The sequence below is a fragment of the Bradyrhizobium icense genome (assembly GCF_001693385.1).
GTDB classification, from domain to species: domain Bacteria; phylum Pseudomonadota; class Alphaproteobacteria; order Rhizobiales; family Xanthobacteraceae; genus Bradyrhizobium; species Bradyrhizobium icense.
Map to the genome: position 1 here is coordinate 7,487,347 of NZ_CP016428.1, position 55,213 is coordinate 7,542,559.

Annotated in this window: 56 protein-coding genes, 1 tRNA gene and 1 pseudogene (2 of these 58 running past the window's edge); 24 read left to right on the forward strand and 34 right to left on the reverse strand. The window is 63.6% G+C overall.

All coding sequences use genetic code 11. The features are described from left to right. Positions 1-9, reverse strand: partial view of a LysR family transcriptional regulator gene (locus LMTR13_RS34710; protein ID WP_065731666.1) — the start only. Its footprint begins 879 nt before the window's first position; 9 of the gene's 888 nt are visible here — the first part of the coding sequence; it begins with the start codon at positions 7-9; its stop codon lies beyond the left edge, outside the window. A gap of 202 nt (positions 10-211) precedes the next feature. On the opposite strand from LMTR13_RS34710, the gene LMTR13_RS34715 reads away from it, so the two are divergent. The 5 genes from LMTR13_RS34715 (at position 212) to LMTR13_RS34735 (ending at position 7,057) form a co-directional block, all read left to right on the forward strand. After that, the gene (locus LMTR13_RS34715) at positions 212-1,189 is read left to right on the forward strand and encodes an NAD(P)H-dependent flavin oxidoreductase (RefSeq protein WP_065731667.1); all 978 of its coding nucleotides are present in this window, start codon (positions 212-214) and stop codon (positions 1,187-1,189) included. 45 nt (positions 1,190-1,234) lie between these two features. Beyond that, on the forward strand, positions 1,235-2,419 hold the full coding sequence (locus LMTR13_RS34720) for an ABC transporter substrate-binding protein (RefSeq protein WP_065731668.1): 1,185 nt from the start codon (positions 1,235-1,237) through the stop codon (positions 2,417-2,419). A gap of 20 nt (positions 2,420-2,439) precedes the next feature. Further along, complete coding sequence (locus LMTR13_RS34725) at positions 2,440-3,972, forward strand: acyl-CoA synthetase (RefSeq protein ID WP_083219349.1); 1,533 nt, start codon at positions 2,440-2,442, stop codon at positions 3,970-3,972. 130 nt (positions 3,973-4,102) lie between these two features. After that, complete coding sequence (locus LMTR13_RS34730; protein WP_065733223.1) at positions 4,103-5,200, forward strand: DUF2855 family protein; 1,098 nt, start codon at positions 4,103-4,105, stop codon at positions 5,198-5,200. 96 nt (positions 5,201-5,296) lie between these two features. After that, positions 5,297-7,057, forward strand: a complete 1,761-nt coding sequence (locus LMTR13_RS34735) for a flavin-containing monooxygenase (RefSeq protein WP_065731669.1) — start codon at positions 5,297-5,299, stop codon at positions 7,055-7,057. A gap of 5 nt (positions 7,058-7,062) precedes the next feature. Here the strand turns inward: LMTR13_RS34735 and LMTR13_RS34740 are convergent, their stop codons facing one another. Beyond that, complete coding sequence (locus tag LMTR13_RS34740; protein ID WP_065731670.1) at positions 7,063-7,587, reverse strand: DUF3280 domain-containing protein; 525 nt, start codon at positions 7,585-7,587, stop codon at positions 7,063-7,065. 220 nt (positions 7,588-7,807) lie between these two features. Here LMTR13_RS34740 and LMTR13_RS34745 point away from each other — a divergent pair, with 220 nt between their 5' ends. Continuing rightward, positions 7,808-8,776 (forward strand): peptidyl-alpha-hydroxyglycine alpha-amidating lyase family protein, encoded by a 969-nt coding sequence (locus LMTR13_RS34745; RefSeq protein WP_065731671.1) that lies wholly within the window; start codon positions 7,808-7,810, stop codon positions 8,774-8,776. A gap of 27 nt (positions 8,777-8,803) precedes the next feature. Here the strand turns inward: LMTR13_RS34745 and LMTR13_RS34750 are convergent, their stop codons facing one another. Beyond that, entirely contained in the window at positions 8,804-9,736 is a 933-nt protein-coding gene (locus tag LMTR13_RS34750; RefSeq protein ID WP_065731672.1) for a LysR family transcriptional regulator, read from the reverse strand. A gap of 199 nt (positions 9,737-9,935) precedes the next feature. Here LMTR13_RS34750 and LMTR13_RS34755 point away from each other — a divergent pair, with 199 nt between their 5' ends. From LMTR13_RS34755 to LMTR13_RS34765, 3 genes are all read left to right on the forward strand, one after another. Then, a complete protein-coding gene (locus LMTR13_RS34755) occupies positions 9,936-10,361 on the forward strand; it encodes a YybH family protein (RefSeq protein WP_065731673.1) in 426 nt (141 codons plus the stop codon). A 395-nt stretch (positions 10,362-10,756) separates the two neighbouring features. Then, the gene (locus LMTR13_RS34760; RefSeq protein WP_065731674.1) at positions 10,757-11,314 is read left to right on the forward strand and encodes an HNH endonuclease; all 558 of its coding nucleotides are present in this window, start codon (positions 10,757-10,759) and stop codon (positions 11,312-11,314) included. A gap of 333 nt (positions 11,315-11,647) precedes the next feature. Next, positions 11,648-12,370, forward strand: coding sequence for a PEPxxWA-CTERM sorting domain-containing protein (locus LMTR13_RS34765; RefSeq protein WP_197520963.1), 723 nt, complete (start codon positions 11,648-11,650; stop codon positions 12,368-12,370). A 145-nt stretch (positions 12,371-12,515) separates the two neighbouring features. On the opposite strand, the gene groL is transcribed toward LMTR13_RS34765, so the two are convergent. Both groL and groES read right to left on the reverse strand, forming a co-directional pair. Further along, positions 12,516-14,162: a chaperonin GroEL gene (gene groL, locus LMTR13_RS34770; RefSeq protein ID WP_065731676.1), complete on the reverse strand. Its 1,647-nt coding sequence runs from the start codon at positions 14,160-14,162 to the stop codon at positions 12,516-12,518. 66 nt (positions 14,163-14,228) lie between these two features. Beyond that, positions 14,229-14,543: a co-chaperone GroES gene (groES, locus tag LMTR13_RS34775; RefSeq protein WP_065731677.1), complete on the reverse strand. Its 315-nt coding sequence runs from the start codon at positions 14,541-14,543 to the stop codon at positions 14,229-14,231. A gap of 344 nt (positions 14,544-14,887) precedes the next feature. Between groES and LMTR13_RS34780 the strand changes: the two genes are divergently transcribed. The 6 genes from LMTR13_RS34780 (at position 14,888) to LMTR13_RS34805 (ending at position 21,226) form a co-directional block, all read left to right on the forward strand. Next, positions 14,888-16,405, forward strand: a complete 1,518-nt coding sequence (locus tag LMTR13_RS34780; RefSeq protein ID WP_065731678.1) for an AMP-binding protein — start codon at positions 14,888-14,890, stop codon at positions 16,403-16,405. Between the two features lie 161 nt (positions 16,406-16,566). Then, positions 16,567-17,538: a S1C family serine protease gene (locus tag LMTR13_RS34785; RefSeq protein ID WP_065731679.1), complete on the forward strand. Its 972-nt coding sequence runs from the start codon at positions 16,567-16,569 to the stop codon at positions 17,536-17,538. Between the two features lie 31 nt (positions 17,539-17,569). Beyond that, complete coding sequence (locus tag LMTR13_RS34790; RefSeq protein ID WP_065731680.1) at positions 17,570-18,643, forward strand: carboxylesterase family protein; 1,074 nt, start codon at positions 17,570-17,572, stop codon at positions 18,641-18,643. Positions 18,644-18,762: 119 nt separating this feature from the next. After that, a complete protein-coding gene (locus LMTR13_RS34795; RefSeq protein ID WP_065731681.1) occupies positions 18,763-20,103 on the forward strand; it encodes a hypothetical protein in 1,341 nt (446 codons plus the stop codon). Between the two features lie 8 nt (positions 20,104-20,111). Beyond that, the gene (locus tag LMTR13_RS34800) at positions 20,112-20,966 is read left to right on the forward strand and encodes a COG3904 family protein (protein WP_065731682.1); all 855 of its coding nucleotides are present in this window, start codon (positions 20,112-20,114) and stop codon (positions 20,964-20,966) included. A 53-nt stretch (positions 20,967-21,019) separates the two neighbouring features. Next, the gene (locus tag LMTR13_RS34805; RefSeq protein ID WP_065731683.1) at positions 21,020-21,226 is read left to right on the forward strand and encodes a hypothetical protein; all 207 of its coding nucleotides are present in this window, start codon (positions 21,020-21,022) and stop codon (positions 21,224-21,226) included. Between the two features lie 75 nt (positions 21,227-21,301). Here the strand turns inward: LMTR13_RS34805 and LMTR13_RS34810 are convergent, their stop codons facing one another. The 4 genes and pseudogenes from LMTR13_RS34810 to LMTR13_RS34825 form a co-directional block, all read right to left on the reverse strand. Then, the gene (locus LMTR13_RS34810; RefSeq protein ID WP_065731684.1) at positions 21,302-21,976 is read right to left on the reverse strand and encodes a DsbA family protein; all 675 of its coding nucleotides are present in this window, start codon (positions 21,974-21,976) and stop codon (positions 21,302-21,304) included. Positions 21,977-22,007: 31 nt separating this feature from the next. Next, positions 22,008-22,794, reverse strand: a pseudogene (locus LMTR13_RS34815) (sulfite exporter TauE/SafE family protein). A 97-nt stretch (positions 22,795-22,891) separates the two neighbouring features. Beyond that, positions 22,892-23,356, reverse strand: coding sequence for a PaaI family thioesterase (locus LMTR13_RS34820; protein ID WP_065731685.1), 465 nt, complete (start codon positions 23,354-23,356; stop codon positions 22,892-22,894). Between the two features lie 3 nt (positions 23,357-23,359). Next, a complete protein-coding gene (locus LMTR13_RS34825) occupies positions 23,360-23,785 on the reverse strand; it encodes an acyl-CoA thioesterase (protein WP_065731686.1) in 426 nt (141 codons plus the stop codon). 100 nt (positions 23,786-23,885) lie between these two features. On the opposite strand from LMTR13_RS34825, the gene LMTR13_RS34830 reads away from it, so the two are divergent. Beyond that, positions 23,886-24,482, forward strand: a complete 597-nt coding sequence (locus LMTR13_RS34830; RefSeq protein WP_083219352.1) for a TetR/AcrR family transcriptional regulator — start codon at positions 23,886-23,888, stop codon at positions 24,480-24,482. Positions 24,483-24,523: 41 nt separating this feature from the next. Here LMTR13_RS34830 and LMTR13_RS34835 read toward each other — a convergent pair whose 3' ends face one another. Then, entirely contained in the window at positions 24,524-25,012 is a 489-nt protein-coding gene (locus tag LMTR13_RS34835; protein WP_065731687.1) for a hypothetical protein, read from the reverse strand. A 248-nt stretch (positions 25,013-25,260) separates the two neighbouring features. Here LMTR13_RS34835 and LMTR13_RS34840 point away from each other — a divergent pair, with 248 nt between their 5' ends. Next, positions 25,261-26,346 carry an AbrB family transcriptional regulator gene (locus LMTR13_RS34840; RefSeq protein ID WP_418219736.1) on the forward strand — a complete coding sequence of 362 codons (1,086 nt, stop codon included), beginning with the start codon at positions 25,261-25,263 and terminating at the stop codon, positions 26,344-26,346. A 121-nt stretch (positions 26,347-26,467) separates the two neighbouring features. On the opposite strand, the gene LMTR13_RS34845 is transcribed toward LMTR13_RS34840, so the two are convergent. Then, positions 26,468-27,010, reverse strand: a complete 543-nt coding sequence (locus LMTR13_RS34845; protein WP_065731689.1) for a disulfide bond formation protein B — start codon at positions 27,008-27,010, stop codon at positions 26,468-26,470. A gap of 172 nt (positions 27,011-27,182) precedes the next feature. Here LMTR13_RS34845 and LMTR13_RS34850 point away from each other — a divergent pair. Further along, positions 27,183-27,267, forward strand: a tRNA-Leu gene (locus LMTR13_RS34850). 164 nt (positions 27,268-27,431) lie between these two features. Here the strand turns inward: LMTR13_RS34850 and LMTR13_RS34855 are convergent. From LMTR13_RS34855 to LMTR13_RS34895, 9 genes are all read right to left on the reverse strand, one after another. Next, positions 27,432-28,310, reverse strand: a complete 879-nt coding sequence (locus LMTR13_RS34855) for a LysR family transcriptional regulator (protein ID WP_065731690.1) — start codon at positions 28,308-28,310, stop codon at positions 27,432-27,434. 1 nt (position 28,311) lies between these two features. Then, a complete protein-coding gene (locus LMTR13_RS34860) occupies positions 28,312-29,322 on the reverse strand; it encodes a phosphonate dehydrogenase (protein ID WP_065731691.1) in 1,011 nt (336 codons plus the stop codon). 10 nt (positions 29,323-29,332) lie between these two features. Next, entirely contained in the window at positions 29,333-30,139 is an 807-nt protein-coding gene (phnE, locus tag LMTR13_RS34865) for a phosphonate ABC transporter, permease protein PhnE (RefSeq protein ID WP_065731692.1), read from the reverse strand. A gap of 5 nt (positions 30,140-30,144) precedes the next feature. After that, the gene (gene phnD / locus LMTR13_RS34870; protein WP_065733225.1) at positions 30,145-31,017 is read right to left on the reverse strand and encodes a phosphate/phosphite/phosphonate ABC transporter substrate-binding protein; all 873 of its coding nucleotides are present in this window, start codon (positions 31,015-31,017) and stop codon (positions 30,145-30,147) included. A 29-nt stretch (positions 31,018-31,046) separates the two neighbouring features. Beyond that, positions 31,047-31,805: a phosphonate ABC transporter ATP-binding protein gene (phnC, locus tag LMTR13_RS34875; protein ID WP_065731693.1), complete on the reverse strand. Its 759-nt coding sequence runs from the start codon at positions 31,803-31,805 to the stop codon at positions 31,047-31,049. Positions 31,806-32,052: 247 nt separating this feature from the next. Beyond that, positions 32,053-33,690: a caspase family protein gene (locus LMTR13_RS34880; RefSeq protein ID WP_197520964.1), complete on the reverse strand. Its 1,638-nt coding sequence runs from the start codon at positions 33,688-33,690 to the stop codon at positions 32,053-32,055. Between the two features lie 47 nt (positions 33,691-33,737). Beyond that, the gene (locus LMTR13_RS34885; RefSeq protein WP_197520965.1) at positions 33,738-34,199 is read right to left on the reverse strand and encodes a DUF3592 domain-containing protein; all 462 of its coding nucleotides are present in this window, start codon (positions 34,197-34,199) and stop codon (positions 33,738-33,740) included. 227 nt (positions 34,200-34,426) lie between these two features. Continuing rightward, complete coding sequence (locus tag LMTR13_RS42030; RefSeq protein WP_065731696.1) at positions 34,427-36,391, reverse strand: peptidoglycan-binding domain-containing protein; 1,965 nt, start codon at positions 36,389-36,391, stop codon at positions 34,427-34,429. 350 nt (positions 36,392-36,741) lie between these two features. Then, positions 36,742-37,155, reverse strand: a complete 414-nt coding sequence (locus LMTR13_RS34895; protein WP_236843229.1) for a YybH family protein — start codon at positions 37,153-37,155, stop codon at positions 36,742-36,744. Positions 37,156-37,342: 187 nt separating this feature from the next. On the opposite strand from LMTR13_RS34895, the gene LMTR13_RS40110 reads away from it, so the two are divergent. Next, on the forward strand, positions 37,343-37,612 hold the full coding sequence (locus tag LMTR13_RS40110; protein WP_236843522.1) for a winged helix-turn-helix transcriptional regulator: 270 nt from the start codon (positions 37,343-37,345) through the stop codon (positions 37,610-37,612). 49 nt (positions 37,613-37,661) lie between these two features. Here LMTR13_RS40110 and LMTR13_RS34900 read toward each other — a convergent pair whose 3' ends face one another. From LMTR13_RS34900 to LMTR13_RS34915, 4 genes are all read right to left on the reverse strand, one after another. Next, positions 37,662-39,452, reverse strand: a complete 1,791-nt coding sequence (locus LMTR13_RS34900) for a peptide ABC transporter substrate-binding protein (protein WP_065731697.1) — start codon at positions 39,450-39,452, stop codon at positions 37,662-37,664. Positions 39,453-39,612: 160 nt separating this feature from the next. Continuing rightward, on the reverse strand, positions 39,613-39,960 hold the full coding sequence (locus LMTR13_RS34905) for a hypothetical protein (RefSeq protein ID WP_065731698.1): 348 nt from the start codon (positions 39,958-39,960) through the stop codon (positions 39,613-39,615). 93 nt (positions 39,961-40,053) lie between these two features. Next, on the reverse strand, positions 40,054-41,004 hold the full coding sequence (locus LMTR13_RS34910; protein ID WP_065731699.1) for an oxygenase MpaB family protein: 951 nt from the start codon (positions 41,002-41,004) through the stop codon (positions 40,054-40,056). Positions 41,005-41,051: 47 nt separating this feature from the next. After that, positions 41,052-42,239 carry an MFS transporter gene (locus LMTR13_RS34915; protein ID WP_065731700.1) on the reverse strand — a complete coding sequence of 396 codons (1,188 nt, stop codon included), beginning with the start codon at positions 42,237-42,239 and terminating at the stop codon, positions 41,052-41,054. 316 nt (positions 42,240-42,555) lie between these two features. Here LMTR13_RS34915 and LMTR13_RS34920 point away from each other — a divergent pair, with 316 nt between their 5' ends. After that, complete coding sequence (locus tag LMTR13_RS34920; RefSeq protein WP_236843230.1) at positions 42,556-43,386, forward strand: transglycosylase SLT domain-containing protein; 831 nt, start codon at positions 42,556-42,558, stop codon at positions 43,384-43,386. A 193-nt stretch (positions 43,387-43,579) separates the two neighbouring features. Here the strand turns inward: LMTR13_RS34920 and LMTR13_RS34925 are convergent, their stop codons facing one another. From LMTR13_RS34925 to LMTR13_RS34940, 4 genes are all read right to left on the reverse strand, one after another. Next, on the reverse strand, positions 43,580-43,894 hold the full coding sequence (locus LMTR13_RS34925; RefSeq protein WP_065733227.1) for a hypothetical protein: 315 nt from the start codon (positions 43,892-43,894) through the stop codon (positions 43,580-43,582). A gap of 435 nt (positions 43,895-44,329) precedes the next feature. Beyond that, on the reverse strand, positions 44,330-45,157 hold the full coding sequence (locus LMTR13_RS34930) for an ABC transporter substrate-binding protein (RefSeq protein WP_065733228.1): 828 nt from the start codon (positions 45,155-45,157) through the stop codon (positions 44,330-44,332). A gap of 76 nt (positions 45,158-45,233) precedes the next feature. Continuing rightward, the gene (locus LMTR13_RS34935) at positions 45,234-45,956 is read right to left on the reverse strand and encodes an energy-coupling factor ABC transporter ATP-binding protein (protein WP_156795906.1); all 723 of its coding nucleotides are present in this window, start codon (positions 45,954-45,956) and stop codon (positions 45,234-45,236) included. A gap of 2 nt (positions 45,957-45,958) precedes the next feature. Continuing rightward, positions 45,959-46,648, reverse strand: a complete 690-nt coding sequence (locus tag LMTR13_RS34940; RefSeq protein ID WP_065731703.1) for an ABC transporter permease — start codon at positions 46,646-46,648, stop codon at positions 45,959-45,961. 91 nt (positions 46,649-46,739) lie between these two features. Between LMTR13_RS34940 and LMTR13_RS34945 the strand changes: the two genes are divergently transcribed. Next, positions 46,740-47,627, forward strand: coding sequence for a helix-turn-helix transcriptional regulator (locus LMTR13_RS34945; RefSeq protein WP_065731704.1), 888 nt, complete (start codon positions 46,740-46,742; stop codon positions 47,625-47,627). Between the two features lie 17 nt (positions 47,628-47,644). Here the strand turns inward: LMTR13_RS34945 and LMTR13_RS34950 are convergent, their stop codons facing one another. From LMTR13_RS34950 to LMTR13_RS34960, 3 genes are all read right to left on the reverse strand, one after another. After that, a complete protein-coding gene (locus LMTR13_RS34950) occupies positions 47,645-47,941 on the reverse strand; it encodes a cytosolic protein (RefSeq protein WP_065731705.1) in 297 nt (98 codons plus the stop codon). 161 nt (positions 47,942-48,102) lie between these two features. Then, complete coding sequence (locus LMTR13_RS34955) at positions 48,103-48,288, reverse strand: hypothetical protein (protein ID WP_065731706.1); 186 nt, start codon at positions 48,286-48,288, stop codon at positions 48,103-48,105. Positions 48,289-48,856: 568 nt separating this feature from the next. After that, entirely contained in the window at positions 48,857-50,125 is a 1,269-nt protein-coding gene (locus LMTR13_RS34960) for a threonine ammonia-lyase (RefSeq protein WP_065731707.1), read from the reverse strand. Positions 50,126-50,283: 158 nt separating this feature from the next. On the opposite strand from LMTR13_RS34960, the gene LMTR13_RS34965 reads away from it, so the two are divergent. Next, entirely contained in the window at positions 50,284-50,961 is a 678-nt protein-coding gene (locus tag LMTR13_RS34965; protein ID WP_065731708.1) for a response regulator, read from the forward strand. After that, positions 50,958-52,898 carry a sensor histidine kinase gene (locus tag LMTR13_RS34970; RefSeq protein ID WP_065731709.1) on the forward strand — a complete coding sequence of 647 codons (1,941 nt, stop codon included), beginning with the start codon at positions 50,958-50,960 and terminating at the stop codon, positions 52,896-52,898. Before LMTR13_RS34965 ends, LMTR13_RS34970 begins: the two co-directional genes overlap by 4 nt. A gap of 94 nt (positions 52,899-52,992) precedes the next feature. Here LMTR13_RS34970 and LMTR13_RS34975 read toward each other — a convergent pair whose 3' ends face one another. Further along, positions 52,993-53,298, reverse strand: coding sequence for a hypothetical protein (locus LMTR13_RS34975; RefSeq protein WP_065731710.1), 306 nt, complete (start codon positions 53,296-53,298; stop codon positions 52,993-52,995). Between the two features lie 238 nt (positions 53,299-53,536). On the opposite strand from LMTR13_RS34975, the gene LMTR13_RS34980 reads away from it, so the two are divergent. Then, positions 53,537-53,770: a cysteine rich repeat-containing protein gene (locus LMTR13_RS34980; protein ID WP_236843231.1), complete on the forward strand. Its 234-nt coding sequence runs from the start codon at positions 53,537-53,539 to the stop codon at positions 53,768-53,770. A gap of 137 nt (positions 53,771-53,907) precedes the next feature. Here LMTR13_RS34980 and LMTR13_RS34985 read toward each other — a convergent pair whose 3' ends face one another. Together LMTR13_RS34985 and LMTR13_RS34990 are read right to left on the reverse strand one after the other, a co-directional pair. Beyond that, on the reverse strand, positions 53,908-54,648 hold the full coding sequence (locus LMTR13_RS34985; RefSeq protein ID WP_156795907.1) for a hypothetical protein: 741 nt from the start codon (positions 54,646-54,648) through the stop codon (positions 53,908-53,910). 108 nt (positions 54,649-54,756) lie between these two features. Further along, on the reverse strand, positions 54,757-55,213 hold the 3' portion of the coding sequence (locus tag LMTR13_RS34990) for a hypothetical protein (RefSeq protein WP_065733230.1). Its footprint extends 248 nt past the window's final position; 457 of the gene's 705 nt are visible here — the last part of the coding sequence; the start codon falls outside the window, past its right edge; the stop codon is at positions 54,757-54,759.

Sequence of the window (55,213 nt, forward strand, 5' to 3'; positions counted from 1 at the left end):
CCAATCCATCGGCTCCTCCCGCCCGGGAAACCCCGTTCATTTATGATTGACCACCTGTTCAATATTGAACAGGCCAGAACCGGCGTCCAGCCCTATAATGCGCGCAACAGGTCCCGCCCGGTCAGCGATCTTCCGCCCGTGGCGCTGCGAATCAAAACATCACAAGCGCGTTCCGGTCATCGCCGGTGTCCGTTGCAAAAGGAGGAATCGAATGCCGTTGCCCGCTTCGCTCGTCGATACGCTCGAACTGCCGGTGGTGGGATCACCGCTGTTCATCGTCTCCGGACCCGAGCTCGTCATCGCCCAGTGCAAGGCCGGCGTCGTCGGCTCGTTTCCGGCGCTCAACGCGCGGCCTGTCGAGAAGCTCGACGAGTGGCTGACGCGGATCGAGAACGAACTCGGCGAATACAAGGCGCAGAATCCCGGCAAGAAGGTCGCGCCCTATGCGGTCAACCAGATCTGCCATTCCTCCAATGACCGGCTGATGAAGGACATGGAGACCTGCGTGAAGCACAAGGTGCCGGTCATCATCACCTCGCTGCGGCCTCCGATCGAAGTCGTCGAAGCCGCGCATTCCTATGGCGGCGTCGTGTTCCACGACGTGATCAACGTCAAGCATGCGCGCAAAGCCGCCGAACATGGCGTCGATGGCCTGATCCTGGTGTGCGCCGGCGCCGGCGGCCATGCCGGCACGCTGTCGCCGTTCGCGCTGTTGCGCGAGGTCAAGCAATGGTTCAAGGGCACCGTGCTGCTGTCGGGTGCGATCTCGGATGGCTGGGGCATTGCGTCGGCGCTCGCGCTCGGTGCCGACATGGCCTACATGGGCACGCGCTTCATCGCCACCGCCGAAGCCAACGCCGATCCGGCCTACAAGGCCGCGCTGATCGAACACGCCGCGCACGACATCGTCTATTCCAACCTGTTCACCGGCGTGCACGGCAACTATCTCGGCCCCTCGATCGTGGCCGCGGGACTGGACCCCGACAATCTGCCGCAGAGCGACAAGTCGAAGATGAATTTCGGTTCCGGCGGCAACACCAAGGCCAAGGCGTGGCGCGACATCTGGGGCTCGGGCCAGGGCATCGGCCAGATCGCGGACGCGCCGCCGGTCGCCAAACTGGTGGAACGCCTGAAGGCCGAATTTGCCGATGCAAGCGGCGACTTCCTCAAGCGGGCGCGCGCCTCCTGAAGGCGCGCAACGAGATCAATCAACGAACACAAAAGGGATGGAACCATGAAGCTGTCGCGACCTGTATTGACGATCGCATTCGCACTCCTGGGCAGCGCCGCGGCGCTCGCCGGCGACAAGGATGAAATCCGTATCGGGCAGACGCTGCCCTATAGCGGCCCGGCATCCGGCTTCGGCATCATCGGCCGGGCGCAGGAGGCCTATTTCGAGAAGATCAACGCCGAGGGCGGCATCAACGGCCGCAAGATCAAGTTCATCAGCCTCGACGATGCATACTCCCCGCCCAAGACGGTCGAGCAGACCCGCAAGCTGGTCGAGCAGGAAGAGGTGCTGCTGACCTTCGGCTCGCTTGGAACCGCCACCAATAATGCCGTGCACCGCTACCTCAACAGCAAGAAGGTGCCGCAGCTCTTCGTGCTCAGCGGCGCGACCAAATGGGCCGACCCGAAGAATTTTCGGTGGACCATGCCGGGAATGGCCTCCTATCAGTCCGAAGGCATCGTCTATGCCAAGCATATCCTGCAGACCAAGCCCGACGCGAAAATCGCCATCCTTTCGCAGAACGACGACTTCGGCCGCGATTACGTTGCCGGCTTCAAGCTCGGCCTGGGCGACAAGGCCGCGACCATGATCGTCTCCGAAGCAACCTACGAGACCAGCGCGCCGACCATCAGCTCGCAGCTCGCGACGCTGAAGGCCTCAGGCGCCAACGTGATGTTCGGCGTCGTGCTCGGCAAATTCACCTCGCAGATGATCAAGGGCGTCGCCGAGATCAACTGGAAGCCGGACCTGTTCTTCGTGCCGACCTCGGCGTCATCGATCTCGTTCCTGGAGCCGGCCGGCCTCGATAACGCCGTCGGCCTGATCTCTTCCAGCAACCAGAAGGACACGCTGGACGCTCAATGGGCCAATGACCCCGCCGTGAAGGAGTACTTCGCCTTCATGAAGCGGTATCTGCCGAATGCGGACCTCTCCAATTCGAACTACGCTGCCGGCTATCATTATGCCAACCTGATGGTGAAGGTTCTGGAAGCCTGCAAGGACGACTTCAGCCGGGAGAACATCATGAAGCAGGCGGCGTCGCTGCGCGAGGTGCCGCTGCCGTTGCTGTTGCCGGGCATCACGGTAACGACCGCCGCCGACGACTACCTGCCGTTCCAGCAGTTGCGGCTGCGGCGGTTCGACGGCAAGAGCTGGGTCGGCTTCGGCGAAATTCTGGACGATCGCTAGGCGCGACCACGGAGGAAGATGTGACATCGATCATCAGCGGCGAACGCCAGATCAGCTATCCCGACATCCACGCCCGCATCTCGCGGGCGGCAGCGGGCTTCAAGGCGCTCGGTATCAGCGGCGGAACGCCTGTTGGCATGATGCTACGTAACGATTTTGCGTTCTTCGAAGTCTCGGCTGGCGCGGCGGCACTTGGCAGTCCGGTAGTGCCGATCAACTGGCACCTGAAGGCCGAGGAGGTCGCGTACATCCTCGCCGACAGCGGCGCAAGAATCCTGGTCTGTCACGCCGACCTGCTGCCGCAGATCAAGGACGGGCTTCCCTCTGATGTCCAGCTGCTCGTGGTGACGACGCCGCCGGAAATCGCCGCGGCGTTCAACGTGCCTGCGGCGCTGACGCAAGTGCCTGAGGGCATGACCGATTGGGACCGCTGGCGCGATACGCATGCGCCGGTGCAGGAAGCGCCGATCGGCAGCGCGCCGATGTTTTATACGTCGGGCACCACAGGCGCACCAAAGGGTGTGCGCCGCAAGCCGATGACGCCGGAACAGGCCGCGGCTTCCGCGCGTGTCGGAGGCATCGCCTACGGCGTCAAGCCGAACGAGGACCAGGTGATCCTGATGAACGGCCCGATGTACCATTCGGCGCCGAACTCCTACGGCATGCTGGCATTCCGCAGCGGCTGCACAATCGTGCTCGAACCGCGTTTCGATCCCGAGGACATGCTGCAACTGATCGAGCGCCAACACATCACCCACATGCACATGGTGCCGACGATGTTCGTCCGCCTGCTGCGGCTGCCGGATGAGGTGAAGCGCCGCTACGATCTGTCGTCGCTGCGCTTCGTCGTGCATGGAGCTGCGCCCTGCCCGCCGCAGGTCAAGCGCGCCATGATCGAGTGGTGGGGACCGGTCATCAACGAGTACTTCGGCTCGACCGAAACCGGAATCCCGGTGTGGCATTCGGCCAAGGAGGCGCTGGCCAAGCCCGGCACCGTCGGCCGCGCCATCGAAGGCGGCGTGGTAAAAATCTTCCGCACCGACGGCGAACTCTGCGGCGTCAACGAGCCGGGCGAAATCTTCATGCGGCAGATGTCGGTGCCGGATTTCGATTACCACGGCAAGGCCGAGGCCCGCGCCGAGGCCGGCCGCGACGGTCTCGTCAGCGTCGGCGACGTCGGCTACCTCGACGAAGACGGCTACCTGTTCCTGTGCGACCGCAAGCGCGACATGGTGATCTCGGGCGGAGTCAACATCTATCCGGCGGAAATCGAGAACGCGCTGATCGGCATGGACGGCGTGCGCGACTGCGCCGTGTTCGGCGTTCCCGACGACGAATTCGGCGAGCGGCTGTTCGCCTGCATCGAGCCGGAAGCGAACGTGGCGCTATCCCCGGCCGCAGTGCAGGAATTCCTGCGCGGCAAGCTGGCCAATTTCAAGGTGCCGAAGGACATCCAGTTCATGGACGCGATGCCGCGCGAAGCCACCGGCAAGATCTTCAAGCGCAAGCTGCGCGATCTCTATACCGAGGGCGCGCTGCGGGCGATTGCGTGAAGGGTCGTCCTCCGCACCCTCCCCGTCATTGCGAGACTAATCCGAACGCTGTTTTAAACATCATGGCTGTTGCAAAATGGTCATCGGACGGCGCAAAGATCGCTGCGTGTGCAACGCAGGGATCGAGACCATGCCATCCACCGACTTCGTCGTCGCCCGCAACGACCTGCAGCAATGCAAGGTGATCGAAACGCAACTGCCCGATGCAGCCGCGCTGCCTGACGAGGCGCTGCTGGTGAAGGTCACCCGCTTCGCCTTCACCGCCAACAACATCACCTACGCCGTGCTGGGCGATCGCCTGAAGTATTGGCAACTATTTCCGGCGCCCGAGGGTTTCGGCAACGTTCCGGTATGGGGACTTGGCGAAGTGATCGCCTCGAAGCATCCCGCCATTGCCGTTGGCGAAATACTGTTCGGCTATTTCCCGATGTCGACGCATCTCGTGATCGAAGCCGCCGACGTCGGCAAGCGGGCCTTGCGCGATGCCGCCGCGCACCGGCAGGGTGTGGCGCCGGTCTATAATGCCTATACGCGGGTCAGCGGCGATCCGGCGTTTGCGGGCAAGCAGGGCGACTACCAGGCGCTGCTGCGGCCGCTGTTCATGCTGTCGTTCCTGGTCGATGACTTTCTCGCCGAGAACGAATTCTACGGCGCGAAAAGCGTGATGCTGTCCTCGGCTTCCAGCAAGACCGCCTTCGGGCTGGCGCACCTGCTGCATGCGAGTGCCAACGGCATCAGGACGATCGGCTTGACCTCGGCGGGCAACACGCCGTTCGTCAAATCGCTCGGCTGCTACGACGAGGTCGTGACCTATGACAACGTCACCTCGCTGCCGGCGAGTTCCGCGGTCGCCTATGTCGATATGGCCGGCAACGGCCCGTTGCGCGTGACGCTGCACCGGCACTTCGGCGAGCAGATGAAATACAGCGGAATCATCGGGCTTACGCATCGCAGGTCGTCGCCCAATGAACCGGCGCAGGAATTGCCGGGCGCAAAGCCACAATTTTTCTTTGCGCCGGACCAGATCCGCAAGCGCACCGGGGAATGGGGACCGGCCGGCTTCAGCGAGCGGTTTGGCGCCGCGTGGTCCGGCTTCGCGCCAAACCTCGATCAATGGATGAAGGTGATCCAGAACCGTGGGCCCGCGGCCGTGCAACGCGCCTATCTCGACACCCTCAACGGCCGCGTCCCGCCGGATCAGGGACTGATCCTTTCGCTCTCGGAATAGGCGGCATCTCCTCTCGCCCTTTCAGGGCCGTCCCAAATAGGTATAGGCTCGCCCACAGGGAAACGCCGCGAAGACGGCTGGTGATGGGAAACGCCCATGCTCGACAGGACGGACGACAGTTCGGTTGCCGCCGACACTTGGCTTGCGCAGTTCGAGGAAGCGCTTGGAAAGCCCGACCAAGCCCTGCTGTATCAGCTATTCCATCCCGACAGCTATTGGCGCGATGTGCTGGCGCTGAGTTGGAACATCCAGACACTCAACGGCAGAGACGCCATACTGAAGGCGCTTCCCCCTTTCGCTCGCGGCGCGGCGCCGACCGGCTTTGCCATCGCCCCCGATCGCGCTGCACCGCGCAAGGTGATGCGCGCGGGCACCCACGCGATCGAGGCGATCTTCAAGTTCGAAACCAACGTCGGGCGCGGCAGCGGCATCATCCGCCTGACCCCTGATGCCGACGACGGCAACCGGCTGAAGGCCTGGACGCTGCTGACCGAGCTCGGCGAGCTCAAGGGCTTTGAGGAGCAGCTCGGCGTCAATCGCCCGCGCGGCAATGCCTATTCGCGCGATTTCCGCGGGCCGAACTGGCTCGACCTGCGCAAGGCGTCGGCCGGATATGCGGATCATGATCCGACCGTCCTCGTCATCGGCGGCGGGCAATCCGGCCTTTCCATTGCCGCGCGGCTGAAGCAATTGAATGTCGATACGTTGATCGTCGATCGCGAAAAACGCATCGGCGACAACTGGCGCAAGCGCTATCACGCGCTGACGCTGCACAACCAGGTGCAGGTCAATCACCTGCCCTATTTGCACTTTCCGCCGAACTGGCCGACCTATATTCCGAAGGACAAGCTCGCCAACTGGTTCGAAGCCTACGTCGAGGCGATGGAGCTGAATTTCTGGACCGAGACCGAGTTCGAAGGCGGCAGCTATGACGAGACGGAAGGCCGCTGGACGGTGACGCTGCGCTGCGCTGACGGCAGCAAGCGCAGCATGCATCCACGCCATGTCGTGCTGGCGACCGGCGTCAGCGGCATTCCGAGCGTGCCTGACATTCCGGGACTGAAGGATTTCGCCCGCAAGGTGATGCATTCCAGCCAGTATGACGACGGCGAAAACTGGAAGGGCAAGCGCGCCATCGTGATCGGCACCGGCAACAGCGGCCACGACATCGCGCAAGACCTGCATTCCAGCGGCGCTAAGGTCACGCTGTTCCAGCGCTCTTCGACGCTGGTCGTCAGCATCGAGCCGTCGGCGCAACTGGTCTACGCGCCCTACAACGAGGGCACGCTGGAGGACAACGACCTGATCACTGTCTCGATGCCGCTCAAGCTGGCGCGCAAGAGCCACGCATTGACCGCGGAAAAATCCAAGGCGCTCGATAAAGAATTGCTCGATGGCCTGGAGCGCGTCGGCTTCAAGCTCGATTTCGGCGAGGACAATACCGGCTGGCAGTTCAAATACCTCACCCGCGGCGGCGGCTATTATTTCAACGTCGGCTGCTCCGACCTGATCATCAAAGGCGATATCGCGCTGAAGCAGTTTGCCGATCTCGACACGTTCACGGCCGATGGCGCCAGGATGAAGGACGGCGAAGTCGTCGAGGCCGACCTCGTGGTGCTGGCGACCGGCTACCGACGCCAGGAAGAGCTGGTGCGCAAGCTGTTCGGCGAAACGGTGGAACGACGCGTCGGCACGATCTGGGGATTTGGCGAGGAGCAGGAACTGCGCAACATGTACACGCGTACCGGCCAGCCCGGGCTGTGGTTCATCGCCGGCGGCCTCGCGCAATGCCGCATCGGCTCAAAACACCTGGCGCTGCAAATCAAGGCGATCGAGGAAGGTCTGCTGCCGCGCTGAGGCCGTTACTGCGGCCGTTCCAGCAGACGCCGCTGGATCAACCAGCGCGCCCCACGGCTCCATGCCACATTGGCGCCCATGCGCAGGTCGGTCTGCTGGACGTCGACCAGCCCTCCGGATCTGGCATCGCGAATTTTGTAGGTCACCGCGTATTCCGTTCGCGTGATCCGCGTGACGATCCCGATCATCGACTGATCTGCGGCAAGCCCGGAGGCGATGCCGGCCTCGCAGCCATTGCAGTCGCGCAATGGCATGGCCTTCGCAATCTGCTCGTTGGCGGTGGCAGTGTCGACCAACTGGTATCGTCCGGATTCCACGATCAGCCTTCGGGCTTCTTCCGTCGAAAGCCGCAATTGCTCGCGATCGATGTCGTCGGCGGGGACGTAGGGAGCCGCGGCGCTGAAATCCGCCAGTTCAAACGGAAACACCGCGATCCTGACCGGAGACGGCGCGACGGTTTCGGCGGCACCGGCAACGGCGCTGCCGGCGAGGAGCATGATAGGAGCGAGGATAGACGTCATGCTGCGCATTGATCCGTACCTCCCTGAGATGGTGTTGGCTCAAGCGGTAACGCGTCACAGTCATTTCCGATCGTGACGGGCATTCTGCCCGCTCGGATCTGCCAAGCACCTTACGTCAAGTCGGCAGATCCGCAATGCCTCATGGCGCCCCCGCGCAAAATCCGCTCGCGATCCGATACGGCGTCTGTAACACTCGGCCAACGAAAGCCACAGCGGGGAGAGACGCAATATGCCGGCAATTCTGGGCTCGGGCGATCACCGTTACCGCGTCGTCGAAAACTGGGCGAAGCTGCCGGACGGATGGCGCCTGACCGACGTCGCTTCCGTCGCGGTCGACAGCAAGGATCGCATCTACGTCTTCAACCGCGGCGCCCATCCGATGGTGGTGCTGGACCGTGAGGGAAACTTCATCAAGAGCTGGGGCGAAGGCCTGTTCAACCGCGCCCACGGCCTGCACATCGATGCGGATGACCATCTCTATTGCACCGATGACGGCGACCACACCGTGCGCAAGTGTACGACCGACGGCAAGGTGTTGCTGACGATCGGCATCCCGAACAAGCCGGCGCCGTTCATGAGCGGCGAGCCGTTTCACCGCTGCACCCATACGGCGCTGTCGCCGAAAGGCGAGATCTATGTCTCGGACGGTTACGGCAATGCCTGCGTCCACAAATATTCGCCGGATGGTAAGCTCTTGAAGACCTGGGGCGAGCCCGGCACCGATCCCGGCCAGTTCAACATCGTCCACAACATCGCAACTGACACCGACGGCTGGGTCTATGTCGCCGATCGCGAGAACCACCGCGTGCAGGTGTTCGACGGCAACGGCAAATACGAGGCGCAGTGGAATTTTCTGCACCGGCCCTGCGCGCTGTGCTGCTGCGGCGGCAAGCAACCGACGTTTATCGTCGGCGAGCTCGGCCCCGGCATGGCTGTGAACCGCAAGGTGCCCAATCTCGGCCCGCGGCTTTCGATCGTGGATTCGAAAGGCAAGCGCATCGCCCGGCTCGGCGGCGAGAACGGCCCGGGCCTGGAGGCCGGCAAATTTCTTGCGCCCCACGGCATCGCACTGGATTCCAGGGGCGATATCTATATCGGCGAGGTCGGCGTCACCGACTGGAAGACCAGCTTTCCGGATACACCGATGCCGCCGGAAGTCGGAGTAACGCGTTGCCTGCAGAAGCTGGAGAAGCTCTAGCTAGACCGATGCTAACGGCAAGGCCTGCTATGGTCCGCGACCGGGAGCGCGGGACCGGCCTTGCCCGTCAAACAGGCTGTGCTCGCGGGCGAGGCCTTCTCCGACGACATCGAAGAAGGCACGGACGCGCGCCGTCTTCTTCAGATCGGCGTGTGTCACGATCCACAATTCGCCAACCAGATCCGGCACCGGATCCGGCAGAGCGCGGGCGAGATCGCGATCCTCATCGCCGAGATAACAGGGCAGCAGCGCGAGGCCGATGCCGGTCTTCGCGGCGATGAACTGATTGACGAGGCTGTTGGTCCGGTAGACGAACGCATCATCCGGCACCATTCGATTGAGCCAGTCGGCCGCCATGATGCCGACCGCCGTTTCTTCCCATCCGATCACGGCCTGACCGCCGAGATCTCCCGGGGATGAAACAGCCCCGCCTCTTTCATCGAGATAGCCGGTTGCGCCGTAAACCGTCCATGCAACGTCGGCGAGTTTGCGGCCCCAGAGATCGCCCTCCTTCGGCCGCATCGGACGAAGCGCGATATCCGCCTCGCGGCGCGAGAGATTGAGGACGCGGTTGTCGACCACGAGCTCGACGACGATGCCGGGATGGGTTCGCCGGAACGCGGCGAGATGGCTGGTCAGCTTTCGATACGCCAGCGTCTCCGAGGATGTTACACGCAGACGGCCGGAGAGACGGTGGTCCCGGCCCGCAATGTCGCGCTCGATGGCGAGCGCCTCATCTTCCATCCGCTCGGCCGCGGCCGCCATCCGCTCGCCGGCCGGGGTCGCCTGGTATGCCCCGCCGGGGAGCCGTTCGAACAGACGCACGCCGAGCCGCGTTTCCAGGGCGTTCAGGCGCCGAAACGCGGTCGAATGATCGATGTCTAGCGCTTTGGCGGCGCCGGTGAGGCTGCTTGCCCGATGCACCGCCAACACGAGTTGGGGCTCGTTCCAGTCCTCCATGATGCAGACGTAGGCGTCTCTTGCAGTTTCGCAAGTGAGGCTGGCGTATTCCCAACGTGCTTTCCGTCGCGCCAGACGTTACCTACCGCAACGAGAAGCGCGATGAGGAACTTGAGGTGATACCGATCCGGCCTTGCGCCGGAGCGTGAGGCCACGACCTCCTCGCATCGACAACCTTCAACACATGGGAGTCCGAGAAATGGGTGCTCCGTCCCCCGAACTTTGCAATCTCTGGCTGGCACGCGCGTTCAATGCGCAGGACGTCGACGCCGCGGCAGCCATGTACCACCCCGACGCCTCGATCGTTCAGGTCGACGAGGTCCATGGCGGCAGCAGCGTCGCGCGCGGCGCCGACGGCATCCGCAAGACGATGGCGGCCTATGTCGGATTGAAGCCGCACATGGATGTCGTGACCCATCACACGACGGTCTCCGGCGACTTCGCGATGACGCGATCGCAGTGGCTGATCAGGGGCACCGACGAACACGGCAAGCGCACCGAGGTGCATCACCATGGTATGGAAGTTCACCGCAGGATGCCCGACGGCACCTGGGTGTTTTTCATGGATCACCCGTTCGGTGCCGATCCGAGCTGGGCGGTCGAAGCTCCGCCGCACACCGAATAGTCGCGCCACAAGCAGAATTCGGGCGCTGGCCACAGCCCTGGGCATGGGTGCAGGCGGCGGCGCCTTCGGTGCGGCGGTGCTCAGGCTGCAGAGCATCCTGACCAGCGCCGGCAAGCCGCCAGCGCGATGAACCCATCGCCATTCCGCTTTGAAGTCTTCGAAAATGCGTGCCTGCCGTCGGATCGCCCGGCCCGGCCACCTATCACGATGGATTGACCGCAAATGTCCGGCACTGGCGAGGTAAGGAACCGAGGCTTTTTGCCGGGCCGCGGCGAACGATCATGCGTTCCCGCTGCTGGATAAGCCCCGGAACGCTCTTCACAATCCCGTCACGCTGCCTGTAGTATGCAGGGCACATGCTGCTTCGCAGCTAACATGGGGGTCAGGAGCGTTACTTGAACGCACATGTCTCGCAGGGCGGTTGGCCGGTACTGGTGCTGAACGCGGATTTCCGGCCGCTGAGTTACTACCCGCTGTCTCTCTGGTCGTGGCAGGACGCGATCAAGGCGGTGTTTCTCGATCGCGTCAACATCGTCGAGCACTACGACCGCGCGGTGCACAGCCCGAGCTTCGAGATCCAGCTTCCGAGCGTTGTGTCGCTCAAATCCTTCGTCAAGCCGACCACGCATCCCGCCTTCACCCGCTTCAACGTCTTCCTGCGCGACCGCTTCGTCTGCCAGTACTGCCACGCGCATGACGACCTGACCTTCGATCACATCATTCCGCGCAGCAAGGGCGGCCAGACCACCTGGGAGAACGTCGTCGCGGCCTGCTCGCCCTGTAACTTGCGCAAGGGCAATCTGACGCCGCAGCAGGCGAAGATGTTTCCGCGGCAGACGCCGTTCGCGCCGACGGTGCATCAGCTCCATCGCAACGGGCGACTATTTCCGCCGAACTATCTGCACGATAGCTGGCTGGATTATTTGTATTGGGATACCGAGCTCGATCCGTAAATCTCGTCGCCGCTGTTTTCGCCCGTAGGACAGTTCCGCGCGGCCGAAAAGGCCGAACTTTTTGCAGTGCGCCTCACATGGAATTCTCGGACATTCATCCTGAGGGTGTCCACTGTTGGAAGTGAGCCGAACTGACGGCGACTTCCTGTTTTGACGATCCCAGATGATGCCGGTCGCTCTGCGGGCGAACCACTCGGATCGCTGATCCGACCTGGAAAATCGCTCCACCAGACGCCGGCCTACCATTTTTCACATTTTTTTGACGCCGGGCTGATGGGCTCCCTTCGATGCAGTTCAGGCGTCGACCGCCTGCGTGCCCGACGGAGATCTAACGTGAACAAGCCTTCTTCAATCAGGAAAAATTCTATTGGATCGGGCCGTTCGATGGCCATCCTTGTCGCCGCCTGTGCGATCGTCTGGACCGGTCCTGCAGCGGCAGACCTCGTCGCGAACGGCAGCTTCGAGCTGGGAACGTTCACTGGAGGAAATTCTCTCGCTCAACAGGTTCAGCCCGGTGGCAGCGAGCTTGCTGGCTGGACGATCAGCGACGCTCCCGCGACGTGGTATGCGAGCGGATGGAGCAACAACCCTCAGCAGATCGCGCTGACGCCACGCACCGGAAATTTCGGCCTTAGCCTGGCCGATGGCACCATAAACACCATAAGCATAAGTCAGACCATCAATCTTCTGCCATTTCAGCAGTATCAACTTAGCTTCTGGGTTGGAAACTACAGCGCCAACAATGGTTCTGCAGGGCTCAACGTCAGTATCACCGACGGAACATCCAATACGCTCCTGTTATCGGAGAGCGTGACGGCCCCGGCAACGAGCGAGCCCTCTACATGGGTTCGGTTTGCATTCAACTTTATCGCAGACGGGACCTCCAACACGATCAGCTTCAGCGAACTCAACGGCCCTTCCTACATTGGCTTGGACGACGTGAGCATCGCGGCCGTGCCTGAACCCGCGACCTGGGCGATGATGATATTGGGCTTCGCTGCCGTTGGCGTTGTCGCCTTTCGCCGGAGGTCAAAACCAGCATTGGAGGTCGCCTGATCCGCGATCTGGATGGAGAAGGCGGCTTAGGGCAATGCTTGCTCAATCCGTAAGGCGGTTCAGCAATCGTAGAGCGAAACCCTCATTCGCCCGGCGAGACGATGATTGGCGCGCCCCTCGCAGGGACGCGCCAATCACTCGCGAGCTAGATCTGGTAGTCCATGTCGGCCATGCTTGCACCCGCGCCTGGGACTGTCGGCGGGGCCTTCTTCTTCGGGAGCTCAGCGACCATTGCCTCAGTGGTGACGAGCAGGCCAGCCACCGATGCTGCATCCTCAAGCGCGGTGCGCACCACCTTGGTCGGATCGATAATGCCCTTTGAGATCAGGTTGCCGAACTCGCCGGTCTGGGCATCGAATCCGAAGGCGTATGTATCCCTGTCCAGGATCTGTCCGACCACGAGCGAGCCATCCTCGCCCGCGTTGATGGCGATCTGGCGGGTCGGCCATGAAAGCGCTTTCTTGACGATGTCGACGCCATAGCGCTCGTCCTCGTTGGTTGGCTTCAGTCTGTCGAGCGCCTTGACGGCACGGAGCAGGGGAACACCGCCGCCGGGCAAAATGCCTTCCTCGACTGCCGCACGGGTCGCGTGCAGCGCGTCGTCGACACGATCCTTGCGCTCCCTCACCTCCACCTCGGTCGCCCCACCGACACGGATCACCGCCACACCGCCCGCCAGCTTGGCGAGCCGCTCCTGGAGTTTCTCACGATCGTAGTCGGAGGTCGTCTCCTCGATCTCGGCCTTGATCTGGGCAATGCGGGCCTCTATGTCGGCCTTCTTACCGCCGCCGCTAACGATCGTGGTATTTTCCTTATCGATCCTCACATGCTTGGCGTGGCCGAGCATTTTGATGGTCACGCTCTCCAGCTTGATGCCGAGATCCTCGGAAATCATGGTGCCGCCGGTAAGGATGGCGATATCCTGAAGCATCGCCTTGCGACGATCGCCGAAGCCGGGCGCTTTCACCGCCGCGACTTTCAATCCACCACGCAGCCTGTTCACGACGAGGGTGGCGAGCGCCTCCCCCTCCACATCCTCGGCGATAATGAGCAGCGGCTTGCCTGACTGTACGATTGATTCGAGCAGCGGCAGCATTGGCTGCAGCCCCGACAGCTTCTTTTCGTGGATCAGAATGTAGGGGTCTTCGAGCTCGACCCGCATCTTTTCGGCGTTGGTGACGAAGTAGGGCGAGATGTAGCCGCGGTCGAACTGCATGCCCTCCACCACTTCAAGCTCGGTCTGCAGCGACTTCGCCTCCTCGACCGTGATTACGCCGTCGTTTCCGACCTTCTTCATGGCGTCGGCGAGGAAGCGGCCGATCTCCGCGTCGCCGTTGGCCGAAATGGTTGCGACCTGCGCGATCTCGTCATTCGAGGTGATTTTCTTGGAGTTCTTCTCGATATCTGCGACCAAAGCCTCGGCTGCAAGATCGATACCGCGCTTGAGGCCCATCGGGTTCACGCCTGCCGCGACGGCCTTGGCTCCCTCCCTGACGATCGCCTGCGCGAGCACAGTGGCAGTGGTGGTGCCGTCGCCAACCCGATCGGACGTCTTGGACGCTACCTCGCGCACCATCTGGGCGCCCATGTTCTCGAACTTGTCCTCGAGCTCGATTTCCTTGGCGACAGTGACGCCGTCCTTGGTGATGCGCGGCGCGCCGAACGACTTTTCGAGAACAACGTTTCGACCTTTCGGGCCGAGCGTTACTTTCACCGCATTGGCGAGAATGTCGACGCCGCGCAGCATCTTCTCGCGGGCATCGCCCGAGAACTTCACTTCCTTGGCAGCCATGGTCTTGCTCCCTACGATACCATTCCTCTTGATCATTCCTCTCTTGCTGATGACATCGGCGGGCGTTCACGCGGCCTTTCGACTGGTGCCGGCTTCGACCACCACGCCCATGATGTCGCTTTCCTTCATGATCAGATATTCGGTGCCGTCGATCTTGACCTCCGTACCTGACCATTTGCCGAACAACACGCGGTCGCCAGTCTGGAGGTCGATCGGAACGAGCCTGCCGCCCTCGTCGCGCCCTCCGGGCCCCACCGCCACCACCTCGCCCTGCTGCGGCTTCTCCCGGGCGGTATCAGGGATGACGATGCCTCCGGCGGTTTTCTCCTCCGCCTCGATGCGCTTGACGACTACCCGATCGTGAAGTGGACGGATTTTCATGTCCTCCTCCTACGCTGGATGTGGTGTTCGGCTGCAGTATGCGACCTAGGTGGATCAGCATTGCGCTTCAAGGCCTTCTGAAAAAAATGAAAGTTTGCCGGGGGGTACGCTGGCTCGGGAATGCTGGCGCGTTCTCCCAAGCAGGGTGCGGATGATTGGCGAGCCGGGTTCGAGAACGGGGGTCGATGGAATCCTTGCCAGCAGCATAGCGCTTAGGCTGGCGGTCGTGGCAATGTGGACGCCGCGCTCGACTTCAGCCAGAACGGCGGACCGGCCCGGGCAGTGAACGCCCCGTCCTTCGCAGTGCAAAAAAGCTTAGGGAAAGCCATGACTGGAGGACTCCAATGCTCATACCCATCGCCGACGTGCCGCGCTGGTATGCCGAACGCAAGCCGGCGGACACGATCGCGATCAGCCACGGCAACGACACGCTCACTTGGGCACAGCTCGAGCGCAACGCCAACCGCCGCGCGCGGGCCTTTGCCGCCAAGGGCGTCAAACCGGGCGATTTCGTCGCGATCGGGCTTCCCAACAGCAACGTGTTTTTCGAAACCACTTTTGCGGTGTGGAAATGCGGCGCCACGCCGACGTCGCTGACCTGGCGGCTGCCGCGCGGCGAAGCCGCTGCAGTGCTCGATATCCTGAAGCCTTCGCTGGTGGTCGGCGGCCAGGCGGACTGGAATGCGCCGAATTCGCTGCCGGCCGATTTCGTCCCCGAAGGCTTTTCGGACGAGCCGGTGAGCAATCCGGTCGCACGTTACTGGAAGGCGATGACCAGCGGCGGATCCACCGGGCGGCCCAAGGTGATCCTCGATCATATGCCCGCGGTGGTCGAGACGACGGCCCCCTCCGCGCTCGGTATTCCGCAAGATGCATCTCTGCTCAATCCTGGCCCGCTCTATCACAACGCGCCGTTCATCGTGTCGCACACCGCGCTGTTCAACGGCGGCCGCGTCACCGGCCTCGTCAAGTTCGACGCCGAGGAGACGTTGCGGCTGATCGAGAAGAGCCGCGTGCAATGGGTCAATTTCGTGCCGACCATGATGCATCGCATCTGGGCACTACCGGACGAGGTGCGCAACGCTTACGATCTTTCCAGCCTGCAGATCGTGTTTCACATGGCTGCTCCGATGCCGCCATGGCTGAAGGAGAGATGGATCGAGTGGCTCGGGCCGGAGCGCATCTACGAACTCTATGGCGGCACCGAACGACAGGGTGCGACGATCATCTCCGGTGCCGAATGGCTGACGCACAAGGGCTCCGTCGGCAAGATCGGCGACACCTGCCGCTTAAGGATCATCGGCGAGGACGGCGACGATGTGGCCCCGGGCGAGACCGGCGAAATCTATTTCCTGCCCAATGACGGCCCCGGTTCTACCTATCACTATCTCGGAGCCGAGCCGAAGCGCCGGCCTGACGGCTGGGAATCGCTCGGCGACATCGGCCGGCTCGACACGGAGGGTTACCTCTATCTCGGCGACCGGCTCGCCGACATGATCCTGCGCGGCGGCGCCAATATCTATCCCGCCGAAGTCGAGGCTGCGGTATCGGCGCATCCCGATGTGCGCTCCTGCGTCGTGGTCGGCCTGCCCGATCCCGAATTCGGGCAGCGCGTGCATGCGATCCTCGAGGTTGACCGAGATACCGATGCACAAGCCGTCGCCGACGGGATGGCTGCATTCCTGGCCGACCGGCTCAGCCGCTACAAGCATCCGGAAAGTTTCGAGGCCGTCCACATCGGCCTGCGCGACGATTCCGGCAAGGTTCGCCGCACGTTGCTGCGCGACGAACGCGCCGGCTGGCTGAAGGAGAACCGCGGTTTCCGGATCATGCCGGCCCGCGCGCGGGCAAACGTGGAATGATCCTCAAATTGGCCCTGGAACAATTGTGAATCTGCTCCCTTATGAGTCGCATGCCGGCTCATTTTGGGGGACACTTTCAAGACGGCCGTTTGCAGCATAGATTGTGACGAATTTCCCGCGCTTTCGCCCGAAACGCGCGCCGGCTCGCCAGGAGACCATCCATGCCCTCTTTGACCGAATGGAGAGTGCCGCCCGCCAACCAGCCGCGCCCGGGCGATTACACCTTCGATCTCGACAAGACGCTGTCGTCGGTGGTCGGTCTGCATTCGATCATTCCGCCCGATGCCTTCAGCGCCGAGACGCTCGGCACCGAACGCGCCGGCAATGGCGTCGTCATCGATGAAGGGCTGGTGCTGACGATCGGCTACCTCATCACCGAGGCGGAGGCCGTCTGGCTGCACCGCGGCGACGGCCGCGTGGTGGAAGGCCACGCGCTCGGCTTCGATTTCGAGTCCGGCTTCGGCCTGGTGCAAGCGCTCGGCGACCTCGATCTCGATGCGCTGCCGCTCGGTTCTTCCGCCGCTGCAGAGATCGGCGACCGCGTCGTGGTCGGCGGCGCCGGCGGGCGCACGCGCTCGGTCGCCAGTCAGATCGCAGCAAAACAGGAATTCGCAGGCTATTGGGAATATCTGCTGGATGAGGCCCTCTTCACCCATCCAGCGCATCCCAATTGGGGCGGCACCGGGCTGATCTCGAGCCGCGGCGAACTGATCGGCATCGGCTCGTTGCAGCTCGAACGCGAGCGCGAGGGCAAGGCCGAGCACGTCAACATGATCGTGCCGATCGACCTGTTGAAGCCGGTAGTCGACGACATCAGGAAGTTCGGCCGCGTCAACAAGCCGGCGCGACCGTGGCTCGGCATGTTCACCACCGAAATCGACAACCGCGTCGTGGTGGTCGGCATCGCCGGCAAGGGACCGGCGGCGCTCGCCGAACTGAAGACCGGCGACGTCATTCTCGCTGTCAATGGCGACAAGATCACCAGCCAGACCGGCTTCTATCGCAAGCTCTGGTCGCTCGGCAGTGCCGGCGTCGACGTGCCGCTCACGGTCTACCACGAGGGCCTCACCTTCGACGTAGTGCTGGCCTCGACCGACCGTGCCAAGCTGTTGAAGGCTCCGCGACTGCATTGAAACGCGGCTGTCTCAGAGCAAGGACTGTGTGATGAGCGAGGCCGTGGTGGACGACATCGTGACCGTGCTGCCGCCGCTATTGCAATCGTTGGAAGCCCTCGGCTTTGTTGCGCGTTATCTCCACCCACCGGATTTCGACCGTGTGATGCAGGCGGCGGGGCAACCGGATGGCGCCCTGCGTGCAGTTCGTCCGCGGCTGGAGCAATGGCCAGCCGGGTTCGCCGACATCAAGGTTCCGCTTGAGGCGGCGAGCGATGCTGCACTGGCCGCGTTCGCCGGTCTGCGCGTCGTCCAAGATGGCCAGGGCGATTTCGCCAGCCTGTTCCGTGCGCTGCGTTACGCGCCACGCGCGCAGGAGGCACTGTATACGCTGTCGTCGAAGTTGCCGCCGGTGAGCGAGTTCTTCATCGATCCTTCGCTGCGAGGAGAGGCGGATCTCGCGGCACGGCTCGCGGCGCCGGCAAATGAAAACACCGGCATCTTTCACAATCACAATGAGCCCGGCAGCCGAGGTGGCTTCTCGCTTTACGTGCCGGAATATTATACGCGAGAGCGCGCATGGCCGCTGGTGATGGCACTGCACGGCGGCAGCGGCAATGGCCGCAATTTTCTCTGGAGCTGGCTGCGCGATGCCCGCAGCCGCAGTGCGATCCTGGTAGCGCCGACGGCGACCGGCTCGACCTGGGCACTGATGGGCGACGACACCGACACACCGAACCTGATGCGCATCCTGGAATCGGTGCGCTCACGTTGGAACATCGATGCGCAGCGGATGCTGCTGACCGGAATGAGCGACGGCGGCACGTTCTGCTACGTGACGGGTTTCGAGAGCGCCTCGCCTTTCACCCACCTCGCGCCGGTGTCGGCGACATTTCATCCGCTAATGGCTGAAATGGCCGATGCCGACAGGTTGCGGGGACTGCCTATTCACATCGTGCACGGCCGGCTCGACTGGATGTTTCCTGTGCAGGTTGCGCGGCAGACTGCCCAAGCGCTGTCTGCCGCGGGTGCCAACGTCGTCTATCGCGAGCTCGACGATCTCAGCCACACCTATCCGCGCGAGATGAATGCGGAGATATTGCAATGGCTGAACGGTCAGGCCTGACCACCGACGACACCGCGGACACAATCTCGTCTGAATTTATCTCTACGAGTAGAACAACTTAGCCAACAACGTGGGGGCGTTGATCAGACCGGTTCATTGCAACCGCGACAGGATACGTCATGTCCTCGAACAACGGCCTCGGCGCTCCGGCGACCCCCGCGCGTGCCTCCAATTCGCTGCTGCTTTCGAAAGGCGTCACGCGCCTCGAAGTCACGCTGAAGCTGACGACCGCGATCCTCGCGCTGGCCGCCGGCGTCTACACCTATCTCGGCGTCCGCGAACTGCTCAACGGCAGTCCGACCATGGTGTTCTTCGCAGCGGTCATCTATTCGGTGGCCGTATCGGTCGGCATTTACGCCTTCTGGATCTTCCTGATGCAGTTCATGCCCCACGTGGTGGACCGCCGCGGCCGCGGCCTGATGTTCGGCTGCATGCTGCTGGGCTCGCTGATGATCGTGGCGATGTCATCCTGGCTCAACGCTTCGGCGCTGGCAGGCGCGGCGGCAATCCAGCAGCATCTCGCCATCACCGTGCAGAACTACACCCGCGACCTCGATACCGCCAACAGCAACGCCATCGCAGCACAAGGCTTGTTGCCGGATATCCAGCTCGCCTCATCGCGGTTCGCGAAACTGGCCGACGCCGAGCGCGCTGGCTCGCTGACCGGCACCGCCGGGTCCGGCACTGTGGTGCAGCTTCTGACGCAGATGTCCGGGCAACTCGACGGTCTCGGGCAGGAAGTTCAGGCGTCGGCCAAGCGCGTCTCGGCACTGTTCGAGCAGGGCGGCAAGCATCTGGCGAGGATGCGAGAATTGATTTCCGACCGCGGGCCGATCTCGACGCGCAGCGATGCCTTTGCGACGGAATCGCTGGCGCTCTCCGGCGTGATCGCCAACCTGCAGCAGACCTCGGTGGCGCCCGCCGTCAAACGCGCGGCGGCGTCGCTGTCTTCGGGCTTCATCGCGCCCGCCGCGGGCGGCCGCACGGCCGATCTCGCCGACCGGCAAACTGCCGTGGTCGGCAAGGTCGAGAGCTCGATCGCGGCGCAAGCGGCTTCGCTCGCCGATGCAGCCGACAAGATCCTTGCTTTGCCGCGTGTCGAGCCGGCGCGATTCCAGACCTTGTCGCCGGCCGAAGCCGTGCTTCGCTATGCCGGCGATTTCATCCCGAGCTGGGCCGGCGCGATCTCGATCGATCTGATGCCGGCGGTGCTGGTCCTGATCCTGTGCGTGGTGCACGCTGCGATCCGGCGCGAGGGCCTTCCTGCGTTCAGCGCGTCCGACATGACCGCGGGCGAACTGGTCGCGGCCCTGCAGATGGCCCGCGAAGTCGAGGGCGCGCGCCGCGTGGCGCCACGCGAGACCGGGAACGAGGTCCCGGTTCAGGAGCGGGCGGCCGACACGGCAACGGCGGCCGACGAAAACGTCACCCCGCTGTCCACGGCGCGGCATACCAAGTAGGTCTCGCCATGCAGCCATCGGCGACGCTTCAACAGCGCGTTCAAGCCTTCCTTGCAGCCAACCCCGACGAGACGATCCTGCGCTGGATCTTTCGTAGTGTCGTCACCGTCACGGTCGCGGTGCTCGCAGCCGATCTGGCCGACATGAACGGATGGATCGACAATGCCCATCCAGCGACGGAGGTAAGGCAGGATACGCCTTCGCTGAATGTTCCCGACGTCGCGCCATCAATCGTGGCGCCTCTCGCGCCGGGCGGTGACAAACGCCTGACGCCGCGGCCGCAAGCAGATGGCGCGATGGCCAAGCCGATGACCTTCGAGCTGATGGGCGGCGGCAAGCTGATGGCGACCGGCACGATCACGCCAGGGATTTCGGATGCATTTGCAGCCGAGGTCGCCAAGCGCGGCGACTACATCAAGACGGTGGTGCTGAACTCGGCGGGCGGCTCGGTCAGCGATGCGTTGGCGATGGGACGGCTTATTCGAGAGCGCAATTTCGCGACCGAGATCGAAGCCGGCAAATACTGCGCCTCATCCTGCCCGCTGGTGTTCGCCGGCGGCGTCGAGCGCCGGGTCGGCGACAAGGCCATCGTCGGTGTGCATCAGGTGGCGGCGCTGGGGACCACAACGGGCCTGCCGCGCGACGAGATGAACGTGGCGCAAAATATCTCGGCGCGGTGCCAACGCTATCTCGGCGACATGGGTGTGAACCTGCAGGTCTGGGTGCATGCGATGGAGACGCCGCACGACAAGCTTTTCGTCTTTAAGCCCGATGAATTGAAGTCGCTCAACCTGGTAACGGCCACAGGAGCGGTGCCTTCCGCCACGGCGCCCCGCCCTGCGCCGCCGAAGGTGCGATCGTAGATCGGGAACCATACCTCGACCTCCGCGTTAATGACCGGTCACGGAGGTATCGCATGCGGACGTTTGTCGGAATGATTTTGGGTGCGCTGCTGCTGGTTTTCGGCGTCTACGTCTACGATTCCATGCGGACGTCGAGCGTCGCCAGCGGCCAGGTCGCGCAAGCCAACCGCACTCTCGTCAACTGGGATGTCGCAGCAGAGGACTGGAAGGCGCTGAAGACGCGTGCCCATGACGATTGGGTCAGGATCTCGTCGCGATAATTCTTGATAATTTCCTGGCGAGATCATCGCAACATGCAAACGCCGTCGTCCCGGACGACGGCGTTTTGATGCGCGTTAATTGCTCTTCTTCGCCTTGCGCGCGTCGGCAATCACCATCTCGAATTCCGCCATGGTCAGGATCCCCGGCACGCGGAATTTGCCGACGATGAAGGACGGCGTCCCCTTGAATCCGAATGCCACCGCCTGATCGTGGTTGCGGGCCAGAATGGTGTCGATCGCCTTCGCATTCGTCGTGAGGTCGCGGTTGAGGCGATCCATATCGACGCCGGCGCCCGCCACCAGTTCGCGGATGCGCGGTTCGGTCAGTTTCGAACTGACGCCGATCAGCGCCTCGTGCGCGGCCATGTACTTGCCTTGATACTTGGCGGCCAGTGCCATCCGTGCCGCGAACCTCGAGACCTCACCCAGGATCGGCCAGTCCTTCAGCACCAGGCGGACCTTGCCGTCGTCCTGCACCACCTGCTGGATCTCGGGCGCGATCTTGCGGCAATATGGGCAGTTGTAGTCGAACCATTCGACGATGTTGATGTCGCCGTCCAGATTGCCGGTCGCGGGCACGTCGGGGTCGCGCAGCACCAGCGCTTCCGTCAGGACGTCATCGCCTTGCGCGAACACCGGACGTGACACGGCGCTTGCGCCGAGCACGGCCGCGCTTACGCCGAGCAAGCCAAGCGCTTGGCGCCGCGTAGGCCCCGGAATGGTCCCGGCCGGATTGTTCGATCGCTTCATCTGGGTCTCGCGAAGGGCTGCATTTTCATGTCTACGGCTGAGATAGGGATATGTTACGCGCCAGCATATAGAGCGCCACGGCAATAATGACCACGGCGAACACGATATTGAGCGCGCCGCGGCGCTCGGCAAGATGCCGCGCCGAGCGCGTGCCGGCCAATCCGCCGGCGAGGCCGCCCGCCACGAACAGCCCCGCCAATGCCCACGACACCAGCCCGGACCAGGCATAGCTCGCGGCCGTGGTCAGACCGAACGCGGTGACTGCGACCAGCGAGGAGGAGACCGCGTTCAGGATCGGCATGCCGGTCGCCAGCATCAGGGCCGGCACGATCAGGAATCCGCCGCCGATGCCGAAGAATCCCGACACCGTCCCGGTGGCGAGGCCGAGGCCGACGATAGCCGGCATGTTCGCCATCGAGACCTTGACGTCAGGCAGGCCGATCCGCGACCGCGTCTTCAGCATCAACAGCGCGATGACGATCATCACCAGCGCTGAACAGCGCCAGCAGTTTTTGGCCGTCCATCATCTTGCCGAGGATCGATCCGCCGAAGGCGCCGGCCATGCCGGCGGCGGCGAAGATCAGCGCGCAGGACCAGACCACGGTGCCGCCGCGCGCATGGTTGGACAGATTCATCGCGGCGTTGGCCGCCACCGCAATCGCGCTGGTGCCGATCGCGACATGGGGCTCCGCCACGCCGACCACATAGACCATCAGTGGCACCGCCAGGATCGAGCCGCCGCCGCCGACCAGGCCGAGCGAGAACCCGACCAGCATCCCCGACGCCAGTCCCAGCACGCCCTGCGCGGAGGAGATGATCAAGTTGAAAGACTCTGTTGCACGGCAAGACCATAGAAGGATTTTCTGCAAATCGCCATGGCTGCAGCACAAAGCTGCACTGCAATACATCGGCCGGTCAGGCCGCGACGTGCCCCCTCTCCTCGCGGCTGGTCAGCGCCATCAGTGTGCCGGTCATCGTCGCGATCAGGGTTTCCTTGCCGTCGTGCGCCGCATAGGCGCGGGCCTCGCATACCGTCAGCGTGCGGCCGGGCTTGACGACGCTGGCGCGGAAGGCGAACCGCTCGCCGCGCGCCGGCGCCAGCAAGTTGGTCTTGAATTCCACGGTGAGAATCCCCGCGCCCGGCGGCATCAGCGTGAAGGCGGCAACGCCGCAGGCATTGTCGAGCGCCGCCGTAATGATGCCGGCGTGGATGAAGCCGTGCTGCTGGGTCAGTTCGGCCGAATAGTCCATCGCGAGATCGACCTCGCCCGGCTCCAGCCGCGCGATCGAAATGCCGAGCGTCTTCATCGCGCGCTGTTGCTCGAACATGTCGGTCGCGAGCGCGCGGTAGTCCGGGTTCTTCGGCTGGTAGCGCGACATCGGTCAAGCCATCGCCGGTTCGAGATGCCGCATCGCGGCGTCGCGGATTGCGGGCGCGAACGGGATCGACTTGCGCGCCTGCCGGTCCAGGTGGACGCCGACCGATTCGCAAGTCGCGGCGATCTCGCCGGTCTCGACGTTGCGCATCTCGTGGACGAAGCGGATCGACTTGTCGCGAATCTCGAGCATCCGGCTCCTGACCTCGACGATGTCGCCGGCGAGCAGTTCGCGCCTGTAGGTGATGTTTTGCTGCACGGCGGCCATGCCGCGGCCGGAGCTGCGCAAGTACGATGGCGTCAACCCGAGCCGGGCGAACAGATTCCAGTTCGCCTCGTCGAATTTTCCGACATACCACATGATGTTCATGTGCCCGACATGATCGCATTGCCAGGGATAGACCGTGCCGCGATAGGTCGCGTCCGTCTCCATCGCTTTCTCCCGCTGTTTTAGTTATCCTGATACGGTAGCGTATCAGACCGTTCCCGGGTTAGCAATACGGCACCGTATCAACACCCGGTGAGAGCGGACCATGAGCGATGGCAAAGGAGAGGCGCGAACCGGAGACGCCCGCGCCGGCGAGGTTCGCCACGAGAGCTGGATCGAGGCCGGTCTTTCGGAAATCGCCCGGACCGGCGTCGAGGGCGTGCGGGTCGAAGTGCTGGCCAAGAACCTCGGCGTCACCAAGGGCGGCTTCTACCGCCGCTTCCGCGACCGCACGGCGCTGCTGGACGCCATGCTGCAGCACTGGAGCGCGGGCCGCATCGCCGCGATCGAGAAACAGACCAGCCTCGATGGCGCCACCGCCCGCCAGCGGCTGAAGGCGCTGATCGCGCTCTATTCCGAGCGCATGAACACCGAAGGCATGGCGGTCGAGCTGGCGATCCGGCAATGGGCCCGCTCCGACGAACTGGCTGCCGCAGCCGTCGCCAGCGTCGATGCCGCGCGGTTGCAAAATGTCGGACAACTCTATCGGGCGACGGGACTTGCAGCCGAGGAGGCCGACGCGCTGGCTTTCCTGTTCTACAGCTTCGTGTTCGGCCAGAGCTTGCTGTTCCTCGAATGCGGCCAGCGCAAGCGCGCGCAACTGGTGGCGAAGTCGGCCGAAACGTTGCTCCGCGAAATATAGGCGCGGCCGAAACCTCCGGCCGCGCCCTCGTCGACTGCTGGCTAGGCCGAGCCCTTCAGCTTCTTGTTGCATTCGCTGTAATAGCCGCCGCCCTTCTGGACCCACCTCATCCCGCCATTGGCGTTGGCGGCCTTGTTGGCGTTGTACTGATCGAGGCAGGTGTGGAAGCGCTGCTTCGTCGCCGTCTCCTTCGAATATTTTGCATCCACGGCGGACGGATAGACTGCAGGACCCGACGGCGCGGCAGGCGCCGCAGCTTCCTTGGCTTCCTTCTTGGATTCCTTCTTGGCGGCTTCCTTCGGCTCCGCGGCGGGTGCTGCCGCGGCCGCCGGAGCGGGTGCAGCGTCGGCGCCGCACTGGGCTTTCCGGAAGTCGTTCCACTTCTGGCCGCCGAGCGTTCCGGCGGCCTTCGCGGCCTGGTATTTGGCGCTGCATTCCTGCGCCGTCAGCGCATTCGCCTGCGAGCTCATCGCAAACGCAGCCAATGCCGACAGCGCACACGCGCCCAGTATTTTTGCTTGGATAGTCATCCCTGGTCTCCTTAGAGCAGTCATCTGCGGCATCCATCCTAGCGCAACCACAGCTTGCGACAACGTATCGGACGATCCCTGCGATAAAAATTTTCTGGCGCCGAACAGGCGCAAACTGGCGTCGCATTCAGCCAGCGTTCAGCCAACACGGCGCGAGGTTTGTGCAGGGATTGTGCAGGCGTCCTCGCTGCATTGCTGCAATCGCCTGGCGCATTTGTCCGGTGCAGGCGGATTTGCCATAAGGCGGCGTGAGCCTGATCCCCGCATCGATATCCTCCGCCATGGCCGACCGCGCCAAGATTCTGGGCACGCTCGAGACGCTCGCCATCGGCGTCGCCGGCGGCCTGCTGTTTCTGTGGCTCAACCTGCCGGGCGGGTTGATTTCCGGCGCGATGGCCGCGGTCGGCTTCGCCGCGCTGGCAGGGCGGCCAGTCATCATGCCGGCGATCCTGACGCAGAGTGTGCTGGTGCTGCTCGGCATCACGCTGGGCTCGCTGGTGTCGCGGCAACTGATCCAGCACATGAGCGCCTATCCCCTGACCATCGGGCTGTTGGCGCTGGCGACGTTCTGCTCGACCTTCGGCTCGAGCTTCTATCTGCAGCGCGTGCACGGCTGGGACCAGACCTCGGCGCTGCTGGCGGGGAGTCCCGGCGCGCTGTCGCAGATCACGATGCTCGCCGCCGAGAAGGGTGCCGATGTCGCCGCGATCGCGGTGGTGCAGACCATGCGCGTGATCATCCTGACCGCCGCCCTGCCGCTGCTGCTCGCGCTGACCGGCATTGCGCCGACGGCACCGGCGGAAGTGACCAGCCTGACCGCCTCGCCGCTCGAACTCGCCGTGCTGGCGGCGGCTGCCGTCGGCGTCGCGCTTTTGTTGCGGCTCGCCAAATTCCCGGCGAGCTGGATGTTCGGCGCGATGATCGCCTCCGCCGCGCTGCACGGCACCGGCCTGATCGAGGGCGGCCTGCCGCCCTGGATGCGCGGCGTGGCGCTGGTCGGCATCGGCGCCGTGATCGGCACGCGCTTTGCGCGGATCAAGAAGTCGACGCTGCTCAGCCACATCAATGCCGGGCTGGGCTCGTTTGCGGTCGCGATTCTGATCTCCGCCATTTTCGTCACGGTGATCATGCTGACCACCCATGTGCGCTTCGCTGACGTCGTCGTGGCCTTTGCACCCGGTGCGATGGATGCCATGCTGGCGCTGGCGCTCACGCTGCATATCGATCCGATCTTCGTCGGCGCCCATCATCTGTCGCGCTTCGTGTTCGTCTCGATCACGACGCCCGGCATCGTGCATCTGTTCGGCCGACCGCAGGAGGACGTGGACGATTAGGGCAGGCCGATTTTCCAACGGCCTATGCACTGGTCGTCCCTGCAGGGATCCATAGCCACCGCTCGTCGAGAGCTACGATTGGGGATGGACGGTGGGAACGCTAATCGCGCCTTTACCCACCCTACGAGACGACCCGCCTGGCCGACACGATGCCCCACACGGCGATCACCGCCATCGCCAGCGAGATCAGCACGTTGTAGCCGGCAAGCGAGAGCCCGAGAAAACGCCACTGCACCTCGTCGCAGCGGATCACTTTCACCGTGTCGAGGCGCTGCAGCAGCGTGCCGGCGCTGCCGAGATCGGCGATCGGCCCGGAGCAATCTGTCGGGCCCTGCCAGAACTGCCACTCGACGCCGGCGTGATAGCCGCCGAGCCAGGCATTGGCGAGAGCTGCGAGCAGAAGCACCGCAAATCCGGCCAGCACGACCTGCCGCGGCGCCCGGCGCGAAGCGGCAAAGGCGATCAGGAGGCCGAGCGGCAGGGCCAGATAATAGGCGTAACGCTGTTCGAGGCAGAGCGGACAGGGGCGGATATCCAGCACGAGCTCGAAGAACCAGGCGCCTGCCAGCGTCGCCGCGGCGACGACCGCGATCGCCAGCGCCGCAACGACGGCCGGATCGGCGGCATGGCGCGCGTGCGACGAATGGACGGCATCTGACGTCACGGAATGTTCTCCGGAGCATGGGACCATGCTCGAAATAGGCATCAGCCTCCTATCCCGCCACCGCCCAGGTGTCGAGAAGCACCACAATCACTTCCGCGCGGGTTGACCCGGAAGCGCCGCCCGCTATATTCCGCCGGCTTCGCCGCACCGGCCTTCCGGCCCGCGACCGAAGGCCCCTGTGGCGGAACTGGTAGACGCGCTCGACTCAAAATCGAGTTCCGCAAGGAGTGCTGGTTCGATTCCGGCCAGGGGCACCACGCTTCGCCCTCGCGGGCTATGCGTGGCGCAGCCCACGCAGAACCTCGAGGACGAAGCGTGTCCGGGGAAGTTTGAGTCTGCGGAAGCGAAGACGGGCAGCCTACGCTGCTATCGCAGCTTCGGCTCGACAAGCCGCCGGCCAGCGAAGGCTAGGTTGCGAAGGCTAGGTTGTAATGCCGCGCTCCCAGCTCAGCGACGCCTCGAACATTGCCCTCGCCGGAGCCGTAGGCGGCAAGGCCTCCGGAACGATCAGCTTGATCTCCTTTTCGAGTTCGACCCCTTCAATTCGAAGCGCGACGAGCTGCTCTGTGACAACTTCGTCAGCCACCGACGCTTCCATGACAATCGATGCACCGTAGCCGGCGCGGACCGCGCGCTTGACGGCCTCCGTATTCCCGAAACCGTCGATGATGTTCAGAGATTTCGCGAGCGATCCCAGTTGACGGCGCAGGAGATAGCCCGTTCCGGTACCGGATTCACCGCCCAGCAGCGGTTCGCCTTGCATTTCAGCCACGGACACGGCCCCAAGCCCGGCCCAGCGATGATCAGGTCCGACGATGATGACGAGCGGCTCCCGTCTCCAGGTGCGCGCGGTAAAGCCCGGCCTGCCGTCCCACCATTCCATCGCTGCAAGATCAGCCTCGCCCCGTTCCAGCCGGGCGACGACATCCGAGTTCGATCCAATCCATTGTTCGACGGGAATGCCCGCACTTTGCCGAAAGGCTGCAATGTGAGGCTGCAACAAATAGGTGCCGACGTTGCTCGATGCGGCCAGACGCAGCGCGGGAAGGTGAATCAGGCTGCGCACGCGCGTGGCGGTCTCGACCAGCGAGCGTGCGAGCGGAAGGAAGCGCGCGCCTTGATCGGTCGGCATGGCGCCGCCGCGCTGGCGTACCACAAGCGGCGCAGCCAAGACCGCCTCCAGTTGGCGGATGTGATCCACGATGGTGGAAGGCGCCAGATCGAGCTGGCGCGCCGCCGCACGAACGCCGCGGGCGGCGATCACCGTGACAAACGAGCGAGCATGGGTCAGGTTCAGCATTTCATGCGGTCAATGCAGGATTTCTTGTGCGCGCCGGCCTGTTGATGAGCCCGCCAGGCACCTTGCCGGCCAGCGCCTCGATGATGCTGGTCGCAGCGGCCAACTCGATCTCGCGCCGCACCGACGTCACGGCCGATCCGATGTGTGGCGTCAACACGGTTCGGGCGCCCGGCCGCGTCAATCTTGCGTCGATCGCTGCTGGCCGGTCGGGCCGCGCCCAATCCTCGCATTCGAAAACGTCGGCGGCATATCCCCCGAGCTGACCGCGCTCGAGCGCGTCGGCTACGGCTGCCTCATCGACGAGCGAACCGCGCGCGGGATTGACGAGCAACGTCCCGCGCCGCATCCGCCCGATCGCCTCGGCATTGATCAGACCGGTGGTAGATTCGGTCAGCGGCAGACCCAGCACCACGAAGTCGGCGACCTTCAATAGGTTCTCCAACGCCATCGCCTCGACGCCGGGGCTCTCGAACGGCTCGGCGTCATACGCAATGATGCGACAGCCGAATCCGGAGAGGCGGCGTGCGATGGCCTGACCGACCCGGCCGAACCCGACAATCCCCACCGTCGAATTGCTGATACCCGTTCCGTAAAGCTGGGGCCGCCAGCCAGCGAATCCCGCTGCACGAATTCCTGCATCGCCGGCCGGAATATGCCGCCCGAGCGCGATCATCAGTCCGATGGCCAGTTCAGCCGTCGGCTCGGTGAGAAGGTCCGGCACGATCGTCACCTGGACACCACGTTCGCGTGCCGCATCGACATCGATATTGTCATAGCCCTTCAAGGCGGCGCCGATGACTTTCAGGTTTGGGCATTGCGCGAGAAAGGCGCGATCGACGCAATCGGTCATGAATGCCATGAGCCCGGCCGCTTCCCTGCAGCGTTCGATCACCTGGTCATAGCTCCATGGCTCGGGCTCATCGTTTGCAACGATGCGCGCAACACCTTCGAACATGGCGCGGGTCTCGGGGAACACCCGGTTTGTCAGCACAATGAGCGGCAATTCTGTCATCGGGAGACTATTACTTGAGCGATTTTCGCAAGTACGCGCCGACGGTATCGACGATGACGACGCAGGCGAGGATCGAAAGCAGGATGGCCGACACCTGATCGTAGTTCAGGAGGCGAAGCGCCGAGATCAGTTCGAAACCGATTCCCCCTGCGCCAACGATGCCGAGCACGGCAGAAGCCCGGAAATGATATTCCCACCGGTAGATCGTGACGTCCGTGAGCTGCGGCAGGACTTGCGGCAGAACGGCGTGCTGAATGACCTGCAACGGCGTCGCGCCCGCAGCGCGAGCCGCTTCCAGCGGCTTGGGATCGACATGTTCGATTGCCTCGGCATAGAACTTGCCGACCATGCCGACCGAATGCAGCGCCAGCGCAAGGACGCCCGGCAGCGCGCCAAAGCCGACCGCTGCGACAAACAGAACGCCAAGGATGATCTCCGGCACCGAGCGCAGGAAGGCGAGGAACGTCCGCACCGCCAGATAAATGGTTGGGTGCGGGCTGGTATTGGGCGCAGCCAAAAGTGCGAGCGGCAGGGAGAAGACCACGGCAAGCGCGGTGCCGGCGATCGACATCGCAAGCGTATCCAGAAGCGGCCGCAGCCATGATTGCCAGCGGCTGAAATCTGGCGGCACCATTTCCGAGGCCAGCGTACCGATCGCCGGCCCGCTTTCCAGAAACCGTTGCGCGTCGAAGAAGCCGGTGGCCGCAAGGGCTGCGACGCACGCGGCGACGATCAGGCCGACGAGGCCCACCCCGCGCAAGGCGGAGCGGCGTTGCTCTTCAAGGATGGCGTCGAACGTGTGCGAAACCGATTTCATCTTTTTTACAGCTTGGCTACGTCGAGCTGGAGCACTTTCGCCATGTCGCGCAACACGTCGTAATCCTTGTCGGTTGCGGTCGCGATGGCTTCAACGCGGAATAGCTTGAGGATGGTGGGGTCCTTCAAGTCCAGGAACGCCCGCTTGATGGCGTCCTTGAGTTCGGGTTTCAGAAAACCTTGCACCGTTAGCGGGTAGTTCGGAATGGGTTCGGACAATGCGAGCTGCCGGATCCTGGTCGGATCGATTTTCTTGGTCTCGACCAAGACGCGATAAATCTGCTCCGAGAGAGCGCCGGCTGGCACCTGCCCGGCCGCGACGGCCCGCGCGACCGCATCGTGCTGGCCGAGATGGACAACCTTGTAGTCTGCATCGCCGATCAGCCCCTGCCTGGCGAGAAGGGCCCGCGGCGCAAGATGGCTCGACGTGGAAGCCCTGTCGCCGAATGCGAACGGCTTGCCCTTGATGTCGGCCAGTTCCTTTACCGGGCCATCCGCGGTGGCGATCAGGATCGACTGGTAGTTGGGCTTGCCCTTTTCGACACCGACACCGAAGGGCTCGATGTCGGGTGCCTTCGACTTGGCAAGCACGTAGGAGAACGGACCGAAATAGCCGACCTCGATGCGGCCGAACCGCATCGCCTCGATCATCGACGAATAGTCGGTGGTGACGATGATCTCGACGGGCTTCTTCAGCACTTCCTCGAGATACCTCTTGAGCGGCTGTGCATTCTGAATGATCGTCGATGCGTTCTCGTCCGGCAACAGCGCGATCCGCAGCTTGTCGGGGCTGGTCTTGTCGGCGGCAAATACCGGAGCGGCGAGCGCGCAGAGGCCGGCCGCGGCCGAGCCGACAAGAAAATTGCGGCGTTGTATCATCGATTTCTCCATCCAGATTGACGGCTCGACTAAGCCGCTTTGGCCAAGGCTTTGCGTTCCGTCGCGTAGATATGATCGAGCGTGGCCGAGCCGAGTTGATCCGGCGCGCCTTCGAAAGCGATGCGCCCCTGTGCCAGCCCGATGATGTGATCGGCGAACTGGCGTGCCAGATCGACCTGATGCAGGCTGACGATCGCGGTGATGCCATCCTCGCGGCAAATCCGATGAAGATCCTCGAGCACCTTGACGGAGGTGGCGGGGTCGAGGCTCGCGACCGGTTCATCGGCGAGCACGATCTCCGGCTTCTGGGCCATGGCGCGCGCGATACCGACGCGCTGCTGCTGTCCGCCGGAAAGCTGGTCGGCGCGGTCCAGCGCTCGGTCGGCAAGGCCGACCCGGTCGAGCGCCTCCAGCGCCAGCAGCCGGTCGGCGCGTGGCAGCGGCAAAATCGACCGCAGGACGCTGTGTGCGGCAAGCCGTCCCGTCAACACGTTGTCGAGCGCCGATAGCCGGCCGATCAAATGATGTTGCTGGAACACCATACCGGTCCGTCGCCGATGCGCGCGCAAGTGAGCCCGGCTGGAGAAAATCGATCCGCGTCCTTCAACGCAAACCTCACCGGAAGTCGGCCGCACGAGCCCATTGAGGCTGCGCAGCAACGTCGATTTTCCTGCGCCTGAAGTGCCGAGAAGAACGATGAATTTTCCCCGCTCGAAGACGGCTGTCGTCGGCCGCAGCGCCACGACGCCGTTGGGATAGGTAACCGTTACGTTCCGGAGCGACAACATATCGGATCTCGCAGGCTGTTCGCCAATTCCGAACAATGATGGTCATTGTTCGCTTAGTCCGACTATCAACTGTCCATGACGTGGGGATGACACACTGCCCAAGGCGGGCCAATGCCTGACAAGCCGACCGAGCTTGACGGAACGCACTCGACTCAAAACGCGGTTTTGGGATCGCTGGTTCGATTCCGAAGAGCGGCGCTTGCCTCCGCGCTACGGCTTCGCCTTGGCAATAATCCGCCGCTCCATGTCACCGGGAAACCGTCGCGGCTGTGCGGAAATAAAATGGTTCGCTCGGAAGCGAGCCGTACACGAATGGCTCCTGCTGCCGACCGGTTGCGGCCATTACGTCATCGCGCACGAAGCGGAAAAGCATGGAAATTTCCAAGCCCGGCTGCTTCAGCCGCTTGAGCAGCGCCTTCATGAATGGGCTGTTGCCGTCGTCGCCGTCATGCGCCACCTGACCAGCCTTCGCCGCATAGGCGACCATGGTCCCGCCCTCGGGCTCCACCCGTGCCAGCCCCGTTCCGAGCGAACGCGTGCTGTTGGTGAAGCGCATCTGCGGCGCAAACGGATTGTCGCGGCATGCATCCAGCACGATGAGACGCAGTCCTCGAGCGCCTTCGATTGCCGCGCTCAGTTCGTCGATCGACACCGCTTCGAGGCGCACGTCGCGGTCGGTCTTGAACTGCGCATCAACAGGCGCGAGCCAGTTGACGCCGCCCATCTCGAGCCCATGGCCGGCAAAATAGATTACGGCCCAATCGGACATTTCGGCTTCCTTCGCGAACGCGCGCAGGGCTGCAAACATTTGCTCACGCGTCACGTCGCGCAGCAGCGTCACCTTGCGGAAGCCGAGCGCATCGAATTCCGCCGCCAACGCTTCGGCGTCGCGGCCGGCGTTCGTGAGCGGCGTTACATTCTGATAGGCGCCGTTGCCGATTACCAGCGCGATCCGATTGCTCCGCTCCCGTGCCGGCTGCGCCGGATCTTCAGGGCGCGGAGCCATGGCGCTGTCCAGTTCGCGCAGAAGCTGCTCCGCCTCGCGGAACACGTCGGCGGCGTCAGGGCTGGACAGCGGCAGCCGGCGCGCGGTGGACAGCGCATCCCGCGCGGCCGCGACATTGTTCGTTCGGGCCGATGCCACGCTCTTGAGTGCAAATGCTTCGGCGTTGTTCGGATCGATCTTGATCAGCGCGTCCAGCACAGGAAGGGCTTCCGAATAGCGTTTCAGCGCCACGAGGGCCTTGCTGTGTAGCACGCCAATGTCGGAGTACATCTTCGGCTGCGAAAAGTTGCTGGTGGCGCGGGTGGCGCGAGCCCGCGCAACCTGTCGCAGAGCTTCATCGGGACTGCCGAGCTGCAGCAGAAAGTCCGCCCGGTTAATGAAATTGTAGACGTCGCCCGGTTGCAGCCTGGCCGCCTGGTCGAGGTCGGCCCGGCTCTCCGCGATGTTCCCACGCCGGACGAAGGCTGCGGCGCGGTTGCGCAGCGCGCCGGCGCGGTCCGAATTGTTGTTCGCCAGGGCGAACGCCTGGGTGGCGTCCTTAATGGCAAGATCAAATTGGCCGAGACCACTGCGGATCGTGCTCCGGTTCATCCAAGCGTCGACGAACGACGGATTCTCTTCAAGCGATCTATCGCAGTTCGCCAGTGCATTCCGATAGTCGTGCCCCAGGATGTAATGGTAGCACCGATTGTAATACGCGTTCGCGCGCTCGCGCGCCGGTATGCCGCGCGTGTTGATGATCGTCATGCAGGCGGCCAGCCCGGCCTCGCCGCCATTATTGCGGCAGGTGTCCCATAGCTTTGCGCGATTGTCGGAAGGTGCGGCCATCGATGCGCTGGCGACAGGCAGCAGTATGGCCAGCGCGAGCAAGTACGCCACGCCAAACCTCTGTCCGTAAACGCGCCGACGCCAAGACGGAAACGGGATCATGAATGTGACCTGTTGAGCGCAGTGCCACGCCTTGGCGGACTGGCTACATCAATGACGTGCGGTGCTTGGTCGAAAGCCCGCGACACCCGCTTGATCAGCACGATCATGGCGGTCGCGACGGTCAGGAAGATCGACCCGATGAAAGCCAGGATGATCGGCATCATCCAAAGCGACAGCACGTCCCGGACGGCGGCCGATTCCGGCACGCCGGGATCGTAAACAACAGACACTTCCTGTCCGGTGCGGTAAAGGGGCGGATTGGTTCGCAGGCCGGACTGGAATTCGACGGTCCTGCCGTCAATGGTGTCGAAACGCACAATTGGCGTAAAGAGATAGCCCTTGTTCTCGCTGTCGCGCACGCGCAGCATCTCGATCACGGTACCCTGTGTTTCAACGGCGCGGGCGAGCCACGCTTTCGTGCCCCAGACGCTAAAGCCCGCGCCGAGCAGCAGCAGCACCCCGATCGGTATCAGCGCGAACCTCGCGAGACGGCTGAGGAAAACTGTAGGATCATCCATGAAAAGATGCGCCCTGCGGCAAGCACTGTTATAGGCGTGAATGTGTCTCGGCATGAACCGAAAGGTTCAATGCTCCGGGCAGGTGTCATGGCACCAGCGCCAAGCACACTCCGGAGCAGCGGGGCGTGGACGTACCGAAGTTTATTCTTCCAAGCTCCGGCCTTCCCTCACTTCTTCCCGAACGCGCTGAACAGTCCACCCAGCAGCTTCGATGCAATTCCACCCAGCGCGCCGAAGCCGCCGGTGGCGCCGATCACGCCGGTGATAATCGGAATCAACGTTGCCATCGTCGAGCCGGAAACCGGCGCGGTTGTGCTTGGCGCCTGACCGGCGATCGCTCCAAGATTGAAGGGCAGATTGAGAATGCCCGCCGACTGCAGCAGGGTGACGATACCGAGCATGCCGGCAGAAAGCTGCACGCTCGGCCGCGACATCGCCGGCGCCAGCGGCTCGGCAGGCTTATCCGGTTTTTCGGTGCCTGGAAGCGGCTTGCCGGTCAGCCGCTCGTAGAGCAGCGGCATCAGCACGGTGATGAGATCGACCGGCGCAGCGGCGCCAGGCTGTTGCGGCGTTGCCGGTTGCGAGACGACCGGCGCCGGGACGGTGTTGACCGGTTGCGCGAGCACCGGCGCGTTCGCGATCGGCGTCACCGCCGGCACCGCAACGGGCTTGCCGGTCGCAAGCACGGTAAGAAGCTGCGCGATGTCGAGTTGCTTGCCGGTGAGCGCCGACTGCAGAATCAGCGGCAGCAGCAGTTCGAGGCCTTGGCCCGGCTTGGCAGGATCGGCGGCCATCGGTTTCTCCTTCGATAGCAACATGAGAATGAGCGGAAGCAGTTGCTGCAGGTCGAGGGCCGGAGCGCCAGCGGCAGTACCCGTCTCCGCCACGGCGACGCCAGGCATTGCGGCTTCGGCCCCGAGCGAGACGCCGAGCGCCGCCGCCGTCTCCGGCCCCACCGCGCCATCGACGACCATGCCCTCGGCTTCCTGGAAACGCAGCACGGCGGCTTGCGTGTTTAATCCGAACTCGCCGTCGATCAGGCCGGGATCGAAGCCTTTGGCGGCCAGCGCCGCCTGGATGCGCGTGACAACGGCCATGTTCATGTTCGGCGCACCGACCTCGTAGATGATGGCTGGCGGGTTGACCTTGATCGGCGCGGCATTGTCGTAGGAGATGCCGGGAATCAGGATGCCGGTGTGCCAGCCGCGGCCATGCACCGTGTCGGCCACCACGCCGTAACGCCGTCCCTTTGCCTCGATGGTGCCGCCGTTGCCGTCGCATACTGCGATGTGGCCCATCTTGCCCGGACCCGGCGGATAGCGGAGCACGATGCCACCGACAGTCGCTGCCGCCTCCTCCACCGAAACGCGTTTGCCGAGCCGCTCAAGGTCAGCCTTCCATGCGCCGGTATAGGCATCGGCCTTGGCAGGCAGCGCCGTGTGGTCGACGCAGCCGTAAAGCGTGCCGGCTTCCTGATAGACCAGCCATGAAACGAACTCGGCACAGTCCCACGGGCCATGCCAATGCGGATCGTCCTTCGGCACCTGGGTGTTGACGTATTGCTCGCCGATATGCGGGCGGGCGCGCTGCACCAGTCCCGCACCCGAGGGCACACCGTTCGCGGGCGGCTGGGCAACGGCTACAGCAGGCAGACCGTCGAAGAAGGCGTCGGCGCTGCCGGCCTTGTACATGCGATGGGCCTGACGCCACTGCTCTTCGGTCAGGTTATTGCCTTTGCCCGACTCGCGGCCGGCGATGGCTTTCAGCAGGGCAATGGCCTGCACGGGATCGTCGACCATCTCCTTTGTCAGGATGGCGTTCGGGTTATAGCCAGGCACGCCGAAACCGTGGGCGCCAGTCCACTTCGTTCCGGCCTCGCCGATCCGCATGCCGACATAGCTGCGCGACAACAGGTCGAAGTTCGAGGCGGCGCCGTTCACCGGCGAGGGAAACCGTGCGATCTTGTGGCCGCCGCCGATGATGCCATAGCCGGTCTGGCCGAAGCGCGCGGCGCGCGCGCTCGGATATTGAGCGCCGGGATTGTTGTAGCGGAACGAAGCGACCTCGCTGCCTGCGACGTCGTCGCGGTTGTCAGCCGTTGAAGGGTCGGTAGACCTGCCGATTTGAGCCATCGCTCGCTCCCCCGTTTGTGTGCCGCCTGCTGCCAGTTTCCTCTTCGCCGATCGCTGCGTCCTCGGCCTCGGTTTGCTGCTCATTGGCCGGCCCAGATCTGCCCTTTCGGCACGATGATCCGATCGCCGCGGCCGGTGACAACCGGCCGGACGCGCTGTCCGCACTATCGATATTCGTTTGCGACGCCGGAGCATGATGGCTCACGGCAAACCGTGAAGAGCTTACATCGCTTTGCAGCCTTCACGTGTGATCTAGCCAACAGTTGCCGCGGCAGCCGGCGCGACAGTCGGTGGCGCGCCGGCGCTGGTCCAGCATGCGGGCCGTGGCATTACGGTCCAGTCCAGCACTGTCACCGTAATTCCCATGATAGCCCTTCCACTTGGATGACGCGCGGCAGGGAGGCGCCCGCTGCGTGGTCGATGACGTAGCGCCAGGTGCCATCGGACTGGCGGCGGACCAACTCGGCCGAGCTGCCGGAAGCCACGATGGAGCCGTCCTGGGCGCGCAGTTCCCAATCGGCACGCAGCAGCGCGACATCACCGTGCTGGATGCAAAAGTTATTGCTCGACGTCATCGTGCCGGGCGCTTGCAGCAGACGCCGCAACTCACCAGCGATCGCGTCCTGCCCTATCAGACTTCGTTCGCTTCCATCCACGCGCAGGACGGCATCCATCTCGTAAAGCGCGAGCAGATTGTCTATGTTACGGCTGTTGAAGGCTTGAGCGAATGCCTCATTCATCTGGGCTGGCTCAGTCACGGTCATGTCTCATCTCCTCGTTGTTGGAGAGAAGAAAAGAAGCACGTCCCTTCAGTGCTAACCAAACGGGAAGGAAGCCGCATTGTCATCTGCTGCGCTACGATTAGAACTCGACAATCCGCAACCGCGTCGCCCGGCAGATTGCCCGGTCGAGGATTGGTTGGCCTTCCTGGGCCACCGGTGGAACGCACTTGTGCTCTGGCACCTGAAAGACGGCCCGAAACGGCACGGAGAGCTGGCGGAGCTTCTACCGGGCGTATCTCCGAAGGTGCTTTCTGAGCGTCTGGATGGGCTTGAAAATCGAGGCTTGGTGCTGCGCGCCCCAACCGTTGCGTTCCCACGGCGCGTGACCTACTCGCTCTCGCTCAAGGGCACCGAGCTCCTAAGCATCCTCGATCGGCTTGAGCTTTGGTCACGCCGGGATCATCGAGCGGCTGCTCGATCGCCTGACCAGACAAGCTGACGGCATGAGCGTAGAAGCGTGATCGCCCCGCACATCCGATATTCCGCGCTCACGCCTCCCTGTACCAGCTCGCGAGTTGCCACAAATCATTGTCCCAGCCCGAGATATGCGCGGTCAGCTTGCCGCCGAGCGCTGCGACCCGGGTCCGGGAGATGATGGGCTGGATGTAATTGTCTTTCACGACGAGGTCGTTGAGCTTGATGAACAAAGCCGCGCGCTTCACCGCGTCGAGCTCCTGTTCGACCTGCTTGTAGATCTCGTCGTATTCCTTGTTTTGCCAGCGCGAGACGTTGCGTCCCTGCCACTTGTTTTCCTTGCTCGCCACCTGCCACGACACATACTGGTTCATGAAGAGCTGCGGGTCGGCCTGCGGCATGGTGGTGTTGTACATCTGCGCATCGCAATAGAAATGCGTGTAAGTGTCGGGATTGGCCGTGTCGGAGGAAAAGAACACCGATCCCAACACCGCCTTCAGTTCGACCTCGATGCCCGCTTTCTGGCACGCCTGCTTGATGATGGCCTGGGTCTTCTGCCTGGGCGCATTGATGGAGGTCTGGAACACGAACTTCAGCGGCTTGCCGTCCTTGGCGCGAATGCCGTCGCCGCCCTTTTTCCAGCCGGCGGCCTCGAGGATCTGGTTGGCTTTTTCGATGTTGAATTCGAATTTGGTATTCTTCGACCGGAAGCGTTCCGGATTGTTGAGGAAGTTCGCGGTAGCCAGCGCCGTGCGCCCATAGATGTGTTTCTCGATCGACGCGCGATCGATCAGGAGATTGATGGCCTGGCGCACCGCCGGATCGCTGAACAGCGGATGCCTGGTCTTGATGCTGGCGCGCTCGCCGTCGACCTCGACCGCGGGATCGGTCGAGTTGAGCTGTATGAATTCGACATTGCCCGATGGCGTGATGCTGATTTTGCCCTTTCCGACGGCTTCCATCTTCAGCAGGATCTGGTCTTCGACCTGCATGTTCCAGGCATAGTCATATTCGCCGGTCTGCAGCACCGCGCGCGCCGCCGACACCGCGTCGCCACCGCCCTTGACCTCCACCTCATCGAAATGCGGCCGGCTGGCGACGTGGTAGTTGGGATTGATCCTGGCGCGGAGCATGTCGCCCGGCGTGAAATCCACGAACAGATAAGGGCCGGTGCCGACCGGCTTCAGATTGTTCGGCGCCTCGCGCGACCTGACGCCGACGTAATCCTTGAACAGGTGTTTTGGGATGATCATGCCGTAGTTGCCGACAAAAGCATTGGCCCAGAACGGCGTCGGCTTGGCGAAGGTGAGGCGGACGGTGAGGTCGTCGATCTTCTCGACCGTGATGTCCTTGTAGCTGGCGATCGAGACCGCCGCGGTATCCGGCGTTTTGGCATATTCCCAGTTGAAGACGACGTCGTCGGCCGTGAACGGCATGCCGTCATGCCATTTGACGCCGCGTTTCAGCTTCCAGACCACCGAGCGGCCGTCCTCGGACAATCCCTCATTCGCCTTGCTCGGAATCTCGGCAGCGAGGATCGGAACCAGGTTGCCGTCGCCGTCCCATCCTGCCAGCGGCTCGTAGAAGATCCGGGAGCCTTCCTGGTCCTTGGTGCCGACGGCGAAATGCGGATTGAGCAGGGTCACCGCCTGCCAGTACATCAGTTTCAGCACACCGCCGCCGCCGGCCTTGGTCGGCTTGTAGGGAAGCGCGGTCGCGGCCATCGCGACTCCGGACTGGCTCAGCATCATCCCGGCCATCGGCGCCGAAAGGCCTGCGGCGATCATTCGCTGGACAAAGGCCCGCCGCGACAGCCGGCCGGTCTTGACGTCCGCAATCAGGTCTCGAAGTTCCCGTTCTTTCATGGGTTGACTCCTTAACTGTGCTGAAACTGTGCTGAATGTCTCGCCGCTCTCGAACGCTCGGAAATGGATCAGGTTAGCGCGCACCTGTCAAAGCAGGATCCGGGCCATTCCATTACCTGCCCGCGCTCGACACCTCAGAGATCGCTTTCGAAAAACCAGCTCAAATCCGTTTCCTCGTTTCGTCGCCGACCACGCGAAGGTCGATCCTGCCGATCAGATCGGAACGAAGCGCCTCGGCCTCGCTGATGGCGGCCATGGTCTGCCGCAAGGTGCTGGCGTTCGAGCCGAGCGACACGATGCCGCCCAGCACCGCGGCAATCGAGCCGAGGGCTCCGACCTGGTTGGACCCAAGCAGGCCGAGCATCGTGACGAGCATCAATCCGGCGCCGGCGGCGATCGCCGCCTTCGAGACCAACGTGATCTTGCGGCAGCGCTCGGCGACCTCGGCCAGTTCCTCGAGCCGCGCTTCAATCCGCGAAATCTCGTCACTCGGGTCGTCCTCGTCCATCGGTCTCACAATCCGGTTCTGCAGGGTTTCGTTTTCAGGAATCGTCGGTGGGCAGATGTCCTATCGCAAATGACACGCCGATGCCCATCGGCCTCACTTCTTCCGACTATCATCCAGCCGCGGTCGTCCGGTCCACGCCCGATTGAGCCACCGGGTAGCCAGCTCGAGCCGCGGCTTTCCCTGCAGGCGCGCCTGGGCCTCGTGATAAGGGCCGACGTAGCGGATGCGGGTCGGCAGATGGGGGTACACGCGCCGAGTCCATTTGAGCGCGCGGTCCGCGGCTCTCCTATCGCGCTCGTCGACGTCGAAGCCAAAGCCTGTGCGCAGCCGCTCCGGCAACATCTGCACGCTCAGGGCCAGGTACCACCGCGGCGGGCGCAGCCACCTGCGTGCGCCGGTGAAGATGTGGTGGGCCACGTCACGCGCCGCAGGGCTGACGGACAAGGTATCCGATCGAGCCATCGCAGCGTTGTAGTCGGTGAAGGATGACCAATCCGCTGGCAGGTCCGCAGGTTTCAGCCCGAACAGTGAGCCGAACAGCCGGCTTTCGGCCCAATATTGCTCGCGCTCTTCGGGCGGGAGCGGAGGCAAGACGAGGTCGTGCGCGATGGCGGCGGTTTCGACGAGGGTGGCGTGAACCCAGCGCAGCGCGGCGATGTCGTTGGCATAGTAGGAAGAGCCTTGGGCGAACGGGCCGATCGCCTCGGGCAACACGCCGGAGATCATCGCGTGCCGCCGATGCAGACGCCGGGCCGCGGCAGTCGCGCCGTCGAGCGAACCGAACACCATCGTAAACATCAGCTCGAAGGTTCGATGAAAGCGGCCGACTGGATCGGCAAAGGTGCGCGAGTGCTCGGCAACCGCAGCCGCGACCCAGGGATGCGCCAGTTGAAGCAGCAAGGCGCGCCCGGCTCCCAGAAAGATGACGGCTTCCCTGTCGATCCGCCACGTCATCGACGCCGGACCAAAAATACCCTCCGCAGGCCCGGCGGCGCCGGCCCTGACGACATCGAGAGTAACGTCTAGATCGCTTTCCGAGACCAATTGGCAAACCTTCGAGAGAGATCGACCTGTTTTTCGCGACGTGGATTCTACCGCAACTCGACGTGCGCATCCATCCTGCGCGTCGCCAAGCCGAACCAGGCGAGCGGCAACGCGAGGCCGCAGAGCCCCGCCATCGCAACGAACGCACCGCCGCCATACCTGGCATAGAAAAACCCCGAAAGCAGCGTCAGTGCGGCCGTCACCGCGCCTGCACCAAACGCGTAGGCTGCTTGAGCCGTTGCGGCCATTCTGGCGGGGACAAGAGCTGCCATCAACCGCATACAAGAAAGATGCAGCAGCGCAAACGTCAATCCGTGCAGCGGCTGCACCATCGCGAGCGGCACGACAGAGGTCGTTGTCCCCGCGACCGACCAGCGAACGATTCCGGCTGCCGCCGCCAAAGCTGCCGCACCGCGCGCGCCGAGCCGGTTGAGCAGTGCCGGACCGAGCAGAAAGAACACGACGACTTCTGCGGCGACGGCTTCCGACCACAGGACGCTGATGACGGAAGTGTCTATTCCGGCATTGCTCCACCGGATCACCGCAAAGGCGTCATGCATGGCGTGGCTGCCATAGACCAGAGCCGAGACCAGGATCAGGATTCGAAGCCGCGCGATCCCGAGGAGTGCACGAATCTCACTCGCAAGCTGCGATGCGCCCGTGTGCGGCGACGATGGCGCTGAAACCCTGGGCACCAGCGCGGTAACTGCAGCGGCAGCGACAAGCAGGCCTGCGTTCAACCAGATCACACGCGTCAGGTCGGTTGAAGTTACGAGTTGCCCGATGATCAGCGTGCCGCAGACGAAAGCGGCCGATGCCGCACCGCGAATCCAGCCATATTCGAAAGGCCTACCCGCTAGCTGAGGTCTGGCTGCGTTGACCGACAACGCATCGGCGATCGACGTCGTGGGGGCGAGAGCCGCGGCCTGCACCAGCGCCACGAGGAGTAACAACCAGAAACCATCGGCCCACAGCAACGCCACGGCCGCTGCGGCCGCCAGGGTGGCGCAGCATGCGAGCACGAGGCGCAACGACTGCAGGAAGTCTGCAAACATACCGACGAGTGGACCGGCGACGAGACGCATCAGCAACGCTGCCGCGAGTATCACGCCGATCTGCTCGGGCGTCAGCGATCTGATTTCGAAATATTTCGGCCAGAACGGCGATGCCACGCCGAATGCAGCGTACAACGCGATGTAAAGAGCTATGTAGGCAACGGGCGCAGGTACGCGCATTTCACGAGTTCCCCTCGGTAGAATTACGGGCGAGAAGAACACTGCTCTGCCGTAGTTCATCCGCGAAATCTCCACATCCAACTTTTATCCGACCGGCCTTCTCACAAATGGATGGAAGTTGATGCGATATCTTTTCGCCGCTGTGATTGCTGTGTTTGTGATCTCGGTGGATTTTGAAAGTTCCGGAATCAGGTCAGTATCGGAACTATCTTTCGTTGTTGCCGAAGCGCAATCGGAACCCGCCACGACATCGAATTCTCACACGGGAACCGTGACCGCGTCGGTCGAGCATTCACAAGAATCGGACGCAACAAACGTGGTTGCCGCGCCACGCGAGACGGGAACGACAGCCGATGCCGCCGCTCATGCAGCCGCTTCCGTCAGCGACGGGTCCGCGTCACCGAACCTGATCTGTGAAGCGGTGAAGGCGGCCGCTGAGGAAAACGATATTCCGATCGGATTTCTCGCGCGCCTGCTCTGGCAGGAAAGCAGGTTTCGGATTGCGGAGGTCAGCTCTGCAGGCGCGCAGGGCATTGCGCAATTCATGCCGCAAACCGCAGTCGAAATGGGTTTGAGAAACCCGTTCGATCCGCTGCAGGCGATTCCTGCGTCGGCAAGATTTCTTCGCAAGCTTCATAATCAGTTCGGAAATCTCGGGCTTGCGGCGGCCGCGTATAATGCGGGCGGCGGCAGGATCGAGAAGTGGTTATCGCGGCGCGGCGCGTTGCCGAAGGAAACGCGCGCTTACGTCAAGATCATCACCGGCCACAAGGCCGAGGCCTGGACGGACGAAAACAATACTGTCCACATGCCGACGGACCTGCCGGACAAGGCACCATGCGAAGGAGTCGGTGGCCTGTCGAAGGAAGACCAGGTCGCCGAAATTCCGGTCGATCTGGCGCCTTCCATCAGCGTGATGTTGCGAAAGGCCGATATCGCCGAAGAGAGCCACGCGGCGCTCAAGAAGCGGCGGGTTGTTGCAAGTCGAACCGCAAAGGCCGTACGTACGGCGTACCGGAATGCGCATGCCCGGGTAACCCGGCTGGCAGGAAAGGCTGCGACACGGAAGCTCGGCAAGCAATCCGGCACCCGCTTTGCGTCGGACAACAGCCGAACAAAGTCATCGAGAGCATCGCGGGAACTGTAGCGGCTGCCCCCAGACAGCGTGTCCCGGACGCGGCGCGGCACGCAGTGACGCGACGCAGAGCGGGGACCCACGATCAATGGCTGCGTCTATATCGCATGGGCCCCGCTCTGCAGCGTACCGCTGCGCGCTGCGCCGCGTCCGGGGAAAGAAAAAAGCCCGCATTGCTGCGGGCTTTTTGTCTCACCGGTCTATCCTACCATCGATAGCCGCCGGTACCGAAGCTGAAGGTTATGCCGGGACCGCCGCCGTAATAGCGGCGGGGACCGTAATAGCCGTACGAGCGCGGCGCATAGTAGCCGTAGCTACGGTAGTGCGGGCGGTAGTGATGGTGGCCCCAGTGGTGGTGGTGCCGATGGCGCCAGTGGCGGCGATGGGCGCTGAAGTCAGTGGAAGACCGCACGACATCCGTCGAAGGTTTCGCCTTCACCGCATTGTCGGCGGCGTTGGCAGCGGAACCGCCGATCAGCGCAGCAGCACCAGCGGCAAATACGATAGCCAGTTTCTTCATCATCGAACTCCAGTGAATGTGTCGGCTCTAAATGTGTCGGCTCTACCGGAGTCTAATCACCACACCGCTCGCACGTTCCTGTCTGCGACATTAAGACTACGACAGCTGCTTGAACAAACATTCATGAATATGAACGGCAGTTCCTGCGACGAGAGTAGCGTTGTGCCGCTTCGCGCCGAGGCTTAAAGATCCATGGTGATCGGAAGTCGGCGATATTGCAGATGTGGCGCGATCTACCACCGCACCGAGGCGATGGCGGCCTCGCGCGAGATCGACTGTTTTGAGTGCACGGCTTGCGGCGCGATGCTCGAAAAGTGGGATACCGCGTGGGTGCCGACCTATCGCCTGATCACGGATCCAGCAATCAAGTCCGACAAAACGCCGCCGACTACGCGCGAACCATGATCGCTGCACTGGACTGATCGCAACGGCGCATCACGCACCGGAATCGCTGGCGTTGGGATAGAACAACTGCTCACCGTTGATCTTGTAGCCGGCGATTGCCTTCTGGCCCTCAGCCGATATCAGCCAGTCGATGAATTGCTGACTGAGATCCTTCTTGACGCTCGGATGCTTTTCCGGATTCACCAGCATGACGCCGTACTGGTTGAATAAGCGCTTGTCGCCTTCGACTGAAATCACGAGGTCGCCGCGGTTCTTGAACGACAGCCAGGTGCCGCGATCGGCGAGCACATAGGCATTCGAGGCGGACGCGGTGTTGAGCGCAGCGCCCATGCCCTGCCCGATCTCCTTGTACCAGGCGCCCTTGTCTTTCGCGATGTCGATGCCGGCGACCTTCCAGAGATTGAGCTCGGCCTGGTGAGTGCCGGACTTGTCGCCGCGCGAGATGAAGTCTGCGGCCTTCGCCTTGATCGCGCTGAGCGCCGCGACGATATCCTTTGAGCCCTTGATGCGGGCCGGATCGCTCTTCGGGCCGATCAGGATGAAGTCGTTATACATCACGGGATATCGCTTCACGCCAAAACCTTCGGACACAAATTTTTCTTCCGCAGGTTTGGCGTGGACGAACACGACGTCGGCATCGCCCCGGCGGCCGGTATCGAGCGCTTGTCCCGTGCCCTGCGCCACCACCTTCACGTCGATGCCGGTCCTGGCCTTGAACATCGGCAGGATGTGGCCGAACAGACCGGAATCCTGCGTCGAGGTGGTCGAGGCCACCACGATCGATTTGTCCTGCGCGACGGCGTGACTTGCAAATGCAAGCGTGACCGTGGCCGCAATCAGCAGGCGGCGCGTGAGCATGTTCATTTATTTTCTCCCATTTTCAGTTTCCCATGATCGTTTCGGAAAGCCGGCAACCCCTTTTCCGGATCATGCTCTAAATCAGTAGTTCTCCCGCGAGGAACGCCCTCGCCTCGGCGGTTTGCGGCGCGTCGAGGAACGATGCGGCTGCACCCTTTTCGACAATGCGGCCGCGGTGAAGCATCACGACCTCGCCGGCGAGCCTGCGCGCTTCGCCGAGATCATGGGTCGCCATCACGACCTTGATGTTGCGCTCGCTGACGGCGCGGATGATGTCTTCCACCGCCTTGGTGGCGATTGGATCGAGGCTTGCGGTCGGCTCGTCCAAGAACAGCACCGCGGGATCCCGCGCAAGCGCGCGTGCCAGCGCCAGCCGCTGCTGCTCGCCGCCCGACAGCCTTCGGGCCGCGCGGTCGGCGAGATGAGCAAGGCCGACCAGTTCGAGCAATTCGCCGATGCGGCGTGCATGCTCCGCGCGCGGGATGCCGGCGGCGCGCAGCGCGAAACGGAGGTTGGCGGCAGCGCTGCGCCGGAGCATCGCCGGGCGCTGAAACACGATCGCGCGCTTGAGCGGCGGAACGTTTTCCAGCCCGCCCCAGGTGATGCGTCCGCGCGACGGCGCCACCAGCCCCATCGTCAGGCGCAGCAGCGTCGATTTTCCCGAGCCGTTGGGGCCGATCAATACCGTCGGCGGGCCCGGCGCCAGCGCGAGCGCGATGTCGTCGAGGATCGTGACGCCGCCGGCCGCCACCGTGACGCCGTCCAGTTCAATCGGCAGTTCGCTTGAGGGCGCGCGCATGGTCATCCTGCCAATCGCTCGCCGGCGCGGCGCACGCTCCAGGCCAGCGCGTTGACGGCGATCACGATCGCGATCAGCACGAGGCCGAGGCCGACCGCGAGCGGCAGGTCGCCTTTGGAAGTCTCCAGCGCAATCGCCGTCGTCATCGTGCGGGTGAAGCCCTCGATGTTGCCGCCGACGATGATGATGGCGCCGACCTCCGCCGCCGCACGGCCAAAGCCGGCGAGCAGCGCCGTGACCAGGCTGAAGCGCGCATCCCAGATCAGCGCCATGACGCGGCCGACCGGGCCAAGGTTCATTGCGGTGAGTTCATCGCGGTATTCGAGCCAGAGATCCTCGATGGTCTGGCGCGTCAGCGCGGCGATGATCGGCGTGACCAGCACGGTCTGCGCGATGATCATGGCGGTTGATGTGAACAACAGGCCGAACGCGCCGAACGGCCCGGAGCGCGACAGTGCGAGGTACACTGCGAGACCGACGACGACCGGGGGCAGGCCCATCAGCGCGTTGAGCAGGACGATGACGCCCTGGCGGCCGGGAAATCTCGTCAGCGCGATCCAGGCGCCGAGCGGAATGCCGATCAGCGCGGCCAGCAGCACCGCCGACAGACTCACATAGAGCGACAGCCGCACGATGGCGAACAGCGCGGGATCTCCGCTGAGGACGAGCTGAAGGGCTGATAGCTCTGGCATTTGTAATTCCATTAACGCCGTCTATCTTGCGCAGATAGCGACGATGTGGTCAATTTCTGTAATAACTGCATTCAGGTGCATATTGGTGCCGATGCCGGAACTCCTCACGACAGACGAAGCGGCCGAGTATCTCCGCCTTTCCGAGCGCAAGCTCTACGAGCTGGTGGCGAACCGCGAAGTGCCTTGCAGCAAGGTGACCGGGCGCTGGCTGTTTCCGCGCACGGCGCTGGACCGCTGGGTGTCCGCCGGCCTGATCGCGCCGGCCGCGCTGACGCAGGTGGCAGCGCCGCCGATCGTTGGCGGCAGTCACGATCCACTGCTGGAATGGGCCTTGCGCGAAAGCAATTGCGGCCTCGCCAGCCTGCCCGAAGGCAGCGAGCAAGGCCTGCGGCGGTTGACGCGGGGCGATGTGCTGGTCGCGGCGATCCACCTGCACCGCCTTGATGGCGATGACGAGCGCGCCAATGTCGAGACGGTCGCCGATGCGCCCGGCTTGCACGATGCGGTCGTGCTCGGCTTTGCCCGGCGTGAGCAGGGAATTATGGTTGCATCAGGCAATCCGCTGGGCCTGAGCGACATGGCCTCGATCGCGACCTCACGCGCGCGCATGGCGCAACGCCCGGCGGGCGCCGGCGCGCAATTGCTGCTGCTCGCGCTACTCGCTCGCGCACGCATCGCGCTCGACGATCTGAAACTGGCAAAGCCCGCCTTCCCGACCGGCCCCGATATCGCCCAGGCGATCCGCGCCGGCCGCATCGATTGCGGCATCGCGACGCGGAGCGTGGCGAAATCAGCGGGGCTCGATTTCCTGCCGCTCGTCTGGGAGCGTTTCGATCTCGTGATGCGCCAGCGCGACTACTTCGGGAAGGGACCGCAGGCGCTGTTCGATTTCATCCGCGGGCCGGGCTTCCACGATCGCGCGGGCGAACTCGGCGGTTATGACGTCAGCGACGCCGGCACGGTGCGGCTGGTGAATTGAGGGGCGACAAAACCAGATCACGGCTGTTCTTGAAGGGTCGGTGCACCGAGTTCATCGAAACGAAAGAGCTGAAAGACCCGCTGGCCGTTGAAGTCGAGCACTCTCAAATCATCGGTCTCGTGCAGATCACTCTCGACCGCTTGAAAATGCCCGCCGTAGCGCTCCCTGGCGAGCGACACTGGAACCTCAAATGCGACGAACTTGCCAATCCCTTTTTGCTTGAGCTTCCCGAGGAAATTCGGATCGCGCAACGACTCGTGCGACGTGAGAATGAGCAACGGACCGCTCGCCGTGAGCAGCAAATGCGATTTCATCGGACACTCCTTCTCTGTTGGACTGAAGGCCGGCCTTACGTCATGCTCGCTGAAGCGGTCAGGAATACTGGCCAACTGGGAAGCACCTCGCCATATCGACGAAGTGATGGAGCCAGACGGTGTCAAGCTCGGGCTATGCCCAATCTTGAAAGCATCATGCTCTAGTCTTCGTCCGGCTCGCGCACGACCGCCGGTTCGTCGGCGCTCTCCTCTTCGTCTTCTTCCTCTTCATCCTCGTCCTCTCCGTCTTCATCAGGATCCCGGGGCGGCATCGTGTGGCCCATGATCACGAAGGGACTCCAGTCGATCAACCTGGTGGAAAAATCCTCGGGGATGTGTGGGGTCATGGTGTTACTCCTCGGGTGTGGATCCTCGGCCGGAGGCCGGACATAACGCAGCCCCGCGCGGGGATCGCCGAGGCCCAGGCGCGAAGCTCCAAGGTGGCTCCAGCCCCGGAGTCGGACCGACGGCGCAAGAACTGGAGCCCCTCGTGGCGTCTGTTCAGGCAACGCCACCCGAATCCTACGCCATTGGGCGCAGATCGTTCCCTGGGACCTCTGGGCGGCCGGCAAGCCGGCAGCGGGTGAAACGGCGGCTCGGGATCGTGATCGCAGGCACTCGGGGGCGGTAGTATGTTGGTTTGACGGTCAAACCGGCTTTCCGCCTGGACGTTTGACCAGATCGAATGTGGGAACGTGGGTGGTTTCGGACCAAGACTCTAACGTAGCCCCGCAGATTTTACAGGATGCGTGGCCGGTGTGCGGCACCAAGAACTTTTCCTCAGTGCGTTGGTACTCAGCGCCACAATCGCATTTGACGATTGTCATTCTACAAATATGCGCCCCTGACCGCCCATTTTCCAGTGAGCAGGGCTGCCACAATCCGGGGGATATGCTTCGCTCGAAAACGCTACGCTTATCGTCGCCCGGGCAGCCACGCGACAAACCCCGCTTCGCCGAGCCGCTTCATCACGTCATCTAGATGCGCCCGATCCCGCGTTTCGATAACGACTTCGAGCAAGGTGCCCTTGGCGGGAAGATCGGAGAAGGTGCGCTGGTGTGAAACCTCGATGATGTTGGCGCCGGCTTCGGCGAGCAGCGCCGAGACGGCGGCGAGCTGGCCGGGACGGTCGACGATGTCGATCGCGATCTGGGTCAGCCTGCCCTCGCGCGCGAGCTCGCGGGTCAGCACGGAGGCGATCAGCCGCGTGTCGATGTTGCCGCCAGTTAGCACAAGGCCGACATTGCGGCCGGCAAAACGCTGCGGCGTCGCCAGCACCGCCGCAAGGCCGGCGGCGCCGGCGCCCTCGACCACGGTCTTTTCGATTGCGATCAGCATCGTCACCGCCCGCTCGATCTGATCTTCGGTGACGAGAACGATGTCATCGACGAGATGGCGGATGATCTCGGTGGTGATCCGGCCCGGCACCTTCACTGCAATGCCTTCGGCAAGCGTGTCGCCGCGCATCGGCAGATGCTGGCCCTTGATGGCGTTGTACATCGAGGGATAGAGCTGCGCCTGCACGCCGACGATCTGCAGGTCCGGCCTCAGCGATTTGGCCGCAATCGCCATGCCGGAAATCAGCCCGCCGCCGCCGATCGGCACCACTAGCGTATCGAGCTGCGGCGCGGCCCGGAGCATTTCCAGCGCGATGGTGCCCTGCCCAGCGATGATCAAGGGATCGTCGTAAGGATGGATCATGATCATGCCGTGCGCCTCGCCATGCGTGCGCGCAAATTCGCCGGCCTCCTCCAGCGTCTTGCCGGAGATGATCGTATTCGCGCCGTGACGCCGCGTGTTCTCGATCTTCACCATCGGGGTGCCGACCGGCATCACGATGCTAGCGGGAATGCCGAGCCGGCTGGCATGATAGGCCACGCCCTGCGCGTGGTTGCCGGCCGACATCGCGATCACGCCGCGCCGCCGCTCCTCCGGCGACAGCGCCAGCAGCCGGTTGAGCGCGCCGCGCTCCTTGAACGTCGAGGTGAACTGCAGGTTCTCGAATTTGAGCCAGAGGCTGCAGCCGCAGATCTCGCTCAGCGTCCGGCTCTGGTCGCATTCGGTGACGACGACCGACCCGGCAATGGACGCGGCCGCGGCCGTGACGTCCTCGGGCGTGACGGCAAGGCGGCGGGATTCGGAAGCGGTTTTTGTCGGCGGAACATTCTTGGTGGGGTTCGGCATTTCGGCGACCTCGTTAAGAGGCAATCGTATAGGCCTTTTCCGCTCCTTTCGCCTCCTCGACCTCGTAATAATCCCGTCCCATGAACATGGGTGTCGCAAAAAGCCGCCGCGGGGTTACACTTGTGCGGGCTGCAGGGACAGGCAGCCGGAGTTTTCAGATGAATTCATTGAGCGATGGGCCCAGGGCGGAAGCCATCACGGTCGTGCTGGTCGAGGACGACGCGCCGACGCTTTGGCGGCTGCAGGACGCGCTGGCCAAGGCCGGGTACCAGGTCAGGGCCGCCGGCACGCTCGCCGAAGCCCGCGCCTGCCTTGCGCAAGGCGCGCCGAAGGTGCTGCTGACCGATCTTCAGTTGCCGGATGGCCATGGCGTCGACCTGATCCGCGAGACGCGGCAGCGCTTTCCCGACACCGAGATCATGGTGATCTCGATCCTCGGCGACGAGGAAAGCGTGATTTCGGCGATCACCGTCGGCGCGACCGGCTATCTGCTCAAGGACGCCTTCCCGACCGACATCGCCGCCACCGTGCGCGATCTCGTCGCCGGACACTCGCCGATCTCGGCCTCGATCGCGCGCTTCATCGTGCGCCGAACCCAGAGCACGCCGGAGCCGCCGCCCGGTCCAGTACTCAACACCGCCAAACTGACGCCACGCGAAATCGACATTCTCTGGGGCATCGCCAAGGGCTTTAGCTACGCCGAGATTGCCAGCCATCTCGGCCTGTCACGCCAGACTGTGCCCGGGCATATCAAGAGTATCTATCGCAAGCTCGAGGTCCATACCCGGGGCGAGGCGGTGTTCGAGGCGGTCCAGCAGGGCTTGATCAAGTTGTGAACGATCACGGCGACGACGTGCAACCGGAGCTGCCCGGCCGCGCGCGGCGTCGGCTGCGATCGTCCCGTCTCATCCAGTATCTGCTGTTGCAGGCGGTAATCGCCGTCGCCGGCGTCGCGGTGCTTCTGCAATCGCTGCCCGGACCTCCCGCGCAGTATCAGGTGACGGCCTTTCAGCTCACCGAAGCCGGCGCCGAGCGGCCGGTGACGCTGCCGTACTTCTCCCCGTTGCGCAATGCGATGAACGATCCGCCGCGTTTCCAGGGACACTTCGTCCGCCCGGCCGGCGAGACCTCGCAGGCCTGGTCGGTGTTCCTGCCGCGCTTCACCAACGGTGTCGAGGTTACCGTCAACGATGTCGTGATCCTCGACAGCCGGCGCGATCCCGCCGCCAACCGGCCCGACCGGAACACGCCGGCGATTGCGGTAATCCCCGCATCGGTGCTGCGCGACGGCGACAACGCCATCTCGATCCGGCTGTTCATCTGGGGTCCGATATCAGGCTTTCTCGATCGCATCTGGGTCGGCCCGGATGAAGCGTTGCGTCCGACCTATAATCTCAGAACGCTGGTGTTCGTCACATTGCCGGTGGTGTTCTCGTCCTGGCAGGCGATTCTGGCCGTGATCCTCGGCATCATGTGGGTGATGCGGCGCCATGAGCCGGCCTATGGCGTTCTGGCGGCGGCGATGGCCGTGGGTGTCGGCCAGGCGTTCCTGCAAACGCCTATGGGCGAGACGCCGTTTTCCAGGTTGAACGTGATCCTGATTTCCTCCGCGCCGATCGAAAGCGCGCTGGTCTTGGTCTTTGCGCTGCTGCTCTCGGGCTGGAAGTGGCAGCGCTACGCCTGGATCATCTTCATTCCGGGCATCGCATTGGCGCTGGCCGGCCTGTTCGGAAATCAGGCGCTGGTGCGCGCCCTGTTCCTGATTCTCGCCGTACCCATGGTCGGCATCTCCCTTCTCATCATGGCCGTCGTTACCGCGCGATCGGCGCTGCAACGGCAGAACGTCGCGAGTTTTCTGCTTGGCTGCGCGGTCACGATCATGCTGACCTGCTGGATCGTCGACCTGCTCTCGGTGTTTCAGATGATGCCCAACCGCATCTTCACCGCGCGGCTGTCCTATTCGGCGATGCTGGTCGCGATCGGCGCGGGGTTGACCTGGCGCTTCGCCCGAGCGCTCAATCAGGTCGACGGCTTTGCCGGCCGCCTCGTCACCCAGGTGCGCGAGGCGGAGGAAAAGCTGAAGGCCAGTTTCGCCCGCGAGGAGGAGCGCGCCCGCGCCGCGGCGCTGGCGCGGGAGCGCACACGGCTGATGCGCGACCTGCATGACGGGCTCGGCGGCCAGCTCGTCAGCATCGTAGCGCTCAGCGAGCGCGGCAATGGCAGCGCAGGGATAGGCGATGCGGCACGCGCGGCGCTGAAGGATCTGCGCCTCGTCATCGACTCCATGGACGACATCGGCGGCGATCTGATGCTGGCGCTGGGCTCATGGCGCGAACGCGCCATGGCGCAACTGCGTCCGCATGACATCGCGCTGGATTGGCGCGCGGTCACGGCGCAGGGCCTGCCGGTTCATCCCGAACTGCGGCCGTGGCACGTCATCCAGATCGTACGGCTGCTGGATGAAGCCGTGACCAATGCGGTCAAGCACGCCGAGGCACGGCGCATTACGGTGAGGATCGAGACGCTGGCGGGCGCCGATGGCGTCGAGCGCGGCTGCATCACCGTCGAAGACGACGGCAAGGGCTTTGAGATCGCGTCTGACGGCGGGGCCGCAGGAGCTGCGAAAACGGCGCGCGGTCTGCGCAACATGCGAAGCCGCGCCGCGCGCTGCGGCGCGGAGCTGGAACTGAGCTCCTGCGCCCAAGGAACTCGCAAAGGCACGCGCGTCAGGCTGACCTTGCCTCACCGCTTTCCCGACAGCGACGGCGGTTAGCGTGCACACTTTAGTTTACGCGTTTTCTTTACGCGAACCGGTGCCCACCCCCGGATCAAGTCCGAGGGCATGCTTCGCTTGAAAACGCTTTGCCTCAGCGGCGACCGACGCGGTTGACCGGGCCACCGCGGTTCATGGGCGTGCCGGGACGAACGCCAACGCCCCGAGCTCCGACGCCCACAGCGCCGACGCCAACACGGGCAACGCCCACGGCCGGCGTCACCACCGCAGCCGCCGCGACCGGTGTCGGGCGCGCGACGCAGCCCTTCGGCACGCCGACCGTCTTGCAATAAACCACTGCAGCCTGGGCAGAGCTTACGCCGCCGACTGCAAAGGAAGCCACGGCCGAAAACGCTGCGAGCGTCAGACCTGCGCTCAGCCAACCTGTCTTCTTCAACATGTGTCATCTCTCCCGAATTGGGCGTGCAGCTCTTTGCGATGTGCCGATCGGTCACCGCAGCCGACGCGAGATGTACATGGTCCATCGAGCGGTCCGGCAACATCCCATGAAAATGGTGTGGGTGTGCTCGGGGCGATTTGCGGCCCCGACGCCATGAACATGGCATGGACCGCGGGCGCAACCTCGACGAGTTTTCGCGCGCTTTCAATCTCCCATTCTCGTCAAAAGGTGATCCACGATGAAATCGATCCATGTCGCGGCCGCAGCCCTGATCCTGTCGCTCGCCGCCGGCTCGCTGGCTCAGGCGCAATCCGGCCCCACTCCCCAGGAGCAGATGGCCTGCCGTTCGGATGCCGGAAAATTCTGCGCCGAACATATCGGCAAGCCGCCGCAGATGAATGCCTGCCTGAAAGCGAACAAGACGAAGCTGTCGGACGGTTGCCGCAAGGTGGTGGAATCGCGGGGCGGGTAAAGGCCTGATCCGAAAAGGCGCCACCCATTCTCTGCGGACAACGCGAAGCGTTCACCAGGCCATTACGACCAAACAAAAAGGAGCGCGATGACGTTCGAAGTCATCACGCTCCGACATTTGCGGTCGCCGCAGAAAAATCAATCATCCTGTTCGAACAGCCTGATCCGCGGTATCTCGCTTCTCGCCGGCTCGACGAACATGTCCCTTCTCCCGGGCTCGCCAAAGAACCCCCTCGGCTCGGCTTCTTCGCGGATTCTGATCCGCCGCGGCTCGGTCGCTTCCCGGACCCGCTCCTCGACCGCCTCGAGTTCCTGCTCGCGGGGCTGCTGGAGGCGGCGCTTGTCGGCCCAGCGCTGGCGCCGCTCGGCGCGCCGTTGTTCGGCGGCAGCCCGTTTGAGATCTGTATCACGGGCCTTGGCAAATGCCTCCTGCGGCGCGGCGGTCTTTTCCGGCGCAGCGGTCTTTTCGCTGACCTGTTCGGCTGGCTTCGAGGGTTTCGGCGATGTCGGTACAGGTTGAGCGGCCGCTGCGTTGTTGGCTGTCTTGTCTTCGGCCGGAGCATTATTGACGGGCGGCGTTGCCGATGTCGTTTGTGGCTGTGGTTGCGTTTGGGGCTGCGGCTGCGCCTGCTCGGGCTGCGGCTGTTCCTGGGCCGGCGCCGAAGCGGGATTGGCGGCCGCCGCCGTCGCCGCGGGCACCGGCTCGGACGGCGCCGTCGAAACGGGTATCGGCTCCGCCGACATCCGGCGCTCCAGCTTGGAGATCGTCTGCATCGGCGGGCTGACGATGTTGGCAGCCAGATATCCACCGCCGAGGCCGGCGGCGACCGCCACGACCACGGTTCCCGCCCCTGCAAAATAAGCGGTTGATGTGCGCATCGTCACTCTCCCTCATCCCCGCGGGCAACGCGTGGGTGAGGTCGATGTTCCGGCACGGCACTGTGAGGGAATTGGAACCGGCGGCGCTGCGATCGCGGCGCTCACCGATCAAATCATCGCGGCGACTTTTTCCAGGCCGATGATGCGGGCGAGCGAGCGGACTTCACTCTTCTGGTCTTCACGCAACTGGAACAGCAGCGGCATCGCTGCAGATTTCAATTGCTGGACTTCCGCGGACTCGGGATCGATCGGTACGCCTGATACATTCGGGTTGGCCTGCCGGCCTGCATGAATCTTGCGGGCGACGGCGCGCAGCGCGGTTTCCACCGGCGGCCAGTAGGACTCCTGCGAAGCCGACAATTTCAGGCGGTCCTTGATCCCGGCAATCTGGACATCGCTCAGCAGCGCGTAGCCTTTCTGCGGCTGGGGCTTGGCTGCGGCCTTGGGCTTGACGGGCGCAGGCGCCGGCGCCGTGCTCGGCGCGGCGGCGGTGGGCGTCGTGGACGTAACGGTGGGAGCCGCGATCTCCTTCGGCATCCCGATATCGGCGGGCGAAGTCGAGGCA

What these genes read in the sequence shown, in the direction of transcription:
- LMTR13_RS34915 (WP_065731700.1), bottom strand. Translation starts at nt 42,239, where the DNA reads ATGCGCGTACCTGCGCCCGTTGCCTACATAGCTCTTTACATCGCGTTG.
- LMTR13_RS34720 (WP_065731668.1), top strand. Translation starts at nt 1,235, where the DNA reads ATGAAGCTGTCGCGACCTGTATTGACGATCGCATTCGCACTCCTGGGC.
- LMTR13_RS34940 (WP_065731703.1), bottom strand. Translation starts at nt 46,648, where the DNA reads ATGCCAGAGCTATCAGCCCTTCAGCTCGTCCTCAGCGGAGATCCCGCG.
- LMTR13_RS34945 (WP_065731704.1), top strand. Translation starts at nt 46,740, where the DNA reads ATGCCGGAACTCCTCACGACAGACGAAGCGGCCGAGTATCTCCGCCTT.
- LMTR13_RS34895 (WP_236843229.1), bottom strand. Translation starts at nt 37,155, where the DNA reads ATGACCGTGACTGAGCCAGCCCAGATGAATGAGGCATTCGCTCAAGCC.
- LMTR13_RS34975 (WP_065731710.1), bottom strand. Translation starts at nt 53,298, where the DNA reads ATGTTGAAGAAGACAGGTTGGCTGAGCGCAGGTCTGACGCTCGCAGCG.
- LMTR13_RS34960 (WP_065731707.1), bottom strand. Translation starts at nt 50,125, where the DNA reads ATGCCGAACCCCACCAAGAATGTTCCGCCGACAAAAACCGCTTCCGAA.
- LMTR13_RS34745 (WP_065731671.1), top strand. Translation starts at nt 7,808, where the DNA reads ATGCCGGCAATTCTGGGCTCGGGCGATCACCGTTACCGCGTCGTCGAA.
- LMTR13_RS34900 (WP_065731697.1), bottom strand. Translation starts at nt 39,452, where the DNA reads ATGAAAGAACGGGAACTTCGAGACCTGATTGCGGACGTCAAGACCGGC.
- groL (WP_065731676.1), bottom strand. Translation starts at nt 14,162, where the DNA reads ATGGCTGCCAAGGAAGTGAAGTTCTCGGGCGATGCCCGCGAGAAGATG.
- LMTR13_RS34740 (WP_065731670.1), bottom strand. Translation starts at nt 7,587, where the DNA reads ATGCGCAGCATGACGTCTATCCTCGCTCCTATCATGCTCCTCGCCGGC.
- LMTR13_RS34820 (WP_065731685.1), bottom strand. Translation starts at nt 23,356, where the DNA reads ATGTCGCGCTACCAGCCGAAGAACCCGGACTACCGCGCGCTCGCGACC.
- LMTR13_RS34835 (WP_065731687.1), bottom strand. Translation starts at nt 25,012, where the DNA reads ATGACTATCCAAGCAAAAATACTGGGCGCGTGTGCGCTGTCGGCATTG.
- LMTR13_RS34925 (WP_065733227.1), bottom strand. Translation starts at nt 43,894, where the DNA reads ATGAAGAAACTGGCTATCGTATTTGCCGCTGGTGCTGCTGCGCTGATC.
- LMTR13_RS34980 (WP_236843231.1), top strand. Translation starts at nt 53,537, where the DNA reads ATGAAATCGATCCATGTCGCGGCCGCAGCCCTGATCCTGTCGCTCGCC.
- groES (WP_065731677.1), bottom strand. Translation starts at nt 14,543, where the DNA reads ATGAAAATCCGTCCACTTCACGATCGGGTAGTCGTCAAGCGCATCGAG.
- LMTR13_RS34860 (WP_065731691.1), bottom strand. Translation starts at nt 29,322, where the DNA reads ATGACAGAATTGCCGCTCATTGTGCTGACAAACCGGGTGTTCCCCGAG.
- phnE (WP_065731692.1), bottom strand. Translation starts at nt 30,139, where the DNA reads ATGAAATCGGTTTCGCACACGTTCGACGCCATCCTTGAAGAGCAACGC.
- LMTR13_RS34800 (WP_065731682.1), top strand. Translation starts at nt 20,112, where the DNA reads ATGCAGCCATCGGCGACGCTTCAACAGCGCGTTCAAGCCTTCCTTGCA.
- LMTR13_RS34715 (WP_065731667.1), top strand. Translation starts at nt 212, where the DNA reads ATGCCGTTGCCCGCTTCGCTCGTCGATACGCTCGAACTGCCGGTGGTG.
- LMTR13_RS34750 (WP_065731672.1), bottom strand. Translation starts at nt 9,736, where the DNA reads ATGGAGGACTGGAACGAGCCCCAACTCGTGTTGGCGGTGCATCGGGCA.
- LMTR13_RS34955 (WP_065731706.1), bottom strand. Translation starts at nt 48,288, where the DNA reads ATGACCCCACACATCCCCGAGGATTTTTCCACCAGGTTGATCGACTGG.
- LMTR13_RS34935 (WP_156795906.1), bottom strand. Translation starts at nt 45,956, where the DNA reads ATGCGCGCGCCCTCAAGCGAACTGCCGATTGAACTGGACGGCGTCACG.
- LMTR13_RS34905 (WP_065731698.1), bottom strand. Translation starts at nt 39,960, where the DNA reads ATGGACGAGGACGACCCGAGTGACGAGATTTCGCGGATTGAAGCGCGG.
- LMTR13_RS34855 (WP_065731690.1), bottom strand. Translation starts at nt 28,310, where the DNA reads ATGCTGAACCTGACCCATGCTCGCTCGTTTGTCACGGTGATCGCCGCC.
- LMTR13_RS34755 (WP_065731673.1), top strand. Translation starts at nt 9,936, where the DNA reads ATGGGTGCTCCGTCCCCCGAACTTTGCAATCTCTGGCTGGCACGCGCG.
- LMTR13_RS34930 (WP_065733228.1), bottom strand. Translation starts at nt 45,157, where the DNA reads ATGCTCACGCGCCGCCTGCTGATTGCGGCCACGGTCACGCTTGCATTT.
- LMTR13_RS34735 (WP_065731669.1), top strand. Translation starts at nt 5,297, where the DNA reads ATGCTCGACAGGACGGACGACAGTTCGGTTGCCGCCGACACTTGGCTT.
- LMTR13_RS34730 (WP_065733223.1), top strand. Translation starts at nt 4,103, where the DNA reads ATGCCATCCACCGACTTCGTCGTCGCCCGCAACGACCTGCAGCAATGC.
- LMTR13_RS34985 (WP_156795907.1), bottom strand. Translation starts at nt 54,648, where the DNA reads ATGCGCACATCAACCGCTTATTTTGCAGGGGCGGGAACCGTGGTCGTG.
- LMTR13_RS34780 (WP_065731678.1), top strand. Translation starts at nt 14,888, where the DNA reads ATGCTCATACCCATCGCCGACGTGCCGCGCTGGTATGCCGAACGCAAG.
- LMTR13_RS42030 (WP_065731696.1), bottom strand. Translation starts at nt 36,391, where the DNA reads ATGGCTCAAATCGGCAGGTCTACCGACCCTTCAACGGCTGACAACCGC.
- LMTR13_RS34805 (WP_065731683.1), top strand. Translation starts at nt 21,020, where the DNA reads ATGCGGACGTTTGTCGGAATGATTTTGGGTGCGCTGCTGCTGGTTTTC.
- phnD (WP_065733225.1), bottom strand. Translation starts at nt 31,017, where the DNA reads ATGATACAACGCCGCAATTTTCTTGTCGGCTCGGCCGCGGCCGGCCTC.
- LMTR13_RS34830 (WP_083219352.1), top strand. Translation starts at nt 23,886, where the DNA reads ATGAGCGATGGCAAAGGAGAGGCGCGAACCGGAGACGCCCGCGCCGGC.
- LMTR13_RS34790 (WP_065731680.1), top strand. Translation starts at nt 17,570, where the DNA reads ATGAGCGAGGCCGTGGTGGACGACATCGTGACCGTGCTGCCGCCGCTA.
- LMTR13_RS34795 (WP_065731681.1), top strand. Translation starts at nt 18,763, where the DNA reads ATGTCCTCGAACAACGGCCTCGGCGCTCCGGCGACCCCCGCGCGTGCC.
- LMTR13_RS34825 (WP_065731686.1), bottom strand. Translation starts at nt 23,785, where the DNA reads ATGGAGACGGACGCGACCTATCGCGGCACGGTCTATCCCTGGCAATGC.
- LMTR13_RS34965 (WP_065731708.1), top strand. Translation starts at nt 50,284, where the DNA reads ATGAATTCATTGAGCGATGGGCCCAGGGCGGAAGCCATCACGGTCGTG.
- LMTR13_RS34810 (WP_065731684.1), bottom strand. Translation starts at nt 21,976, where the DNA reads ATGAAGCGATCGAACAATCCGGCCGGGACCATTCCGGGGCCTACGCGG.
- LMTR13_RS34785 (WP_065731679.1), top strand. Translation starts at nt 16,567, where the DNA reads ATGCCCTCTTTGACCGAATGGAGAGTGCCGCCCGCCAACCAGCCGCGC.
- phnC (WP_065731693.1), bottom strand. Translation starts at nt 31,805, where the DNA reads ATGTTGTCGCTCCGGAACGTAACGGTTACCTATCCCAACGGCGTCGTG.
- LMTR13_RS34950 (WP_065731705.1), bottom strand. Translation starts at nt 47,941, where the DNA reads ATGAAATCGCATTTGCTGCTCACGGCGAGCGGTCCGTTGCTCATTCTC.